General features: G+C 37.4%; 46 protein-coding genes and 1 pseudogene (1 of these 47 only partly in view). 32 read left to right on the top strand and 15 right to left on the bottom strand.

The window, feature by feature from the left end; genetic code table 11:
- Positions 1–218 precede the first annotated feature (218 nt).
- Positions 219–629, bottom strand: coding sequence for an RDD family protein (locus tag PDT38_RS16650; RefSeq protein ID WP_270803163.1), 411 nt, complete (start codon positions 627–629; stop codon positions 219–221).
- A 165-nt stretch (positions 630–794) separates the two neighbouring features.
- Between PDT38_RS16650 and PDT38_RS16645 the strand changes: the two genes are divergently transcribed.
- Both PDT38_RS16645 and PDT38_RS16640 read left to right on the top strand, forming a co-directional pair.
- Complete coding sequence (locus tag PDT38_RS16645) at positions 795–1,814, top strand: YecA family protein (RefSeq protein WP_270803161.1); 1,020 nt, start codon at positions 795–797, stop codon at positions 1,812–1,814.
- Positions 1,815–1,880: 66 nt separating this feature from the next.
- Positions 1,881–3,956, top strand: coding sequence for a class I SAM-dependent methyltransferase (locus tag PDT38_RS16640; RefSeq protein WP_270803158.1), 2,076 nt, complete (start codon positions 1,881–1,883; stop codon positions 3,954–3,956).
- A gap of 17 nt (positions 3,957–3,973) precedes the next feature.
- On the opposite strand, the gene PDT38_RS16635 is transcribed toward PDT38_RS16640, so the two are convergent.
- Both PDT38_RS16635 and PDT38_RS16630 read right to left on the bottom strand, forming a co-directional pair.
- Positions 3,974–5,086 (bottom strand): DUF5105 domain-containing protein, encoded by a 1,113-nt coding sequence (locus PDT38_RS16635; protein ID WP_270803157.1) that lies wholly within the window; start codon positions 5,084–5,086, stop codon positions 3,974–3,976.
- A 56-nt stretch (positions 5,087–5,142) separates the two neighbouring features.
- On the bottom strand, positions 5,143–6,216 hold the full coding sequence (locus tag PDT38_RS16630) for a DUF5105 domain-containing protein (protein WP_270803155.1): 1,074 nt from the start codon (positions 6,214–6,216) through the stop codon (positions 5,143–5,145).
- Between the two features lie 547 nt (positions 6,217–6,763).
- Here PDT38_RS16630 and PDT38_RS16625 point away from each other — a divergent pair.
- On the top strand, positions 6,764–8,263 hold the full coding sequence (locus PDT38_RS16625) for an amidase (RefSeq protein ID WP_270803153.1): 1,500 nt from the start codon (positions 6,764–6,766) through the stop codon (positions 8,261–8,263).
- Between the two features lie 670 nt (positions 8,264–8,933).
- On the opposite strand, the gene PDT38_RS16620 is transcribed toward PDT38_RS16625, so the two are convergent.
- The 3 genes from PDT38_RS16620 to PDT38_RS16610 form a co-directional block, all read right to left on the bottom strand.
- Complete coding sequence (locus PDT38_RS16620) at positions 8,934–10,283, bottom strand: (Fe-S)-binding protein (RefSeq protein ID WP_270803150.1); 1,350 nt, start codon at positions 10,281–10,283, stop codon at positions 8,934–8,936.
- Positions 10,280–11,692, bottom strand: a complete 1,413-nt coding sequence (gene glcD / locus PDT38_RS16615) for a glycolate oxidase subunit GlcD (protein ID WP_270803148.1) — start codon at positions 11,690–11,692, stop codon at positions 10,280–10,282. Before glcD ends, PDT38_RS16620 begins: the two co-directional genes overlap by 4 nt.
- 250 nt (positions 11,693–11,942) lie before the next feature.
- The gene (locus PDT38_RS16610; protein WP_270803146.1) at positions 11,943–13,295 is read right to left on the bottom strand and encodes a hypothetical protein; all 1,353 of its coding nucleotides are present in this window, start codon (positions 13,293–13,295) and stop codon (positions 11,943–11,945) included.
- 149 nt (positions 13,296–13,444) lie between these two features.
- Here PDT38_RS16610 and PDT38_RS16605 point away from each other — a divergent pair, with 149 nt between their 5' ends.
- Positions 13,445–14,794, top strand: a complete 1,350-nt coding sequence (locus tag PDT38_RS16605; protein WP_270803144.1) for a YcdB/YcdC domain-containing protein — start codon at positions 13,445–13,447, stop codon at positions 14,792–14,794.
- Positions 14,795–14,918: 124 nt separating this feature from the next.
- Here the strand turns inward: PDT38_RS16605 and PDT38_RS16600 are convergent, their stop codons facing one another.
- The gene (locus PDT38_RS16600; protein WP_270803142.1) at positions 14,919–15,236 is read right to left on the bottom strand and encodes a hypothetical protein; all 318 of its coding nucleotides are present in this window, start codon (positions 15,234–15,236) and stop codon (positions 14,919–14,921) included.
- Between the two features lie 392 nt (positions 15,237–15,628).
- Here PDT38_RS16600 and PDT38_RS16595 point away from each other — a divergent pair, with 392 nt between their 5' ends.
- The gene (locus tag PDT38_RS16595; protein WP_317134961.1) at positions 15,629–15,733 is read left to right on the top strand and encodes a putative holin-like toxin; all 105 of its coding nucleotides are present in this window, start codon (positions 15,629–15,631) and stop codon (positions 15,731–15,733) included.
- 228 nt (positions 15,734–15,961) lie between these two features.
- Positions 15,962–16,171 (top strand): hypothetical protein, encoded by a 210-nt coding sequence (locus PDT38_RS16590; RefSeq protein WP_270803141.1) that lies wholly within the window; start codon positions 15,962–15,964, stop codon positions 16,169–16,171.
- Positions 16,172–16,369: 198 nt separating this feature from the next.
- Here PDT38_RS16590 and PDT38_RS16585 read toward each other — a convergent pair whose 3' ends face one another.
- Positions 16,370–17,395 (bottom strand): acyltransferase family protein, encoded by a 1,026-nt coding sequence (locus PDT38_RS16585; RefSeq protein WP_270803139.1) that lies wholly within the window; start codon positions 17,393–17,395, stop codon positions 16,370–16,372.
- 743 nt (positions 17,396–18,138) lie between these two features.
- On the opposite strand from PDT38_RS16585, the gene PDT38_RS16580 reads away from it, so the two are divergent.
- The gene (locus PDT38_RS16580; protein WP_270803137.1) at positions 18,139–19,470 is read left to right on the top strand and encodes a C40 family peptidase; all 1,332 of its coding nucleotides are present in this window, start codon (positions 18,139–18,141) and stop codon (positions 19,468–19,470) included.
- Between the two features lie 50 nt (positions 19,471–19,520).
- Here PDT38_RS16580 and PDT38_RS16575 read toward each other — a convergent pair whose 3' ends face one another.
- Together PDT38_RS16575 and PDT38_RS16570 are read right to left on the bottom strand one after the other, a co-directional pair.
- Complete coding sequence (locus PDT38_RS16575; protein ID WP_270803135.1) at positions 19,521–20,333, bottom strand: ABC transporter permease subunit; 813 nt, start codon at positions 20,331–20,333, stop codon at positions 19,521–19,523.
- Positions 20,330–21,217: an ABC transporter ATP-binding protein gene (locus PDT38_RS16570; RefSeq protein WP_270803133.1), complete on the bottom strand. Its 888-nt coding sequence runs from the start codon at positions 21,215–21,217 to the stop codon at positions 20,330–20,332. The genes PDT38_RS16575 and PDT38_RS16570 overlap by 4 nt, the downstream gene beginning before the upstream one ends.
- Positions 21,218–21,371: 154 nt before the next feature.
- On the opposite strand from PDT38_RS16570, the gene PDT38_RS16565 reads away from it, so the two are divergent.
- The 17 genes and pseudogenes from PDT38_RS16565 to uhpT all read left to right on the top strand — a co-directional run bounded on the left by PDT38_RS16565 (position 21,372) and on the right by uhpT (position 38,074).
- Positions 21,372–21,959, top strand: coding sequence for a TetR/AcrR family transcriptional regulator (locus PDT38_RS16565; protein ID WP_270803132.1), 588 nt, complete (start codon positions 21,372–21,374; stop codon positions 21,957–21,959).
- A gap of 313 nt (positions 21,960–22,272) precedes the next feature.
- Complete coding sequence (locus PDT38_RS16560) at positions 22,273–22,875, top strand: TerD family protein (RefSeq protein WP_270803131.1); 603 nt, start codon at positions 22,273–22,275, stop codon at positions 22,873–22,875.
- Between the two features lie 31 nt (positions 22,876–22,906).
- On the top strand, positions 22,907–23,488 hold the full coding sequence (locus PDT38_RS16555) for a TerD family protein (protein WP_270803129.1): 582 nt from the start codon (positions 22,907–22,909) through the stop codon (positions 23,486–23,488).
- Positions 23,489–23,544: 56 nt separating this feature from the next.
- On the top strand, positions 23,545–24,123 hold the full coding sequence (locus PDT38_RS16550) for a TerD family protein (RefSeq protein ID WP_270803128.1): 579 nt from the start codon (positions 23,545–23,547) through the stop codon (positions 24,121–24,123).
- 80 nt (positions 24,124–24,203) lie between these two features.
- On the top strand, positions 24,204–24,959 hold the full coding sequence (locus tag PDT38_RS16545; RefSeq protein ID WP_394356301.1) for a TerC family protein: 756 nt from the start codon (positions 24,204–24,206) through the stop codon (positions 24,957–24,959).
- A 105-nt stretch (positions 24,960–25,064) separates the two neighbouring features.
- A complete protein-coding gene (locus PDT38_RS16540) occupies positions 25,065–26,240 on the top strand; it encodes an HpcH/HpaI aldolase/citrate lyase family protein (RefSeq protein ID WP_270803126.1) in 1,176 nt (391 codons plus the stop codon).
- Positions 26,164–27,510, top strand: a complete 1,347-nt coding sequence (locus PDT38_RS16535) for a phosphoribosyltransferase family protein (protein ID WP_317134960.1) — start codon at positions 26,164–26,166, stop codon at positions 27,508–27,510. The genes PDT38_RS16540 and PDT38_RS16535 overlap by 77 nt, the downstream gene beginning before the upstream one ends.
- Positions 27,511–27,524: 14 nt before the next feature.
- Positions 27,525–28,634, top strand: coding sequence for a cysteine protease StiP family protein (locus PDT38_RS16530; RefSeq protein WP_270803125.1), 1,110 nt, complete (start codon positions 27,525–27,527; stop codon positions 28,632–28,634).
- On the top strand, positions 28,631–29,443 hold the full coding sequence (locus PDT38_RS16525) for an HAD family hydrolase (RefSeq protein WP_270803124.1): 813 nt from the start codon (positions 28,631–28,633) through the stop codon (positions 29,441–29,443). The genes PDT38_RS16530 and PDT38_RS16525 overlap by 4 nt, the downstream gene beginning before the upstream one ends.
- A 23-nt stretch (positions 29,444–29,466) precedes the next feature.
- Positions 29,467–29,676 (top strand): annotated as a pseudogene (locus PDT38_RS16520) (helix-turn-helix domain-containing protein); the annotation flags it as partial.
- Positions 29,669–31,273, top strand: coding sequence for a YceG family protein (locus PDT38_RS16515; RefSeq protein WP_270803176.1), 1,605 nt, complete (start codon positions 29,669–29,671; stop codon positions 31,271–31,273). The pseudogene PDT38_RS16520 and the gene PDT38_RS16515, both read left to right, overlap by 8 nt.
- 18 nt (positions 31,274–31,291) lie before the next feature.
- Positions 31,292–32,380 carry a toxic anion resistance protein gene (locus PDT38_RS16510; RefSeq protein ID WP_270803121.1) on the top strand — a complete coding sequence of 363 codons (1,089 nt, stop codon included), beginning with the start codon at positions 31,292–31,294 and terminating at the stop codon, positions 32,378–32,380.
- A 314-nt stretch (positions 32,381–32,694) separates the two neighbouring features.
- Positions 32,695–33,363: a response regulator transcription factor gene (locus PDT38_RS16505; protein WP_270803119.1), complete on the top strand. Its 669-nt coding sequence runs from the start codon at positions 32,695–32,697 to the stop codon at positions 33,361–33,363.
- A 13-nt stretch (positions 33,364–33,376) separates the two neighbouring features.
- Positions 33,377–34,801, top strand: coding sequence for a HAMP domain-containing sensor histidine kinase (locus PDT38_RS16500; RefSeq protein ID WP_270803117.1), 1,425 nt, complete (start codon positions 33,377–33,379; stop codon positions 34,799–34,801).
- Between the two features lie 73 nt (positions 34,802–34,874).
- Positions 34,875–35,651 (top strand): DUF3919 family protein, encoded by a 777-nt coding sequence (locus tag PDT38_RS16495; protein WP_270803115.1) that lies wholly within the window; start codon positions 34,875–34,877, stop codon positions 35,649–35,651.
- Positions 35,648–36,652 (top strand): ABC transporter substrate-binding protein, encoded by a 1,005-nt coding sequence (locus tag PDT38_RS16490; protein ID WP_394356295.1) that lies wholly within the window; start codon positions 35,648–35,650, stop codon positions 36,650–36,652. Before PDT38_RS16495 ends, PDT38_RS16490 begins: the two co-directional genes overlap by 4 nt.
- Before the next feature lie 27 nt (positions 36,653–36,679).
- Positions 36,680–38,074: a hexose-6-phosphate:phosphate antiporter gene (gene uhpT / locus PDT38_RS16485; protein ID WP_270803113.1), complete on the top strand. Its 1,395-nt coding sequence runs from the start codon at positions 36,680–36,682 to the stop codon at positions 38,072–38,074.
- A gap of 48 nt (positions 38,075–38,122) precedes the next feature.
- Here the strand turns inward: uhpT and PDT38_RS16480 are convergent, their stop codons facing one another.
- The gene (locus tag PDT38_RS16480) at positions 38,123–39,328 is read right to left on the bottom strand and encodes a nitrate/nitrite transporter (protein WP_270803112.1); all 1,206 of its coding nucleotides are present in this window, start codon (positions 39,326–39,328) and stop codon (positions 38,123–38,125) included.
- Positions 39,329–40,238: 910 nt separating this feature from the next.
- Between PDT38_RS16480 and PDT38_RS16475 the strand changes: the two genes are divergently transcribed.
- The gene (locus PDT38_RS16475; protein WP_172292848.1) at positions 40,239–41,189 is read left to right on the top strand and encodes an L-lactate dehydrogenase; all 951 of its coding nucleotides are present in this window, start codon (positions 40,239–40,241) and stop codon (positions 41,187–41,189) included.
- Positions 41,190–41,266: 77 nt separating this feature from the next.
- On the opposite strand, the gene PDT38_RS16470 is transcribed toward PDT38_RS16475, so the two are convergent.
- A complete protein-coding gene (locus PDT38_RS16470) occupies positions 41,267–41,845 on the bottom strand; it encodes a histidine phosphatase family protein (RefSeq protein ID WP_270803109.1) in 579 nt (192 codons plus the stop codon).
- A gap of 238 nt (positions 41,846–42,083) precedes the next feature.
- On the opposite strand from PDT38_RS16470, the gene PDT38_RS16465 reads away from it, so the two are divergent.
- Complete coding sequence (locus PDT38_RS16465; protein ID WP_270803108.1) at positions 42,084–42,728, top strand: LysE family translocator; 645 nt, start codon at positions 42,084–42,086, stop codon at positions 42,726–42,728.
- Here PDT38_RS16465 and PDT38_RS16460 read toward each other — a convergent pair.
- Positions 42,725–44,053 (bottom strand): amino acid permease, encoded by a 1,329-nt coding sequence (locus tag PDT38_RS16460; protein ID WP_270803106.1) that lies wholly within the window; start codon positions 44,051–44,053, stop codon positions 42,725–42,727. The two genes, PDT38_RS16465 and PDT38_RS16460, sit on opposite strands and share 4 nt — an antisense overlap.
- 145 nt (positions 44,054–44,198) lie before the next feature.
- Between PDT38_RS16460 and nadE the strand changes: the two genes are divergently transcribed.
- The 6 genes from nadE to PDT38_RS16430 all read left to right on the top strand — a co-directional run bounded on the left by nadE (position 44,199) and on the right by PDT38_RS16430 (position 50,716).
- On the top strand, positions 44,199–45,017 hold the full coding sequence (gene nadE / locus PDT38_RS16455) for an ammonia-dependent NAD(+) synthetase (protein ID WP_270803105.1): 819 nt from the start codon (positions 44,199–44,201) through the stop codon (positions 45,015–45,017).
- Positions 45,018–45,106: 89 nt separating this feature from the next.
- Positions 45,107–45,586 (top strand): shikimate kinase, encoded by a 480-nt coding sequence (locus PDT38_RS16450; protein WP_394356300.1) that lies wholly within the window; start codon positions 45,107–45,109, stop codon positions 45,584–45,586.
- An 81-nt stretch (positions 45,587–45,667) separates the two neighbouring features.
- Entirely contained in the window at positions 45,668–46,438 is a 771-nt protein-coding gene (locus PDT38_RS16445) for a nucleotidyltransferase domain-containing protein (protein WP_270803104.1), read from the top strand.
- Positions 46,439–46,719: 281 nt separating this feature from the next.
- Entirely contained in the window at positions 46,720–47,637 is a 918-nt protein-coding gene (locus PDT38_RS16440; protein WP_270803102.1) for a proline dehydrogenase, read from the top strand.
- 24 nt (positions 47,638–47,661) lie between these two features.
- Positions 47,662–49,209, top strand: a complete 1,548-nt coding sequence (pruA, locus tag PDT38_RS16435; RefSeq protein WP_270803101.1) for an L-glutamate gamma-semialdehyde dehydrogenase — start codon at positions 47,662–47,664, stop codon at positions 49,207–49,209.
- A 262-nt stretch (positions 49,210–49,471) separates the two neighbouring features.
- On the top strand, positions 49,472–50,716 hold the full coding sequence (locus PDT38_RS16430) for a PucR family transcriptional regulator (protein WP_270803100.1): 1,245 nt from the start codon (positions 49,472–49,474) through the stop codon (positions 50,714–50,716).
- Between the two features lie 159 nt (positions 50,717–50,875).
- On the opposite strand, the gene PDT38_RS16425 is transcribed toward PDT38_RS16430, so the two are convergent.
- The gene (locus PDT38_RS16425) at positions 50,876–51,715 is read right to left on the bottom strand and encodes a TIGR03943 family putative permease subunit (protein ID WP_270803099.1); all 840 of its coding nucleotides are present in this window, start codon (positions 51,713–51,715) and stop codon (positions 50,876–50,878) included.
- 4 nt (positions 51,716–51,719) lie between these two features.
- Positions 51,720–52,306, bottom strand: the 3' portion of a protein-coding gene (locus PDT38_RS16420; RefSeq protein WP_270803098.1) for a permease. Its footprint extends 325 nt past the window's final position; the window shows 587 of its 912 coding nt (coding positions 326–912); the start codon falls outside the window, past its right edge — the gene reads right to left on this strand; it ends in the stop codon at positions 51,720–51,722.

The raw sequence follows: 52,306 nt of genomic DNA, 5'->3' as shown, positions 1-52,306 counted from the left end.
AGTTGTTCAAAGAGCAATCTCAAACAAAAGACTAAAGCAGAGGGGACTTCCCTCTGCTTTAGAACATTATCTAAAAGTACACACTGTAATATAAATTGAACCGCCGTATACGGAACCGTACTTACGGTGGTGTGAGAGGGGCGAAAATAATTAAATTATTTTCCCTCTACTCGATTTGGTTAAGCTGCTCTCCAAAACCCAACATCATCAAAATAAAATTAAAGCTCAATGACTTCTTTTTTGCCGTGGTTTACTTTGATAACGTATGTTTTGGCTGCAAGGTCATGCAATCCTTGTTTTTCTTTGTGAAAAGCAACTACGAGAAAAAGAAGTCTAATTACCAGCTGAAGCAGTAAAAGGATGCCTCTAACTACAGCTTGCCAAATTTTAATTCGCTGTCCATTTTTTGAAGAAACGATGCGGAGCCCAAAAACCACTTTCCCTATCGTACCTTGTAGCTTTGTTAAGGGAAGAAGGAAGATGTATAAAATGATAGAAAACCAGAAAATGTAAGCTTCAACAGTAGCACTGAAGAGACTATACTCAAAAATAATAATACCAAAAATAACTATTAATACAACATCGACAAGAAAAGCGCCGACGCGAATCCAAAAACCTGCAAACTTCATTGTGTATTTCTTCCTTCCATTTTTCAAATAACATTATCCATTTTATAGCTAAATAACCATTTTTAAAATAGGATATTTAACCTATTTTATGATTTACCGATTTCCCTCCGTTTCAAAGTTTTGATAAAATAAATAAGTTATAGTTTAGTATACGGAGGTTTCATTGTGAAAAAAGTAAAGAGAAATATGCCATGCCCTTGTGGTAGTGGACTAAAATATAAAAAGTGCTGTGGTCATACAAATGCTAATCTACAAATTGTTGTGGAACGGGAGCTGAAGCAACTACAAAAAGATGTCATGGAATTTGCTTTTACAGTACATAAAGAGACACTTGATCAATTCCTTCATCAATATTCTTTTTTAGCAGATCTAGATGAATCAGCACAAAAAATATCGATTTTTAACTTAGGAGTATGGGGGGTCTTTTCACAGCCGTTAGTAAAGGGAGGATTGACGATTTTCCAAGATTATTTAAAAGAAAACGATTCCTCTATTCTTAGGTCACAAACGAAAGAAGCTATTCAATCATGGAAAGATCTCGTTCCAGCTTTATTAAGGGTGATAGATATAGCAGATCATGAGATTCATTTTGAAGATGCTATATCTAAAGAGCCAGTCATCATGAAAATGAGTATGAAGCGAGAAGGACCATTTATCGGTGATTATGTTCTTGGTTTTCCGATCAAGGTCAGTGATCATAAAGAATTCTTCCTGCAGTTTACCATCTACCCTAAGAAGCTGATCAAAAAGATAGAAGGGGCTTTAAAACCGTTTAGTGGAGAAACAAACCAGTTCATGAAAGAAAAATTCCCGCAATTTTTAATGAAGCTCTGTCAAACTAATGAAGAATCTCCCCAAGAAATTGAATGGGCTAATGAGATGGAAAAAGAAACGGCACATGTTATCGAAAAGGGATTACTTACTGAAGGCCACTCAGAGGCATTGATTTCGTGGGCGATCGGTCTTTGGCAATCGTATTGCACTAAAAAGAAGCCAATCATTAAAAAAACCGAAGCTTTTGCTGCTGCTATAGAATATTTTATCAATTCGGTTTCCAACTCAGAAAAATCAGTATCACAAGCTAAGCTTGCGAAAAAATACGGAGTTAGTGCTTCAACTGTATCAAATCGTTTTAAAGATATTGAAGCTGTCTTAAAAGAAGAACTTGATCAACTACCTTGCTAAAAAAATATATCATCGCCTGCCGACTTTAAGAGTCGCGCAGGCGGACTTAAAAAGAGGGAAAACGTTATGAGGCGTTTACAATCATTAAATATCATTGAGAAATTGGAAAATGGTGATCGTTCTGTCTTACGGCAAACTGAATGGTTAAAATACCTTTACTTAACGAAAAAGCAAAACGTTAATTTGGAACGGGTTCCTTCATTGAAGAAGATGCCGAGTCACCCCGTTCTCCTTTATGTTGAAAAAACACTTCATATTTTAGAGAAAGCTGATATTCCTGATCATGAACAAAAAATCATTGAAGAAGTCCTTGTCTGGAGTGAAGTAGCCAAATGTGGTCAGCCACATCAGCGAACAGAGTGGCATAAGAAAGGGTTTCAACTTGCTATTCATAATATCGGTTCCGCGCAAATTTATAATGCTAAAATTAAATCTGACCGAACAAGTGTTGAGGAACTTGTCTATATCTTAATTTTGACACACGGCCTTGTAGGACAATATATCAGAGGGGAAACGCAATATCAGCAATTTTCTCCACTGATTGATTGGCTTGAGCGTTCAAAACGAAGCAATCTCAATATGGAACGAGTCCTCTATTGGCTAAACAAATGTATCATTGCCGCTGTTTCTTTAGAGCTTTGGCAATCGATTGAGGAAGATGTTAACCGGGTGATTGCCCAAATTGTGAAGAAAGAACGCAATCAGGAATGGATATTTGCAGAAAGGTTAAAAAGATTGCGTAAACAAGCACTTTATATGGGAGAAGACATCAATTTTTATCAACAATATCTGAAAGAGCATGCAGCAGAAGAGGTACTGCACGATTTTTTTAAGCAGGTAGATTTATGGTATGTTGAATCCGCACTGTCGTCTTTTAGTTTTGAGGAATTTGTTAAAATCTTCTTGCTCATTCGTCATTTTGTCAATCATTCATCAGTTAGGCAAATTAGTTTTGAACCGTTGATGAGAGACATTTACCGTGATTATCAGGGTGTTCGGCATACGAATATTTATAAAAAACGAATTATTGAAGCGTGTTTAAAGGAGATGTCCATTTCTGACTTACTTCAAGGAAATGTGCCTGTTAATGAACATGTTTCATTGTCTATTCAACCATTTGATCATGCTTTAGAAATTATCGGTGTTACTTTTACTTTTTCAAAGGCTGGGTTAAAGTTGATAGAGTTCTGTCAGGAAGCGGAAAAATCTCCATTATATGAACGGGCGATTGTTCTCCTGTATGATTTTTTTGATTTTCGCAAAGATTCATTTGATCGCCTTCAAAATGAACAGGCTTATTTATCTGATATGAACAGTGCTGAAGATTATAAAAAAAAGATTGCAGATTATGCAGTCGGAGAAAAAATGCTAGATATCGGTGCTGGAGGAGGCGTCATGCTAGATTTATTGACAGAACGTCATCCGAAGGCAAAAGTCATTGGGATTGATTTGTCAGTCAATGTGATTGAGGGGTTGCAAAAAAGAAAGGTTCGTGAACGAAAGCGCTGGGAAGTTAAACAAGCTGATGCTTTGGACTTACCTGAGTATATTGAAAAAGAAAGTGTCGACACGATTGTGTTTTCATCCATTCTACATGAAATGTTTTCTTATATTCCTTATGAGGGCAGAAAATTTAACGATCGTGTCATTGCGAAAGCATTAAAAAGTGCTTTTGATGTACTGAAACCAAATGGCAGAATCATTATCAGAGATGGAATCATGACAGAAAATAAGCAAGAGACACGGCGAATTCACTTTAAAGACTCAAGTGGAATGAATTTCTTCAAAAGGTATCTCCACGATTTTAAAGGACGGAAAATCCAAGTATTGGGTATAGAAAAGGATGCGGTAACACTTTACATCAATGATGCAATGGAGTTTCTTTATACTTATACATGGGGAGAAGAAGCGTACCCGCATGAAGTACAGGAGCAATTTGGTTTTTTTACCCCGTCAGAATTTCGGGCTTCTATTGAAAAAGTACTAGGTGAACGTGCCAACATTCTTGTATTTGAACATTATTTACAAGAAGGTTATGAAGAATATCTTTCTCCAAAGGTTGAGATTACTGATCACAATGGAAAAAATGTTTCATTGCCTGATAGTACTTGTTTTATAGTGATTGAAAAAAGCACCTTGTGAGGTGCTTTTTTGTAAGTTTATTTATGGAAACTACTAAAATATTCAAGGTCCAATAGTCCATCGTCTTCAAAATCAAGTTGCCATTTATTGTTATCGTCGTTATACATGGTTACCTGAACTGTTTTTTCGGTTGAAGCTTGTTGTGCTTTTTTAATTTCTTCAGTCATGAATTTTATGGCTGGATTTACAAGAAGATCATCGTCGTAAAAATCATCCCCCTTACTTTTTTTATAATCTTCATGTCTATTCTTTACTTGTTTTTTCACTTTTTCATAATCGATTGGTGTAATGTTAGCTTCAACAATAGCTTCACCACGCCTAATGGCTTTCGTGACCGCTTTTACCTTTGTTTTTTCTTGATAAACATGTTGCACAGTGTCAATTAAATGATTCAGTTTCTTATCATCATCGACTTCTGTGGTTATGTCCAAATCATTAAATAGGGTTTTAGCAAAGCTTTCACGATATTCGGAGATCACTTCACGTTTATGTTCTCCTGTTAATTTTTCGAAATTGTCATTATCTTTTCCGAATATTGTAATGTCGGTGTAGGCAAGTAACGCTTTTGCGGGATCATCAAGTTTTTTTGCCGAATCTAACAGTTTTTTACCGTCTATTTCAGTTTCTATCGGAGCATATTCTTGATCTCCATCAGGAGTGAATGCAAATTTATATTTTTGTCCTTTATCAACGAGGAAATAAATCGTACCTTCAATTGACTTTCCAGGATTTAAAGATGTATATCCCAACTCTTTGCTGACTTCGTTACTATCAGCAGCTGTGATATCAATATTATTAGTAGTTTTTACATCACCTTCGTAAAGGTTGAATGCACTTTTATCTAATCTTAACTGTTCTTCACCATTATTCTCCACAAATAAACTTAGTTTTAGAATGAGTTCATCTTTACTTAATTTTGTATCTGGACTATAAGGAAAAATATATTCTGAGTGGAGTATTTTAAATTTGGCCTTATACGATGGCTTTTTTGGTTCTGCTTTTTCTTTCACTTGATTCGTGGCCGCGCTGTTTTTACTGTTTTCACTACTTTGTTTGTTTTCACTACAAGCGGTGGAAAACATAGCTGTCATGCATAATAGTATGATTAAAAAAAACTTCTTATGATTCATATCGTTCTCCTTTTTAATGATGAAAAAAACACCCATAAGGGTGCTCTTTTCATTACTTAATTTTTGACGAAACTACTGAAGTATTCTGTAGATCCATCAAAGTCAAGTTGCCACTTACCATCATCATCTTTCTTAAATCTAACTTCGACTGTTATGTCACTTGAAGCTGTTTTAGATTTTTTTATTTCATCATTCATGATATCAATCGATGCATTCTTAAGTTCAACGTCATAAAATTTAAGACCTTTGCTTTTTTGGTATTCTTCCACTCTTTTTGACACTTGCTTTAGTGCTTGGTCATTATCAATTGGTGTTATAGTAGCTTCAACTGTTGCTTCATCATCTGTCATTGTCTTTGTAACTGCTGTTACTTTTGTTTTTTCTTGATAAACGTGTAGTATTGTGTTAGTTAATGTGTTTAGTTTCTTTTTATCCACTTTGTCTACATCTACATAAAGCATATCCAAAGAACGGAGGAGGTTTTTTTGAAAACCTTTAAGAAAATCACTTACAACCTCACGTTTATTTTCGCCTGTCAGTTTTTCGAAATCTTCATTATTTTTACCGTAAAGTGTGACATCTGTATAAGCAAGTAAGGCTTTCGCTGGATCTTGTAAGTTTTTGGCAGTATCGGTAATTTGATTACCGTCTATTTCAAACGTAATCGGATCAACTTTTTTTGAGCCATGTGAGTCTGGCGTATATTCGAGTTGGTATTTCTTTTCTTTGTCAACCTGATAATAAAGGAAACCTTCAACTAATTTGCCTTTATTTAAATCAGCACTTTGCAATTCCTCATCTTTCGTATCATACATAGACACGTCTGTCACTTTCGAATTATCTTGATAAAGAGCAAATTGACTGTCGTCAACGTAAAGTGGTTCATTACCTGTATTCTTTACAGATACTTTGACTTTTAATACGAGTTCATTTTCACCTAACTTTGTTGATGTATCACTAGGAAGAGTATATTCTGAGTTAAGAACCTTTACTTCAGCATTTCCTGCACTTTTTTCTGGCTCCTTGTTTGCACTTTTACTGCTCCCGCTATCTTTACTTCCACCGCATGCAGTTGCAAAAATAGCTGTGAACATCAAAAGCATGATCAAAAGTAATTTTTTGCTTCTCATGTCATTCTCCTTTTGAATATATTTTTTCATTGTTATGTAAATGAAAATAAGTACTGAGACAAAAAACATCTTAAAAAAGGTCCAATGGTCCTTTTTTAATTGCTGTATCTTAAGCAAAAAGAAACAACAACACTATTTTAAAGATTAACTGATTATTATGAAATAGGATATAATCACTAATTTAGGACAATAAGTTGCAAGTTTAGACAAGGTAATATAGTTAATATAGTATAAAAAGACCGAAACTTTAGGATTAATATATATCCATTTTCTTAGAAGAAATATCCTTGTTTTATTATTCAAAAATGCTGAATTGAACTCAAAAAAAGCATCTAAATAAGGGTGAAAGACTTCTTAATCTAGATGAATTGAATGAATATTATATGATTCTAAAGACTCACTTCATTCTAAACCTTAATGTCAGTTTAAAATTTCTGGGGTCTAAATCACTAGATTTGGTGAGTAACCAAAAATGATCTGTGATTGAAATTCAGAAGGTGACCATGCACAATGAAAGGGATAGGCAACTGATTAGGGAGGGTGATGAATGAACACAGTTGAATATATGACGAATGATGCGTTGGCGTTATCCGAGCTTATAAAGCATCGTGAAGTATCAGCGTATCAGTTATTGGATACCGCTTTTGCCCGTTTAGAAGAAGTCAATCCACAATTAAATGCGGTTATTCGGACAAGAAGAGAGAAAGCGGTACACGAAATCGGACAGCTTGATTTGACAGAGCAGCCATTTGCAGGTGTTCCTATTCTTTTAAAAGATATTTCTCAAGCGATAAAAGGGGAGCCACTGACAGCTGGGGCAACACTTCTTCAATCACATATTGCACAGCAAGATTCAAATTTTGTTGCCAAACTACGTCATGCCGGATTTTTGTTAATGGGTCAAACCAATACGCCTGAATACGGCTTAAAAAATATTACAGAGCCGGAGTTGTATGGTGCTACACGAAATCCTTGGAATACTGCCTATTCGCCAGGTGGATCAAGTGGTGGGGCCGCAGCCGCTGTCGCATCTGGTATCGTTCCAGTTGCAGGTGCGAGTGATGGAGGGGGTTCCATTAGAATTCCCGCTTCTTTTACAGGGCTTTTCGGCTTGAAGCCAACTCGTGGGAGAACACCGGTAGGCCCCGGAATCGGTCGACAGTGGCAAGGAGCAGCGATTGATTTCGTTCTTTCACGAACTGTCAGAGACAGTGCTGCATTACTCGATATTCTGCAAACGATTCAATCAGAAGCGGCTTTTCAAACACCATTATTCCCAGAAAAATATGTAGAAGATATGAAAAAAGGGCCACAGCGCCATTTAAACATTGCTTTTTCAACAATGTCCCCTGTTGGTACACCTGTCAGTGATGAGGCGAAAGCTGCTGTTCATAAAACTGTGAAGTGGCTTAGTGAACAAGGACACCATATTGAGGAACGAACCAATGGTGTTGACGGTCTTCGTTTAATTGAAAACTATTATTTGATGAATAGTGGTGAAATTTGTGCAATGATCTCAGGAATGGAGAAAGCACTGGGGAGACCGATCACAGTTCAGGACGTTGAGATCGTCACATGGGTGTTGAATGAAGCCGGTAAAAAAGTAACGGCTGCCGAATTTACTACAAGTCTTGCTTCTTGGGATACAGCAGCTGCACAAATGGCAGACTTTCATGAAACATTTGATTTGTATGTGACACCTGCGACAGCTTACCCGGCTCCTCAGGTTGGTGAGCTAACCCAGACGCAAAAAGAAGTCGAAACGCTGATGAACGTCAGTGGGATAGAAAAAGATAAACAGCAGTCACTCATTTATGAGATGTTTTTGAAAAGTCTCACCTATACACCATTCACACAGCTTGCCAACTTAACCGGTCAGCCGGCAATGAGTGTTCCACTCCATATCACGGAAAGCGGGTTACCAGTTGGTGTCCAGTTTACAGCACCAAAAGGCAAGGAGCATTGGCTGTTACGAATTGCATATGTATTGGAACAGTCGGAGTTGTGGGTAGGTATGAAAGGGAATCCGATGTTTGCTGAGATGTGAATCTGGCAAAAGGTCAAAGTTAATATTCTGCAATAACTTACGTCCTTTGATTCGTTTTGATATTCCTTTTACTTCAACGACTTTGTTGTTCAACGTTAGGTTCTCCTTGTTTAAATCAATGATATTGATATCATACAGGGTGAACATAACAGAAATCTAAACAATGTCTTAAAAAACAATGAAATATGATAAAGGTTATAAGAGGAAAAAAAGGGGAGATGCTCTTCTACTAAGACATAAACTGAGTTATTTCCCGAGAAATATACGAAAAATTCCTAAGACTGTCGATGAATTAGTCAAAAACCGGGTGGAAAAACATGATACATATTTCCCCACCCGGTTGTTTTAATCCCATCTATCAATTTTAACCAGTCTAGTAGAAAGTTTATCTGTTACTCTTAATGTTAAATTCAAGGTTGATCCATTGAGTAGTCAATACCACATGCACTTGCTTTATCAGCATCAGCAACATCATACACCTCAAGAGTTCTTAAATCTTAAGAGTCTCGCTAAAACTTTTCCTTCCGATAGATCTTTTGCTCCTTCTAACTAAGAAAGTATGTTGACCCAAAGGGGGCCTGAATCTTTCCAAAAAGGTTGGTGACATTCGTTTCAACACTCCGTGAATCATCAGAACGATAAATTTTGAATAACTGGTTGTGGCTCTTTTTTACATATAGTTAGAACTGCTGACAGTACTGGGATGACAAGCTTCCAACAACAAATCTGCCAAATGAACAGCTCTCATTTGTTTTGAAAGGCCTGCACGTTTGATCCCAAGTTGCATTTGCAAAAGGCAACCAGGATTAGCGGTGACGATTGTTGTCGACTGAGTTGATTTGACGGTTTCCATTTTAGAGTCAAGGATTTTCATTGACATTCGTGATTCGACAATGTTATAAATCCCGGCCGAGCCGCAGCAACTGTGTGCGTTTTTCATTTCTCGATACTCAATTCCTTCAATACTGTGGAGCAGGCGGCGGGGTTCAGCAAATGTTTTCATCACATTTCGTAAATGGCATGAATCTTGATATGTTACGACCTGGTTTGAGAGTTGAAGTTTTTGTTGCTGAAAATTCAATTCAAGAAGGATGGAGGAAAAATCTCTTAGTTTATGAACAAACGACTTTGCACGCTGTTGCCATTCAGCGTCTGTTTTCAAGAGCTGGTCATACTCACTTAAAAACGCTCCACATCCTCCTGCATTTGTGATGATATAGTCAACATGTAAATCTTCAAATGCTTGAATATTCCGCTTTGCCAGAAGAATGGCTTGTGCTTTCTCTCCGCTATGGCTGTGCAAGGCTCCACAGCATGCTTGCTGTTTGGGGATGATGATCTCACATCCTGCCATTTGTAACAATTTAATGGTTGCCTGATTGGTATTTAAAAATAATGTGTCCATTAAGCAACCTGTGAAAAATGCAACACGTATTTTGCGCTTACCGATCGCTGGAAGAAGTTCGGGTCGTTTTTTTGCCTGTTTCATTTTCGGGACGCTGGGCAGAACACTTTCCAGTTCGGCAAGATGTTCAGGCAGAATGCGAAGAATGCCTGTTTTTCGTACGACGGTTTGTAGGCCTGAGCGCTGATAAATACCGATCATCCCTGTCAGCGCCCGAATTCGTTGTTGATGTGGGAAAAGCCCTTTAAACACAAGATGTCGAAGTAATTTTGTGGGAAATGAGTGCTTCTTGTTTTGGTTCAAAATATCACGGGTTTCCTCTAATAAATGCCCATAGTTAACACCTGATGGACATACAGGTTCACAAGCACGACAGCCAAGGCATAGCTCAAGGGAACGTTCCACATCTTCATCAGGTTCGATCATACCATCAACGACGGCTTTCATCAGTGCGATCCGTCCGCGTGGTGAGTGGCTTTCTTGAAAGTCTGATTCTATGTATGTAGGACATGATGGTAGACAGAAGCCGCAACGCATACAATTAAGTAGTTCTTCTTCATCAATCCGATCTTGAAATTGCTGTTGAATGGCTTTTTTTTCTGTACTTGTTGTCATCTTGTCATCACCAGCCGTTTTCGAGCTTCTTTTGCAAAAATTTTACCAGGGTTCATCATATTGTTTGGGTCAAAAGCATGCTTAATTGCTTTCATAGCAGCAATCCCAGATTCGCCGAGTTTCAGTTCCAAGTAGGGGGCTTTCATGGCACCGACCCCATGTTCACCAGTAATTGTTCCACCAAGTTCAACGGCTTTTTCGAATATTTCTGCAAAAGCTAATTCGACACGCTTCATTTCTTCATCGTTCCGCAAGTCTGTCGTACATGTTGGGTGGAGGTTTCCATCTCCTGCATGACCAAATGTACAAATGGTAATTTGATATTTTTCAGCAATACTGTTAATTGCTGTTACCATTTTGGCAATTTTTGAACGGGGGACTGTGGCATCTTCTAAGATCGTTGTCGGTTTTAAACGGGCCAAGGCTGACAGTGCTGTTCGGCGGGCATTGCGGAGTTTTTCTGCTTCAGCCTCTGTTTGTGCTGTTTCGACAGATAGTGCATGTCCTTGTTTGCATATTTTTTCAATCTTCTTAATATCGCGGTCAACTGTTTCAGTATCTCCATCTTGCTCAACAAGAAGAACGGCTTTAGCATGAACCGGAAGACCGATATTTGTGTAATCTTCAATGACCTGAATGGTTGGTTGGTCGAGAAACTCTAGTGTTGCTGGAATGATTTTGGAAGAAATGATATTTGAGACTGACTGGGCTGCGGAATCAATATCTTGGTAGAGAGCAAGAACCGTTTTCTTTGTTTGAGGAGCAGGAATTAATTTTAATGTTGCTTCAGTAATGACACCTAATGTTCCTTCAGAGCCAACGAACAGGCGGGTCAAATCATAGCCGGCTACATCTTTCGCCAGTTTTCCACCGGTGCGGATGATCTGACCGTTGGCTAGAACAATTTCTAAAGCAATAACATAATCTCGGGTGACCCCATATTTGAGACCGCGTAACCCACCCGAGTTTTCATTAATATTTCCACCGATTGTCGAAATTGCGAATGAACTGGGATCAGGCGGATAAAATAATCCTATTTCTTCTGCTGCTTTTATGACGTCAAGGGTGATGACTCCTGGTTGAACAGTGATGGTTAAGTTTTCTTCATCGATTTCTAAAATTTGATTCATATGTTTAAATAATAGGACAATCCCGCCCTCTGTCGGACATGTCCCAGCACATAAATTCGTGCCTGAACCGCGGGGAATAATCGGTATATGAAACTGATTGCAGATTTTCACGATTTGTGAAATCTCTGTTTTGTTCTGTGGTGCGATAACCGCATCAGGCATTGATTGAAACTGAGGTGTTGCATCATAAGAATAGACAAGGCGGCCTACATTTGAATCATCATAGTTTTCCTTACCGACAATATCGATAAGTCGAGCCTTTGTTTGAGCAGAAATCATTTGTTTGATCACATCCTTTATCATTTATTATACAAAAAATCCATTCTTTTGAACGAATGGGCAAACAATCTTTTAGACTGTTTTTCTCTATCTTTTATAAAAAAGATCAAACATGGGGCGAATTATAGGTTTTTCCGAATGTGGTGTGTGAACGAACTGGTCCATCCATCCTGACAAATAGACACAAAAATCTGGTGAATCGCTCAAGGCAGTTCACCAGATCTTATCTTTTAAGGGATCTTGTCTATTGTTAAGAGAGTTCGGTTTTCCAAGATATTTTAGATGTTGAGAACCATAGTTCCCAAAATTGCTTTTTAGATTTTACCTCATACTGATGGATGATCATGTAGTCTCTGATCGCTGGTGTCGATAAGTAAAATTCATGATTTGGTGCCTTAAGGTGTTCTCCTGTAAATGTTGCTCTATTTTCTGTTAATTTAACACGATAACTGTAGTCCGTCTTCGGATAGTAGCTGCCGAATGGATTTTCAACCGAATGGTTTAATGACCATTCTAGAGCATGACGTTTTTTTTGATGAATGATTCGCTCGATGCCAACACCACTGATTGGTTTTTGCTCTTTTACACGACGGCAGCTAGGATCATAGCATCTAATGGTTTTCCCCATTTCTTTAAATAGGGCAATACTTGTTGGTGAGTGGAATTGTGTGTTTACCTGGACATTAGTTATGAACTTGTTTGCATTGAAACTAAAACCTCTGTTATCGCCTTTAAAGTAATATTGACGTTTATGGGCTGGGTTAGGGTCTTTGACTGATTGGTATGGAATGAATGTTGTATAGTCCCAGCCATACATATTATCTCTAGGCAGCTTTCCTTGGGTAAATAGGTTTTCGTTTTTTGTTAACCCATCTAGTATTGATTTTTTTGATGTTAAATAGGATTCATCATTAACTGGTATATCAACAATCGTTGACAATAAGCCTTCGACACTCATCAATTCCGCTTTTTCTTTAGCAGAGAGTTGTGAATTGAACTTTTTGAATGTTTTCTCCACGTCTTTTTGCTTTTCTTTTGCTGGATCGATACGAACATGAATCGAATAGTGATATCGCTCACCGGGTTTCACGTTCTGATCTGTGAAAGTTAAATTGGTTGTTTCCGCTATTTTTTTGTTATTCTTGTATATTTCATAGAATCCATCTTTGTCAGGAAGTTGATCCCAGGACAGTTGGACACTGTCAGCGGCTGCTACCACATTTATATGGCTGTTCTCAATTTTGCTGTTCATAAATATTTCTGGGGAAGATGCTTTATTTAGGTGTGTTGGAGGTTGTTCTAAATCATTTGTCACACGAACAGTAACAACTCTTTTTAACTTTTTTTCTTGGTAAATACCAATTTTATATTTGCCGCCAATTGTAGAGATATGTTTAGTCAGTTCATTGGAGGACCCTTCATATAATAAAGTTCCATTTTTGAAAAACTTGTATTTATCACCTTTGTCATATACCTTTAATGTAACTTTACCACTTTTTACTTTAGTTTCAATATCGGGAATCTCTTTTGCATAGCTATTGTTAGTTCCAAAAAAACAAAATAACAGCACAACAAACAAGGGGAGAATCAAAGTTTTTTTCATCAAAAACGCCTCCGCAATGAAATTTTTATAAATTATTTTAGGTAGTAATAAACTCTTTTGTATATTTATTGATATATTGTGATTGTATCACGCTTAGGAATAATACGAAACAATATTTTCCATATTTTGAAATTAGAGAGGTGTCAGTAATGGCCAATAAACTACAAATGGCACAGCAAATTGGCAGCATTTCTGCTCGCGATAAGCTTGTAATTGAACACCAAGGGAAAGATAATGGCAACGTTTTATTTGTATGGGAGGATACTGAGATTAAAGAAAGATTTATCACGGTGGAAATTGCGAATGATGGAAAATTGATGAGACTTGAAAAAGAAAATGTAATCTCAGAAAATCGAAGTCTTTCAGAGGTTTATTTAAAAGAAAAGGTTCTTCAGTTTGTTGGAGATCATTATCCGAATGCTGCAGAAAAATTTGTTTCTTTGGAGAAAAAGGTGACAGATCATACCATTCAATATACATATTCACAGACTGTTCTCGGGCTTCCATTACCACAAACTGGATTTCTAGTCACGATAATGAGAAGCGGAGTTATAAAATACTTCCGTTATTATGGTATGACAGATTCTTACTCAATCCCAAAACAAATAGCTGACAAACAACAGATGATATCCGATTATCTTCAAGAAGTGAAGTTTAAGCTTTGTATCGCAGAGTGTAATGATCTGCTACATCTCGCATATGAACCGCTTAGTCCGTTCCTCTGCTACCAGCCTGCTGATTTGTCAAAGAAAAAGGAGACAATAGATATGAAGGAAGATGATGGGGATACTGAAATAACAAAACTTCCTTTATTAGTTGATCATGAAAATGTTGTCAATATAAATGACATGATTGGTTTTGATCATGCTTCTTTTCGCAAAATTCGTGAATCAGATTTAGGAACAATGATTGGAACTGTGTGGCGTAAAGGAAACGAACCTCAATCAATAGAACGAAGTTTGGATGGCTATTTTAAAAATCGTAATCAAAACACGCTCAAGATCATGACAGACAAAAAAACGGGGAAACTAAGGGGCGTAATGTCTCTAATTGAATGTGATGGACCGTCTGTTTGGACAATTGAGGCTTGTCGCAAACGAGCACTTCAATTTCTCTATCAACTATATCCTTTTGCTGAACAATTTTTTCACATACATCCTTCTGACAATCAAGAAGCCGAAAAAAAAACCTTTTTTCAGTTTGACACCATGTATAAAGGCGTGCCGGTAAGGTCGGGTGTTGTCAATATTGGGATCAGTCGGGTGACAGGTCATGTTGTTGTATTTCAGTGTCCGGAAACCGATTTGGATATACTAGAATGTTTGAATTTATCACCTTCAATTTCTATTGAAGAAGCGAAGGCCATTTTTAATGCTGCTTTTGATGTAAAACTAGAGTGGCTGAAAGATGAAGGAGAAAAGTATAAACTAGTCTATCGCCTTGTCTTCCCTGATTTGATCGATGCCCATAGTGGACAGTTATGTCATGTCGTTTTTTGAAGCAATCGGGGAGTCAGTATAGCTAATCTAGTCGCTCCAACTTTGGGCATATCATTTGCGATGTTGGAGACCAGCTTCTCTTATACGAAGAACATTCGGACAAGTTGAAACACCTGATCATGATCTATAGAGGTATAGTGTTGTTGCAGCAGCTCTTTTTTGCTTTTATATCTACCATTTTTTTGTGAAATTTTTTTGCCCAAAATATTTTGTTGGTATCGGGAATGTGACCTGCCAGATGATCAAGAGGTTCACTGTCTCCTGTATATCTGGAATGTGCGCGGTCATCAATAAAGACCAAGGTTTTTTGACCAAGCCGCTTTTTGACCTGTTGGGTGTTCACAAGCTTCTCTTTCGTTAAACTGTGTTGATCCAGCCGATCAATCCACCATCTAATAATGATGCCCGAAATAATGGAGCTGCCACCAAAAGCGTGTCGCAAACTTCCCGCCGTTATCATAAATAACAACTGATTTGTGTTGATCATTTCCGAATGCAAAAATGCAAATTTTTCTGCTTGTTTTATGATTTTTGGATTTCTGTCATTGTTCACTCGTTAAGAAATGGACATAAACATAGAAGGTGTTCCTTGGTTTTGAACAGGAGCCAAGATCAAGATTACAACGATTAAATTATTATGAAGTTAAGTTAAATAAAAAAAGGAAATGTGAACATAAAAAATTTACGAAATTACAATTTTGTGTAGAACTTCACTTATGAAAAGCTACCTTGAGGAGAATACAAAATAGATTATCTAAGTTGATCATAAATAGTGGTGTGGTAAAATATTCATGTACAAAGTTTTGCTCACTCAAGGGAGGTTGGCTCATCCCCATGAAAGGGGGGGTGATGCTTATGACAGCTTTTCAAGCGATCTACTTAATGATCGCTTTTGGCACGTTCATTCTTGCCCTATTGTCTTATATAGACAAAAAATAAACCCTCCCTTGAGCCTGTAAACTTAAAGGGAAAGGTCTATTTAAAACGCCTTTTGAGCCAGCCCTTGATTGGGCCGCTTTCTTTGTACATTGGACTCGACTGTTGCCAGCAGTCGAGTCGTATTTTTTATTTTATGCAATTGCTTTAGAAGTTAAACTTCATTTAAGTCTATATTTATGATAACACAAAGAACGATTTTTGCAATGTGGTGGGGTTATAAATCGTATATTGCAAACTGTATTTTTTACGACTTTTGTTGCATTTGGGGCAGCAATCAGATCAATCAATGTCGCAGCCGCAAGTGTTTGCCATCATCCACATGATTGGAAATTGTGCTTTTCCTTTAGGTCGATTGTTTGTGGGCACGCCGCCGTCACAATTGGAGCCGGCAAGGTGATCCCAGTTGACGGTTTAATCGAACCTTTCGCTGGTGGCTGAATTGTTGTTGTTCAGATAGCTTGCCAAAGCCCAAGAATCAGCTCTTATCAAATAAAAATATGTCTTTACACACTTAGGCAACTGATCCTACCAATTGTAGCAATTTGCTTTCAAGCATAGCTTTGTTATATGAATCATGTCAAAGGAGTAAAAATTAAAAATCCGATGAAGAAATAAGCGTTTCCATCCGATAGCAAGTTATCCAACCGTCTCTTGATAGGTTGTTCGTTTTTTTCTGCCTAAAAGGACAGGGTATTTATTAAAAAATAAAATACAAGGTATGATGAAAACAATGGTAAATGCGCTGTAAAATACAGTCCAACTTAAATTGTACGTCTCATCAATATCAATTCCTAGAACAAAATAAACAAAAGCTTTGCTTAAGTGAATTCCCGTAAAATGTAAAACGAGGATTGTTAAAGAATTCTTACCTAAAAACCGTAGTATATTTGAATGTTTTAGCTTAAAGCTTAAGTAAATTGTTCCTGCTATTCCGAGAATTGAAGTGAGATAAAAAATATCAATATCTCCATATTGATTGGCTCTCATATCAATCCTTTCAGAATTAGTCGCCTGTAAAAAGACGACAGATAAGAAAAACAAAGAGCATAAAATTATCGTTGGATCTGATTTAAGTTCATGTAAGTATGGCTTACATAAGTATCCTAAAGCGTAAAATACTAAAGCGGTACAAGCAACTCCAGCGTTCCACGGGAGACTTTCTTCAAGTTTTAAAGTGCTAATGTAACCGAGCATGGCACTTCCTATTGTAAACAACAGAACAAATCGGCCTTTTGCTAATTTCATAAACAGAAAGAAGACGGCTTCAACTAGAAATAAAACAGTTAAAAACCAAATAGCAGGATTAAAAGTTAGCTGAAAGTGATCTTCGTTAGAAATGAAAATCCCTGTAAATGGCACAAAAGGATCGACATGTTTACTATGACTAAACGGAAAGTACCGTTCAACGAAAAGCCAGAACAAATAAGTAATGATTGAAAAACAAATGTAAGGAAACAGCAAACGTTCTACTTTGTTTTGAAAGAATGTTCTAATGGGTAGATGCAATTGTTTGAACACTAGGCCGGATAAAAAGAAGAATAAAGGCATATGAAATGAAAAAATGAATGACTTGACTTCAGGGGTTGTCGGCACATGACCGATGATGACCAAAATCATACCTACTCCTTTTGCTACATCAATCCAGTTTAGTCTTTGCTCCATAACCGATCATCACTCCTCGTTTCAGATCATTGTTTTGGAAATGCTGTTTTCACTATATAATAGAAATCCTGTAAACGAGTTTACAGTTCGCTAACGAATCAATGACATATGATAACAGCGTAAATGTCGTTAACAAATATCGACACGGTTAGGAATCAGTGAAAAAACACTAAAATATGATACTTTAGTACTATTTGATTGAATGACGTCAACTTAATGAAGGACAAGAAAGGTCTTAACGCTCAAGTGATGCTACTGATCACACTTCGAGTGATTGAAGCAAATATTTTCAAATACATTGCACATTGACCTCTATTCCCTAATAGGTTAAAACGTTAATTTATATTACTTTTACCAAGGAAACGATGCTTATTGTTTTCTCCCCTTCTACTAGTAGTCACTATATGAACTCGCCAACTTCTCCCTTTAAGGTTTAAATGATTCAGACCATAAGAGAATTGAGAATTTCGATTGTCAAAGTTCTCAAATTTTTATATTAGACAAACCATGATTTGATAGGAAAAAGACAGAACATGACAGCGTTGAAACAAAAACGAAATATAAATGTAATATAAATTGAAACTTATTGTCGAAAATAGATGTTATAATAACCCATGTGAAAAAGTTCGTAAGATTTAATCATAGGTCGTAAGTTTAGGAGATCAGTTTTTTAACAACATTCATATTTTAGAAAAATTACATAATGAAATAATAAAAAATACATAAGGAAAGAGGAGTAAAAAGTGAAAAGAAAAGTATGTACTTTTGGTTTAGCGTCGGTTATCGGAACAGCTGGTATATTTACCCCTTTTATCAACAACACAGCGTCAGCACAAACACAACAGGAAATTCAAAAGAAACGTTCGGATGTTAACTCTAGTATTGAAAGCAAAAGAAAAGAAGTGGCAAAGCTTCAAAAGCAACAAGAACAGCTTGAAGAAAAAGCAAAAAAACTAGATGAAAAAGCACTTGACACAAGCAACAAAATTGAAGATAAAAAAGCAGAACATAAAAAGGCAAAAGAAGAAGTAGCAAAACTGAAAAAGGAAATTAAAGAAACTGAAAAAAGAATTAAAGATCGTTCAGAAAAAATTAAACAACGCGTGCGTAGCTTGCAAGAAAACGGCGGATCGCAAAGCTATGTCGATGTTCTCCTAGGTGCGCAAAGCTTCGGAGATTTCATCACACGGGCTACAGCTGTTTCAACTATTATGGATGCAGATAAAGACTTGCTCGAAGAACAGGAAAAAGATAAAAATAAACTTGAAGAAGCAATGACTGATTTGAATAATAAACTTGATGAAATTCAGACAACATTAGCTGATTTGAAAAAGCTAAAAAAAGATCTTGATCAACAGCTGAAAAATCAAGGTAAACTTTCTAAACAGTTGAAAGAGAAGCAAAATAAAGCAGAGTCAGAACTTAATAGCTTGAAAGACCAAGCAGGTTCTTTGACAAAAGAGGAAGTAGCTCTTCAACAAAAAATTAAAGCTGAAAAAGCAAATGAAGCAGTAGCTAAGAAAGCGCAACAAGAGTCCAAAGCAGTTGAGAAACATTCAGGATCTTCTTCTGACGGAAAATCAAGTGGATCTTCTCATAATGGTTCAAGTAGCAAATCAAGCAAAGGTTCATCAAGGAATTATTCTTCAGGTTCTGCTGTAAGCAGTAACAGCGGTGCAATTGAAGGTGCAATTAGTGCAGGATCAAGCCTTGTTGGTAAAACGCGCTACGTGTTTGGAGGCGGACGGACACAGTCTGACATTGATAACGGTCGCTTTGATTGCTCATCATTTGTTCGCTGGGCTTATGCATCTGCAGGTGTTCAATTAGGATCTGGTCTTTCTGCTTCAACAAGCACACTTATCTCAAAAGGTCGTGCTGTAAGTCAAGGTGATATGAAACGCGGCGATCTGGTCTTCTTTGACACATACAAAACAAACGGTCATGTCGGTATTTATTTAGGAAATGGTCGATTCCTTAATTGTAATACCTCTCACGGTGTATCAATCGACAACATGAGTGGCGGATATTGGAAAAATCATTTTAGTGGTGTTGTTAGACGGGTAGTTGAATAATTGAGTTAACCGCCGTTCCGTTTGGAACGGCGGTTTTTTTATTAGTATTGTTACAGCGGTAAGTCACGTTTTTTAAAGATCACAATACCAATTGCAAAAGTGATGAAACCGATGGCTAACAAACTGAATAGCACTCCTGTTATCTCGGCATTGCCTGTGACAATCTCACTCGGCCTGAATAAAGAGAAAAGCGACAGATTTCGCAACCATTCAGTTTTATCACTCAGTTTTCCAATTAAATCTAAACTGAAAAACAAAAATGTAATTGTTCCCGAAAGACCAAGTGCTTTTTTCTCATCATTTGAAGTGGCTGAGATGAGAAAAGAAATGCCGCTCACTGCAAAGAAAAGTAAAAACCCCGCAAGATTTAACAACAAAAATGCGGAGACATCAAAATCAAATTGGTCACCAATCAACCATTGATATCCGGCAAGTCCAGCGAGTGTTGTAAAAGCCATGATTAAAAATAAACCGGTTGTCAGCACACTGGCTTGAGTAAAAGCAACTTTTCCTCTTGTTGTCGGTGTAGACAAGACATACGCCATAGCTCCTTGATCGACCATCTTTGCCAACAGCTGAGTTGACAACATGACAGAAAAAATCGATAGGATCACAATAAAGATTAACCCGTAATATTCTCCTGACATAAATTCTTCTAGACTACCCAAACCGTTTTCAAAGCCAAAAGCCTTCAAAAAACTTTTCGGCATCGCATTCATCATGTTTTCAATATCTTCTGTATTTTTGGCGATACTCGGATATATTCCTAAAATTAAAATGATATAGAAAGCAGAGCCGATAGCATAACTCATCATACCTTTAACATTCGTTTTGATCATTTGTTTGTATAGGGGAAGGTTCATTTTACTGACTCCTTTCTGTCATAGAAGTTCATAAACACTTCTTCAAGACTTTGCGTTGAAATGTCGATATGACGAATCTGGTATTTAGCTACTTCTTTAATAAACGGATCATGGTTTCCTAAAACAGCAACTTTCACACGGTTGTCTTGACATGAATCAATTTCAAACCCTGATTGAATAAATACGGGAATGTCAGCAGGGTTTTCAAAAGTGATTTCAAACACTTTTCTTTGCATCGTCTGTAGTTCATGAATATCTTTGACAGCAATAATGATACCGTCTTTGATTATCGCGGCTCTGTCACAAGTCTTTTCAATTTCGGGAAAACTGTGAGAAGACATTAAAAATGTTGTTCCTTTTGCTTTTTCCTCTAGGACGAGTTCAATAAACATTTGTTGCATTAGTGGATCAAGTCCAGATGTTGGTTCATCAAGAATGATGACTTCTGGAGAATGCATAAAGGCAGCAACAAGTCCGACTTTTTGTTTCATCCCTTTTGACATTTTTCTAATTGGTGTATCAATATCAAATTGGAGCCGCTCAATCAATTGATCACGTCTGTCAGTGTTTTTAATACCTTGCATATCTGCCATGAAATCAAGAAACGTTTTTCCAGTCATTCCTTCAATAAAAGCAATTTCCCCAGGGAGATAGCCAACAAAACGCTGAACTTCACCTTGTTTTTTCCATACATCCATACCGCCTACACTAATTTTGCCTTGATCAGGTTTCATAAATCCCATAATGTGTCGAATCGTTGTCGACTTTCCTGCTCCATTAGGTCCTAAAAAACCAAAAACTTCTCCTTTTTGAATAGTGAGTGATACATCAAATATTCCTTTTCCATTTGAAAATGTTTTTGTCAAATTTTCAACTGTGAGCATGATAAAACCTCCAGAAATGAAAAATATGAAATTTAATCATTTAAATATTACATAATTTATTTTACGTTCATAAGAACTTTTTTGTCAATGAATTTAATGAAATATTTTTATGTTATAATTTCATTAAGAAAAGTTTTTTAGAACAGGTGGTAAGATGAACGGATTTGAAAAAAGAGCTTTGTTAATTAAAGAAAAAATTAAAAAGACTACGTTGAACATGCTAAGTCATTGCGAACCGAAGCAAATTCGAATCATGGACATCGCGAAACATGCAAATGTATCACAAGTGACGATTTATAATTATTTTGGCAGTAAAGAAGCATTATTAAATGAAGTTTTTAAAGACTATATTGATCAAGCCATTCAAGAATTTGAAGAATATATGACAAAAGATATTTCTGTAAAGGAAAAGATCGAATTGATCATCTTGCAAAAGAAAGAAGCCAATAGTCAGAAGTTCGCTCTGACAGTGGTGAAAGAGTTGATGATTGAGCAACATGAAATGATGGATTATATTAAAAAGCAATATGATGAAAGGGTGATTCCTCTTATGCTTCAACTCATCGAAGATGGGCATCGCTCAGGAGAAATCTCTCCAAAAATTACCGCCCAAGGGTTTCTCGTTTTTATCAACATGATTATTGATCATTCTAAAACATTGGGCGAAACTTTCGAGAAAAACAAGCAATTTGCAGAAGAAATGATGCAGATTTTCTTTTATGGTCTTTGTGGAAGACCATAATCTTCACTCCGTACTTCTAAAGAATGGACAGAGTATAATAAACAAGATCCGTTATATAAGGAACTTTTTGAAGACTGGAGCTTTCCAATCAATTCGAACAATACAATGGTTGACAGGTTCAAAAGATTTATAAAAAATATGAAACTTTCATTTGAGTGTGTTCGTATATATGGTTAAGTCAATTAAATATTGATACATTAGTCACATATTTAATGAAAACAGCTTAGAAATGTTGTATGATGAAGTGAATCACGCTGGCGTGATATGGCATGCTTTATTGAGAAGGTTATCATTCTAAGAAGGAGTGAATGGTTTGGCTATATCTTTAGAAAAGGGTCAACGAATTGATTTAACAAAAGGAAATGCAGGGCTTTCGAAAATTTTGGTTGGTCTCGGATGGGATCCTATATCTTCTGGGAGCGGTGGTTTTTTTGGAAAGCTATTCGGAGGAAGTGCTCCGAATATCGATTGTGATGCATCAGTACTGATGCTGGAAAATGGTAGAGTTACAGACAAGAAGAGTGTGATTTATTTTGGACACTTGAAGAGCAGTTGTGGGAGCATCCGACATACAGGCGATAATTTAACAGGAGAAGGCAACGGTGATGATGAGCAAATTATCGTCGATCTTGATAAAGTCCCAGCACATATTAATAAATTAGTGTTTGTCGTGAATATTTACGGTTGTGTGAAGCGTAACCAGCACTTTGGAATGATTGAAAATGCCTTTATCCGAATTGAGAATATGTCGAACCATCAGGAGATGGTGAAGTATAATCTGAAAGATGATTATTCTGGACGGACAAGCCTCATAGCTGGAGAGATTTATCGAGATGGTCAAGAATGGAAGTTCACAGCTGTTGGCGAAGGAACGAATGACACAAGTCTTACGGAAATAGTTAAACGATTCGGTTAAATTTTGGAAATTTGAAAAGGAGGAATGTAAAGTGGCAATTTCATTAGCGAAAGGGCAAAAAATTGATTTGACGAAAACAAACCCAGGACTTTCTAAAGTGATTGTCGGGCTTGGCTGGGATGTGAATAAATATGACGGTGGGGCAGATTTCGACCTTGATGCCAGCGTATTTTTACTTGATGCAACAGGTAAGTGTACTTCAGAAAAGGATTTTATTTTTTATAACCAAACACAGGGTGGCAACGGTTCTGTCTTACATACAGGTGATAATCGGACAGGCATGGGCGAAGGTGATGATGAGCAGGTGAAAGTCGATTTGAATAGTGTACCTGCGACTATTGAAAAGATCTCGTTTGTTATCACGATTCATGATGCAGAATCCCGTAGTCAAAACTTTGGTCAAGTATCAAATGCTTATGTTCGTGTTCTCAACGAAGACTCCAACGAAGAACTGGTTCGCTATGATTTAGCAGAGGACTTCTCAATTGAAACCGCACTGATCACAGGTGAACTCTACCGCCACGGAGCAGAGTGGAAGTTTTCAGCGATCGGTTCAGGTTATCAAGGTGGACTAGCTCGAATTGCTACTGATTTTGGCTTGCAAATCGGTTAATAAATCACCGGACGGCTGCTATATGTGGCCCTGAAATGATTGGGGAGGTTTGATTGATGACGATTCAATTATCTAAAGGGCAAAGAATTGACTTAACGAAAACGAATCCAGGTTTAATAAAAGGGCTAATCGGATTAGGCTGGGATACAAATAAATACACTGGTGGAGCAGATTTTGACTTGGATGCTTCCGCTTTTCTTGTCGAGGGAAACGATAAATGTGTAAATGATGAAGATTTTGTTTTTTACAATAATCTAGAGCACCCGAGTGGTTCTGTTATTCATACGGGTGACAATCGTACAGGTGAAGGGGAAGGCGATGATGAGCAGATCATTGTCGACTTTTCGAAAATTCCAGCTCATGTTGAGAAAATTGGGATTACTGTCACCATTCATGATGCAGAAAGTCGCAGTCAAAACTTTGGACAAGTATCAAACGCTTTTGTCCGCTTGGTCAATGAATCGACAAATGAAGAATTGCTACGTTTTGATTTAGGTGAAGATTTTTCAATCGAAACGGCAGTTGTTGTGTGTGAATTATATCGTCAAGGATCAGATTGGAAATTCAACGCCATCGGGAGCGGATTTTCTGGAGGATTGGCCTCACTTTGCCGTAATTACGGTCTGCAAGTCTAGTGTTTTGACTGAATCACAAGCGTGATTCAGTCTTGCTTTTCATTAATAGGAGGTAACAAAAAGTGGAATTATTTCATCACATGATGTCAATTTACGCCTCATTCTTTGATTTGAAGATGTGGGCAGAGGTTTTAACAGATCCCGTTTCTTGGGGTCTGATCGGTTCACTCGTTGTGCTTGAAGGCCTTTTATCAGCGGACAATGCTCTGGTACTGGCTGTAATGGTTAAACATCTTCCGGAAAAACAGCGTAAAAAGGCGTTGACTTACGGTTTGATTGGGGCCTATTTCTTTAGATTTCTCTTTATCGGGCTCGGTATGATCTTAATTAAATTTTGGTGGATCAAGCTGCTCGGTGCAGCATATTTGGCATGGCTTGTCATCAAACACTTCTTCATCGGTGAAGGTGACGATGGAGCAAATGAAATGAAAAAAGACAGCTGGATGGTTCGCATTTTCGGTGTGTTTTGGGCAACTGTCATTTCTGTAGAATTAATGGACCTTGCTTTTTCAGTTGATAGTATCCTTGCTGCGTTTGCGGTGTCAGAGAAAGTCTGGGTGCTTTTGATTGGCGGAATGCTTGGTATCCTGATGATGAGGACCGTTGCCAAATTATTCTTGACACTGATTGATAAAGTTCCTGAACTGGAAGCGACAGCATTTGTGTTAATTGGAATTATCGCGGTTAAGATGGCTGCAAGTGTCTGGGGTTTTGAGTTGCCACACAGCGTATTTTTTGCCATTTTGCTCATCGCTTTCGCAGCTACATTTGTGATTCACTATTTCAACAAGCAAAAAGCGATCAAAGAACAAACGGCTGCTTCAAAAGAAGATTAAACTTAAAAATGAAGGGGTGGTGCTGATCTGCTCCATCCCTTTTAAAATCATCACGAAAAAACCGAGAACAGCAAAAGTTTCCCCATTTAGAAGAAGGTGACCAAATTGCAATACTTTAATTTTTTATCCGACTCTCAAAAAGAAGATATCTTTTTCAAACAACCAGGTGCAATAACAAAGGATTCTCCGAAACACATACTTGAGTATGCATTGGGGGCCACGCTTTACATTCCGGGAAACCGTAAGGATATTGCCGATATGATGATAAAGCAGAAGTATCCTGAGCTGTGTGCTGTTGTATTCTGTCTAGAGGATTCGATTGGTGACTGTGAAGTTCTTCAAGCTGAAAACAATCTTGTTCAGCAAGCTGAAATCATCTACCAAGCTCATCAATTGCGGAACATTAGTGAAGATGATCTACCACTGATGTTTATCAGGGTTCGGGAGCCTGAGCAAATGTTTGAATTAGGTAATAAATTAGGGCGGGCGCTTCACTTGTTTACCGGATTTGTGTTTCCGAAGTTTTCAACATTTAATGCCGAGCGTTATTTGGACACGTTATCAGTGTTGTCGAAAGAAGCAGGTATTACTTTATATGGAATGCCGATTTTTGAGACACCTGATTTACTGGCGATGGAAACCCGAACAAAGGCATTGCAAGAATTAAAATCAACGCTTGTATTTTACCAGGATGTCATTCTAAACATTAGAATTGGTGCTACGGACTTATGCGGTCTCTATGGATTAAGAAGAAAACCACAAACTTCAATTTATGACATTATGGTAATCGCTGATTTTATGAAAGACATCATCAATTATTTTGGGTTGCAATTTGTGATCTCCGGACCTGTATGGGAATACTTTGATAACTCTGTGATCTCATTACCAAGCCAAGCTCCATATTGGGAGACGGGAACCGAACCATTCAACCAGTATACAAATGGGTTGGTTAAGGAAACACTTCTCGACCTTGCAAATGGTATTCATGGTAAGACTGTCATTCATCCGAGTCATTTAAAAACGGTTCAAAGTTTGCATGTCATTTCAATTGAAGACTATTTGGATGCTTTAAGTATTGTTGAAAGTGCTGATGGCACCCGAGGTGTTATGAAAAGTACTTTTTCTAATAAAATGAATGAAGTCAAACCGCACTTCAGTTGGGCAAATAAAATATTGTTTAAGTCAGAAATATTTGGGGTGTATCATGAAAACCGGAGCTACATTGACATACTCACAGCAAAAGAAAAACCATTTTCAAATCTTGGATCATATGGAAGTTGACTTGTCAATTGATGACAATCCACTTTCTATACCGCCGGAGAAGCTTTTTGCGATGGCAGCAAGAGTAAATAAAAAGAGGGGATTTTTGTTCGTCAGCAAGGTCCTTGGCAAACACATTCCGGTAAATCCGTTAAAACCGTTACTGGCATCAGGACTTTTAGCCATCGAACATGCCGAAAGAATGAACGGTATAGTAGCTGATGAAAAATCTACAGTGATAGCCGGTTTTTTAGCTGAAGATGTTGAAAGCATGGAAAAGGCCTATGCTATTCTCAGCAAACAACGGCTAAATCTTCCTAAGTCTCCCATTGTGATCGGTTTTGCAGAAACAGCAACTGCTCTTGGTCATGGGGTGTTTGATTTGTTAGAAGGTGCAACATATATTCATACAACAAGAGAATCACCGGAATATTTAAATCCAGTATTAACCTTTGAAGAAGAACATTCTCATGCCGTTGATCAGCGCTGTTACACAGATGAAGAGGTACTGACCGAAGAGAGACCTATTATTCTTGTAGATGATGAAATCACAACTGGTAAAACGGTGTTGAACATGATTAGAGACATCCAACAAAAATATCCACGTAAAGAATATGCAGTTCTCTCTTTATTAGACTGGCGGTCTCTTGATCATAAAAAAGATTTTCAGAAAGTGGAAGATGAGCTTGACGTCACTATTTCGACAACCGCGTTGTTATCGGGATCTGTGAATTTTACAGGTCAAACGCTTGACCAAACATCTTATCATTATGAGCCGGTGGAAACAGAGATGAATAGTTCCATCCGTCAAATCGACCTTAGTGAATACTTTACAAAACTTTCTAATCAGAAGGAGTTTGTAAAAGAAACAGGTCGTTTTGGTATTGATGATCATGATAAAAGAACGATTGAACTTGCTTGTCAGAAGGCAGGGCATCATTTGAATTCCTTGCGAAAAGGAAAGCGGATTTTATGTTTAGGGACAGGCGAATTTATGTACCTCCCTATGAAAATTGCGGCTTTTATGGGCGACCATGTTTTCTATCAATCAACGACAAGGAGCCCAATACACCCGGTTGACAGAGTGCAATACGCTGTCAAGAATGGTTATTCCTTCCCTAATCCGGAAAATCAGAATGTTAAACATTTTATTTATAACCTACCGGAACAAGGCTATGACGAAGTGTTTTTATTTGTGGAAAAACCCGTTACAGACAAATCTTTGCAGCCATTTTTAAAAATCTGCAGTGATAGAAAAATAGAACAAGTTACAATTGTGACATTTTCTTAGAGGAAGTGATGTTCATGGCTGGAATCGTTGTAAAAATGGGGAGTTATCCTGAATCTGATGTGACTTTTCTATTGAAAGACTTGTCAGGTATTTCAATAGAAAAGAGTACACAGGAAAGAGAGAACTTGATTCAAAGTGGGACGCATTATTCCGAAATGCTACCTGTAGAATATAAACCAACTGATGAATATATGAAGCTGTTTTATGCTTCATTAGAAGAGAGTAAACAAAAGGTAGCCGAGGCTGTCGGGATTGTTGCAGAACAAATTGTTCAAAAGCGGGGATTTAATACTGTGCTTTGTAGTTTAGCACGGGCAGGGACACCGATTGGTGTTCTGATTAAACGGTATATTGAGTTTAAATATAAAAAAACACTTCCTCATTACAGTATCTCGATTATTCGTGACAGAGGAATTGACGAAAACGCCATCCGCTATATCATTCAACAGCATCCAGATCATTCCGTTACATTTGTAGACGGGTGGACGGGGAAAGGCGCGATTACGAAGGAATTAACGGGTGCTGTAAACTGTTTTAACGATACATACGGGACGAAGTTGTCTGCTGAGCTGGCAGTACTTGCTGATCCTGGTTACTGTTCTCATTTATTTGGAACGAGAGAAGATTTTCTGATTCCGAGCGCATGTTTAAATTCTACCGTATCAGGCTTGGTCAGCCGAACGGTTTTAAATGAACAATGGATAGGTACAGACGATTTTCATGGTGCGAAGTTTTATAGAGACTTGTTGGACGAAGATGTCTCAAATCTTTATGTCGATACGATTAGTGCTGAATTTTCTGCCATTGAAAAAAAAGCGGTAGAGACAGCGGCCGAGTTTCTGAAAAGAAAGGTAGAGCCAGATTGGCGCGGTTTGAGTTCAATTTCGAATATCCAAAAAGACTTTAACATTGACAACACGCATTTCATTAAGCCTGGAGTTGGCGAAACAACAAGGGTTCTATTGCGTAGGGTTCCTTGGAAGATCTTAATCCAGCCTGGCTCAGAAGAAAAGCTGAAACATATTTTACTTCTTGCTGAAGACAGAGGTGTTCCGGTTGAGAAGTATACAAATATGTCTTATAGTTGCTGTGGATTGATAAGGCCGGTCGGGAGGGACAAATGAAAGCATTTGCTAGTGATTTGGACAGAACGTTGATTTATTCCAAGAAAATGATTGAAGCTTACGGCGCTGATGATGACTATCAGCTGGTTGAAACCCTTGATGGCAGAGAGATTTCCTTCATTTCAGAGAAAACGAAGCAAAATCTCCGCAAGATTCATCAAGAGATGTATTTTATTCCCGTTACGACCCGAACAACCGAGCAATACAATAGAATTACTTTTTTTCAGGAAGAGGTCATTCCTGAATATGCGATTACAACAAATGGCGCTTGTATTTTGAAGAATGGTCAGCCGCTTGCTGACTGGTCAAGTTTTATTGAAAAACAGCTTCAATCGTGTATGTCGATCAGAGATATGTTGGCGGAAATTGCAGAGCTTCCTGAATCGCGTTTAGCAGAACGAACACGAACAGCGCATGATTACTTTGTTTATTTAATTTTAAGTGATGAAGGTGTTCACAAGGTAAGTCATTCTGATCTGCAAGCATGGGCTACTGACAGAGGGTGGCAAGCATCTTTACAAGGAAGGAAGCTCTATTTTATTCCGAAACCACTTCATAAATGGCAAGCGGTTGACTATTTGAAACAGGAGCTTAAACTTGATGAAATTTACACTGCAGGAGATTCGTTGTTAGATTATTCATTAATTACTCATGCAGATAAAGGGTTCTCGCCGTTGCATGGTGAAGTGCTGCAATATGATCCAAATCTCAATGTGACAACTCACTCAGGCATGAAAGCGGCGGACGAAATAACAGATTATGTTGTTAACCTCTGTGTTCCTAAAGTTAAAGAAAAATCAAATTTTTAGGATGATCAGTCATGGTGAAAGTAATTAATCTTAGCAGCCGGGAAATTCTTAGTTCCCAGCAAGCTTGTGAAGAATGGGGCATTGATTCATCAACGCTTCGCAAACGAGTTCACGATTTTCCTAAGGGAACCATTAGAAAGTTTGGTACTACTTATGCAGTAACTAGAGCGGGCATGTGTGCCGTATTCGGTCGCCAGAATCAGAAAGGGGGGACAAATGAGCGCTATGAATGATCAATTAAACATTCAAACCATACAGATTCAAGATGATGAATGGAAACAGATGATCTATCAATTGCTTCCAGAAAGAACCCCTCATGAAGGTGCTGAACGTTTGACGATAAGTCGAGTCGTGGGGCGAATCCTCGGAACACCGCATGATGAAACAGATTACTATATTTATTTGCATGAACTGTATGAGTCAAAGGGTTTTCACATATTAAGTGAAACACTTAACAAGAATATCGATCCGAAGAAATTTCAGGCTATACAGCAAATCCATATGATTAATCAAAAAGAAAAAGGCTTGTCCGTTAATCGGTTTGTTGCTTTTCTTGATGGTGAACAACTCATCGCTAAGCATGCCAATCCAGCGATGCATCGTCATTTGAGAAAAGCTTTTATGGAAGTGCTTCAAACATTTCAGTCTTTTCATCAGAACGGTTTTCAAGACCCTGACTTTCGCCGGGTTCTCTTAGATCTTGTGAAATGGATGGGAAATCACCTTGAACCATGGCTTTCAGTAGCTGATATTGAACAACAGATGCCGCGTGTGATCTGGTATGGCGAAGCGACAAAAAGTCAACTCTATTTTTTATATTATTTAATACTTGTCGGTTGTGATGTCCTGATTTTTCATCCGGAAGGAAAGGATCAATTTCAAGAAATCGATCCAAATCAAAGCTTTTCTTTTGTATATAATTATCCGGTAACATCGGCAATGGAGCCTTTTCCTACAGAGAAACCGCAACGCAAATCAACAGTTGCTTATCGCTCAACAAAGGAATTAGACACTGTGCTTCATCATGAAGACTCTCTCATGTTTAAACCATGGCAATTTAGAGAGCACACACCGATTTCAGTCACACTGAAAACGACTTATGATGAACTGTTTTTAATTGCAAAAGAACGTGCCTTTATTCGACCAAATTTTCAGGCAACCAAAACAACAGTGGAAATCCCTAATTTATTTGCAATGGTCATGGGGATCTCCTCCAATGAAAAAGAGTACTGGGATCGTTTGCAAACCTTGACAGAGTATAAAGAGACATATACAATACGTCAATTCCCGTTTACAAAGGAAGTCAAATCTAATTACCAATTTCATTACAGTCATGCTCTGGATCAGACGGGGGAGGTTAATCCTAGCCGTTTAATGGAAAGTAATATTTGGTGCTATAAACATTTGCCAGAAGGGGTTCAGTGTAGCATTGCCCAAGCGGTGTCACGAATGTGTAAACATCCAAAGCTATTGGCGTTAAAAAGCGAAACAGAGGCAGATGTACAGCTGTATTTATTTACACATGCTGTCAACATGCCATCAGAACTTTTAAATATGATTCAAACCTTTGACTATTCCCAAACTGTTCCAAAACTCGTTCTTTATCACACTGAACAAACTGGTGCATTATCGCGCTCTGATGCGGTCGCTTTATTATTATTAAATGAGATTGGAATTGATATTATCATCTATAACCCTCCAGGACATAAGTGTATTGATCATTATATTGATAATCAGCAGTTTGATATACACTGGCTTGATGAGATGTCTTTCAATCAGGAATTTAAAGAGCCTTCACTTGTGCGAAAGCTCATGAACAAAATTTTTTAATAAAAGGGGGCCATCTAAATGGCAAATGAAACGGGTATCATCAATATCAACAAAGAGGAAGAAATCACGGTTGAAAAAGCGGAGGACATTCGTGCCCAACTGCGGCAGGAACCTGAAGTACAAAACCTCGCTCGCCAGATTGATGTGAAAAACCAAGTGGCACTTTTAGAATTTGGAAAGGAGCCTGCTCTTGAAATTTCCAAGTTCTCTGACCGTATTCTTTCCATGATGAGAACGAACAGTGTAACGGATTCTGGAGCTATGTTGACACAGCTTGGGAAAATCATGGATCGTTTTGATAAAAACGATTTTGAAGAACAAAAAGGTCTGTTGTCCAAAATTTTCAAACGTGGAAATAATCTCGTTGAGAAAATTTTCAAAAAATATCAAACACTTGGCGGTGAAATTGAAAAAATTAATGTTGAAATCTCAAAGTATAAAGATGAAATGACAAGATCAACAGTCACCCTTGAGGAAATGTACGAAAACAATCTCAACTACTATGTTCAGCTCGAAAAATATATTGTTGCTGGACAAGCCAAAATAGATGAATTACAGCGGCTTATACCAGAATATGAAGCGAAGGCAGCGAGCGGCAACCAAATGGCGCAAATGGAGCTTGATACGCTTAGAAACGGCATTCAGGCGTTGGAAGAACGTGTCTATGATTTGGATATGGCCAGAATGGTCGCGATTCAAACCGCACCACAAATTCGCTTACTTCAACGAGGTAATACAAAACTAATCGGAAAAATCAACTCTGCTTTTATCATTACAATTCCGATTTTCAAAAATGGTATTATTCAAGCTGTGACAGCTAAACGTCAAAAACTTGTTGCTGATTCAATGAGTGAGCTTGACCGCCGTACAAACGAAATGTTAAAACGTAATGCTGAAAACATTTCTAATCAATCTGTTGAGATAGCCAGAATGGCAGGTAGACCAAGCATTGATATTGAAACCATTGAGCAGTCTTGGAACACGATTGTTAAAGGTATGCAGGAAACAAAACAGATTGAAGAAGAAAACAAACGCCTTCGTGAAGAGGGATCAAAACGAATTTTGGAATTACAAGATAACATGAAACAAATTGCATTGAATGGTTAAACTGTTTTAATAGAAAAATAGTGAGAAAATCTAAAGGAGATCAATGAACAACATGAGTAGAAATCTGAAGATGACTTTGTGGTCTATCCTGGGTATTATTCTTGGTGTTATCTTAGCTTGTGTGCTAATGATATCACTCTATAAAATAGACTAATTTATGACCAAAGCCGAATCATTGGTCTCACGAGATCGGATCCAATATGGGTTCGATCTTTTTTTGTGTTTTTGCTTAACTAGCAGGTTGTTCAGTTTTTAATACTTATTAGTATAATAGAAATAATCTATAGATTTAGGTCGAAAGGATGTGTAACAAAATGAAAGTGATGATCGTTGATGATGAAGAAAGTATCTTGAATTTAATCCGCCTGCAATTAGAGTTAGAAGGATTTGAAGTGATCATGGCTCAAAATGGAAAACAAGCATTGGATGGTTTGTATGATCTTCCGGATATGATGATTCTTGATTTAATGCTACCGGATATTAATGGATTTGAACTACTTCGTAAAGTGCGCGAAAAATGCCCTCATCTACCAATCATCATGTTGACAGCAAAAAATCAAATGAATGATAAAATTATCGGACTTCAGCTAGGGGCAGATGATTATATCACAAAGCCATTTAACAGTATCGAACTATCATTAAGAATTAAGAATTTATTAAAACGTATTCATCAAGTTCAAGAAAAAACGATGTCCCCTCTTACAGCAGGATCATTGACTATTCTTGAGACTGAGAGGAAAGTTTTAGTTCATGATAAAGAAATTAAACTAACATATCGTGAATTTAATCTGCTCAGTTTACTTGTGAAAAATAAGAGAAGAGTCTTTACTAGAGAAGAGTTATTAGAATCGATATGGGGTTTTGAATTTATCGGTCATACGAGAGCGGTTGATATCATGGTACAGCGCTTAAGAAAAAAATTAGGAAATGAAGGTACAAAAATTAAAACGATCTATGGTATTGGATATAAACTAGAGATATAGGTAAGGAGAAGTCATGCTGAAAAATAACATTATGTATAAATTTATGCTTCTCTTCATTCCGGCTATATTAATCATATACATAGGAATGTTTTTGTATTTGCAAAAGAGCATGTATGAAAATGCAGTTGATTCAGTGGAAAAGTTAAGTGTTGAAGCTCAAACGTATACGATGAATTTGGTACAAAAAGAGGGAAGTGCAGATTTTTTATCCGAAAATGCTTCTCTTGTGGCTTCATACTTATCTAAAAGGTTTGATATGAGAGTACAAATTTTTAAAAATAAAAATAAACTTCTAACTGATACACAAAAAGGTGAGCTTTCATTAATTGAGAGAGATGTTGATGAAGCTGTCGCTGGTAAGAAAGCATATTTGCTAAAGAGCAATAATGAAACACCGCAAATTTACTTTTCTAGCCCTGTTTACTTAAATGGAAAGGTCATCGGTATCATTAGGTTCATTCATGATTTAAACAAAGAATATCAAATGTTAAAAGATATAACGATTGCTTTTATATTTATATTTTTAATTGTGATTTTGATTGCGATAATATTTATTAAAAAAATTGCCCAATCAATCTGTAATCCTATTGAAAATCTTAGAAAAATGTCTTATAAGATGACCCATGGAGATTATAAGGTAGATGTAGGAGTATATGAACATCAAGAAATTCAAAAGTTAGCCTATGATTTTAGTGTAATGGCTAATGCTATCGAATTTCACGTTTCTCAATTAGAACAAGAAAAGCTAAAACAAAAAGAATTTGTTGATCAACTGACACACGAACTTAAAACGCCAATAACTTCCATTTTGGGATACATCGAGTTGATTCCTAAAATCTCAAGTCAACATCAACAGAAGGAGTGTTTTTATTATATTAACAAGGAAGGTAAGCGATTACTGAATTTGGTAGAGGAGACTTTAGAATCATCAAAATACGGAACAACTGAGTTCCAACTGTCACCTGCAATTATTAACATTTCAGATCTCATCAAGGATACCTTGTTTATTATGAAATTAAAAATAACTCGTTATCATATCACTGTTATTAACAAAATGAGCTATCTGAATGTTGTTGCAGACTATGATAAAACGAAACAAATCTTTTTAAACTTATTTGATAATATCGTGAAGTACAGTGATGCCTCGCAAATTAATATAGAAGTGGACCATATAGATGAAGAATATGTGACAATCATAGTCAAAGATAACGGGATTGGTATGGATCAATTGACTTTAGAGGCTTGGAATAACAGGAAAGAAAATCTTTTTCAGCGTTTACCATCTCAGTTGGGAAATGGATTAGGATTATTATTATGTTCAGAGATTATGCAAAAACAAGGTGGTGACATGAAAATCATCAGTGATGAAGAAGAAGGGACCACCATTTACTTATCGTTTTATGTGCCTGCGCAGCTTAAAAAAATGAAAACGTTTTAAATGATACATTTATGAAACAATTGTTTTGTATTTATGAAATAGTTTTTCTGTATTTTTGGAGGTGAGCCATAACATGTCAAAGTTCTTTAAAAAGCTTGTTTTCCTTGTGATCATCGTTCTTATTTCTCTTGTTATCGTTGTTACACAAAGTAGTCTCTACAATCAGGTGCGTGTTATCGATGATAAGGAACTTGTCATGACGAAAGCAACTCAGTCTATCCCAGTAAAGATTACGCTAGAAAATTCAATATGGGGAGGGGTCGAGGTTGAAGATGAGTTTCATCTGCAAAATATAGTATCTTTATTTGATCAAATTATTGAAAACGGAAAAGCAATGAAGTCATTACATGCAAAAAAAGTTCAATTCAAAGGTAACATAGTTTATTCAAATGGCGCAAGAAGACAGTTTATTATTTCGGATACATTAACTGTAGATGATCGGGTTTATAACAGTGAACAAATAAAACCTATTATTTCTGCTCTTAAATCAAATTTATTAGAACTGTATTATACACCAACAAAGATCGGATCATTAGTAGAAAAATCCATTTGCGTGACAATCATACTTGATCAGAAAAAAGTCAAGATAAATAAGAAAGCGCTAAGTCATGATATTAAGTCTTCTTCAGTGATTAGTGACTATCAAGAGATTGTTAACTTTTTATCTAATGAAAAACGAGCTTTAGCTTTTATCAATATCTATTTAAAAGATCATAAACGAGAAGGTATGATTAGTATTTCAGTATACTCTAAATTCTTCATTGTCCAATATTTAGGAGATGATAAAGGGAATGTAGTGTATATGAAAGGCTCTTTAAAAGAAGTCTTGTGGGGAGGAATAAAAAGTTGAAACCATTTTTTATTTTCTTCCTTTGTATTTGTTTAGGTGGAGCAAGTATGAAGTTATATCCTCATGTAGCCTATAAAAATGGTTATCCAGTTTTAAAAGATCAACATTTAGTAGCATATGTTGTGGCTCGCGAAGAAGTGGGAGAGGCCTTAATGTCGTCTTTCTGTAAAAAAACAGGATGTACATATGAATTCATAAGGCTCTCTACAGAAGAAATGTTAAGGCGTGTTGAAGAAGAGAAAAAGAACCCTAAAACGGACGTTGTCATCGGAGGTCCTGTAGATGCTCACCAAGTTTTAAAAAACAAACATTTATCAATTCCTGTTGAGTTGGATGATAAGGTAAAACAGTATATATACAAAGATAAAGATGACTATTGGTACGGGTATGAAATGGAACAGCTGGCGATTGGTATTAATACTGAAAGATGGAAACAAGAAATGGATCCATTAGGAGTAGAACTACCAAAAGATTGGGATGATTTATTAAACCCGTATTTTCGCGGAAAAATCGTAATGCCAGATCCAAATACTTCAGGGACAGCACATACGTTTCTGCAATCTATTGTGGCTAACATGGGAAAAAAAGGAGCTATTCAGTTTTTGAAAAAATTTCATTCCCAGATAGGTCAATATACTCCCAATGGATATACACCAGCAGAATATGTAGCCAGTGGAGAATATTTGATCGGCATAAACTTTCGTGGTGATCAAAAAATGCTGAATATTAAAAAATTCCCTATTTTAAGTATTGTTCCAAGGCAAACAACTTTTTCAATTAACTCAATTTCTAAACTTCAAGATGCTCCTCATGGACAAGTAGGTGACTTATTTTTAAGATATTGCTTGTCTGAAGAAGGAAAAAAAATAATAGAGAAGGTTTCATATGGCACTCCAACAATCAAGGAGAACAAAGGAACTCGCATCTCTATTAAAACAGGTCATAAAGCAGACGACTATACAGTAGTTTTAGATTATTGGAACACATTAAGGTTTGATTGAAATAGATAGAAATGGAGGTTGCGAAAAATGGGATTTTTCAATATCTGTAAAATAAAAAAAGCCAATATTTCATTGGAGTTTCAAAGAAAAAACTGGTTAAAACAATTTTTGAAAGCATTTTTCGTTGTATTTCTTTCATATATGGCCATGTATCTCATTCGCAATAACTTTAAAGCGGCCCAACCGTTATTAAAAAGTCAATTAGGCTTTTCAACTAGTGAATTAGGTTATATCGGATTTTGTTTTTCGGTTACTTATGGTATAGGAAAAACATTGTTAGGTTATTTTATTGACGGTAAAAACACGAAAAAGATCATTTCTTTCCTATTAATTTTATCAGCAATAGCAGTGGTGAGCATCGGTTTGGCCATTAGTGCCGGCGGCTCTCCGATGGGTCTGATCATGGTTCTTTGGGGATTAAGCGGCCTGTTTCAATCTCCAGGCGGACCTGCATCTTATTCAACAATTACAAGATGGACACCTCGAAGTAAAAGAGGAAGGTATCTCGGTTTTTGGAACACTTCCCACAATATAGGAGGGGCAATTGCTGGAATATTAGCTTTATGGGGTGCGAATGTATTTTTTAATGGAAATGTTGCAGGTATGTTTATATTTCCGGCGGTTATCGCTTTAATCATCGGATGCATTGGTTTATTCTTTGGCAAAGACGACCCAGAAGAATTGGGGTGGAATCGCAGTGAAGAAATTTTTGGTGAACCGATTGAACAAGAAAATATTGAATCTGAATTAATGTCTAAGTGGCAAATATTTAAGCAATATGTGTTAAAAAACCCTTGGATCTGGACTTTATGTATCGCAAATGTATTTGTTTATGTTGTACGTATAGGAATAGATAATTGGGCTCCATTGTATGTTACAGAACATCTAAATTTCAGCCCTGAAAGCGCCGCTAATACAATCTTTTATTTTGAAATGGGGGCACTGGTTGCAAGTTTAACATGGGGGTATGTCTCTGACTTATTAAAAGGAAGAAGGGCGATTGTAGCAGCTTTTTGTTTAGTTTTAACTGCAGTAGCTGTTCTAGGGTATCGTTACGGAACGAGCGAAATGATGATTAATAGTTCCTTATTTGCCTTAGGCGCTCTTATATTTGGCCCACAATTACTCATTGGTGTATCCACTGTTGGTTTTGTACCAAAAAAAGCGATAACAGTTACAAACGGTTTGAGTGGTACATTTGGCTATCTGTTTGGTGATTCCATGGCAAAGGTAGGTCTTGCGCAAATTGCTGACCCAACGACTAAAGGTCTGACGGTAGCAGGAGTCACTTTACATGGTTGGAGTGATACTTTTATCGTGTTCTATGCTGCTCTAGTATTAGGGGTCATTGCTCTACTCATTGTTTCTTTAGCAGAAGAAAAGAAAATCAGACAGCTTCAAAGAAAAAATTTGCAGATGTGAGTGAATAGGAAGACACACAACATAAATATGCACTGTGTGTCTTTCACTTTAAATCCCAATCGATTTCCCCTTTCCTTGCCATTGTTTTTTCCAACCGGCTTGAGCAAGTAACAGCAGTCCAAACGCTAAAAAAGTGATCAAGGAAAAACTAAGAAAACCGCTCGTATAATGGCCTGTGACTTGTTTTAAGGTTCCAAGAATATTTGGCAAAAAGAACCCACCGATTCCTCCGGCGGCGCCGATGATCCCTGTAACCATTCCAATTTCTTTTTGAAACCGCTGAGGTACAAGTTGGAATATCGCACCATTCCCCATGCCAAGACAGCCCATTCCGACAAATAAAGCCGCTATGACAACACTAAGAGATGGTAGTGTGCTGACAAGGAGCATACAAAGAGCGACACCGATAAACAGAAATTGCAGCAGACGGACACCGCCTATTCTATCAGCAATAAATCCACCGACAGGACGAAGGCAACTTCCTGATGCAACGACAAGTGTTACAAATTCACCTGCTCTTATAGGGGGAACAGAATACTGTGAAGCAAAAAAATAATTTAAAAAGTTTGACAGACCGACAAAACCGCCAAAAGTCACACTATAAAGAAGGCAAAAATACCAAGTGTCCTTTTCTTTAAAGACGCTAAAGTACGCTTTAATCGCTTTAGGCTTAGGCTGATTCGGTGGTTCTTTCGCCATGAAGAAATAGCTGAACAACACAAGTATTAATGGAATAAGTGCCAATCCCATGACACCATTCCAACCTACATGCTCCGCAATCCGTGGACCAAATAATGTAGCAAGCAATGTACCGCTATTCCCTGCTCCGGCGATACCCATAACAAGACCTTGTAAATGAGGAGGATACCAACGGCTCGCCATTGGTAGAGATGCTGAAAAGCTCGCCCCTGCTACCCCTAGTAAAATGCCAATATAATAAAGTTCAGAAGCGTAAGATCCAAACTGCCAACCCCAGATAAGGGGAATCATTGTTACTATCATTCCACCAATAGCCGTCTTCTTTGGTCCGAAACGATCTGTTAAAATTCCTAAAACAATGCGAAAAACTGAACCTGCCAAAGGAGGGATCGCTACAATCAGGCCAATCTGAGAAGCTGACAAATGAAAATCTGCTGTTAGATATACACTAAGTGCCCCTAATAATACCCAAATCATAAAACTGACATCGAAATATAAAAAAGATGCCAATAAAGAAGGTGCGTGTCCATTCTTCCTTAGTTCTGCTAACTTCAATTGCAACACTCCCATCGTTTTATTCTTAAAACGATCATGACAAAGTTCAAGCAGATTGACAGTCAGTTTGTCAGGTTTACTAACGGAAAAAACAGAAATTGGAACACAAAATTCTATTTAAAACGCTTCAGAAGAAGCTGATCCTTCTCATCTGAAATTGGTTTGAGAGATCGAAAAAATCCGAAAACCGATTTCTGAAAGAACTTGAAGAAGATAGACAATTAAAAAAACATGAAATCCCTTGGATGTGATTGAATGAAAATAAAGCGAACATGAAGAAGGGTTTGAAATCTAATGAGATTACTTTTAAGTTTCATATTTGGAAATTTAGGCGCAATAATAATATTTTTTTGTTAAAGAAAATACTTCTCCTTTTGTGACAACAATCGTTTTGATTGTTGTTGCAATTGTTGTTGCAATTGTTGTTTTCACACTTGAAGCTATGTGGAAAAGGTATCAAAAAAAGCAAGATCCGAAGTAGACGTAATTCCTACTCCGTCTTTTGGTGCGCGTTTGCTTTTAAGAAGTGTAGTACGTTAAAGAAATCAAAAAAACAGCCTTTAAACTACTAAGAAAATGATCTTTATTTTTTATAACTAGTTCACAGAAATGACAAAATAATGGACTTTTTTTGAATGTATGTTATGATACCAAAAAGAGGTAAACAGACTTAAAGCAAAAAAAGAAAGCGTTTTCTTTATTTATCAAGGTTTGGAGCCATTTTTGGTGAACGGTGAATAAAAAGGAATAAACAAGGAGAACTTAAGGAAGAACGGAATCTTGACATAAAATCGACAAAACTAAACAGTATATGACCTTGAAAAAAAACGTAAAATACCAGACAATATATTGTGATTGAGTTCACAAACATCTAAGTTCAAACTAACAATTGGTAAAGGATGGATGAAATATGAGAAACCAGAAGGTTAATCGCACAGTATTAATTGGTGCGGGTTTTGTTGGAAGCAGTTACGCGTTTACGCTAATCAATCAAGGGATTACAGACGAACTTGTAATTATTGATTTAAATAAAGATAAAGCAATAGGCGACGTAATGGATTTAAACCATGGGAAAGCATTTGCTCCACATCCAGTAAAAACATTCTTTGGTACATATGAAGATTGTAAAGATGCTGATGTTGTTTGTGTTTGTGCAGGGGCTAACCAAAAACCGGGTGAAACTCGTCTTGATTTAGTAGAAAAAAACCTTAAGATTTTTAAAGGAATCATCGGCGAAGTTATGGCAAGCGGTTTTGATGGTATTTTCTTAGTTGCTACAAACCCAGTAGACATCTTAACTTACGCGACTTGGAAATTTAGTGGTCTTCCAAAAGAACGTGTTATCGGAAGTGGTACAACTCTTGATACTGCACGTTTCCGCTACTTGCTTAGTGAGTACTTTGATTCTGCTGCTCATAATGTTCATGGTTACATTATTGGTGAACATGGAGACACAGAATTGCCAGTTTGGAGTCATGCAAACATCGGACAAGTTCCGATCAGCAAGCTTTTGAAAACTAATCCAAATTACAAAGTTGAAGATCTAGACAAGTTATTTGACGATGTAAAAAATGCTGCTTACCATATCATTGAGAAAAAAGGTGCAACATACTATGGTGTAGCGATGAGTTTGGCTCGGATTACAAAAGCGATTTATCGCAATGAAAAAGCCATTTTAACTGTAAGTGCATATCTTGATGGCGAATTCGGTGAAGAAGATATTTACATCGGTGTTCCGGCATTTGTTGGCCGTAACGGTGTTAGCAAGGTTGTTGAGCTTGAACTAAATGATAAAGAAAAAGAACAGTTCAAACATAGTGCATCAGTATTAAAAGACATTTTAAGACCGCACTTTGGATAAGGTTATAAAAGAAATCCTTTTCTAAAAAAAGGACATGACGTATTAGGAATATTCTAATACGTCATGTCCTTCCTTATTTAACTCCCCCATAGTCTTTGAACATTTACTAATTCCTTCTCTATGAATTCCATTTTATAAATGTCTGGTTTAGATGTACGATGTAAAAAGTTCAAGTCGTAATTTTTATCAAAATACCCCATCATCAAAGTCATAACAGCTCCGTGAGTACCTAATACTAATCTCTTTCCCTTGAAAGTAGTCATAAGCTTATTTAAAACTTTTATCGCTCTATTTTGACAATCTGCATTTGATTCTCCTCCCTCTAAAGCGAAATTTGGTTCTGAGAATGATTTTTCTAACAGTGGATTCAATTCAGTATCAGATAATCGATGGCGATTAGCGGAAAATACTCTCTCTTTTAAATCTTCAAATACTAAAACTTCTTGTCCGATGTGTTCAGCTATTTTTTCAATAGTTAAAATTGAACGTATGTATGGACTTGAAACAACACCATCAATTTCTTCTTTTTTTAATATAGAAGTTATACGTTCAGTATCTAAAACACCTTTTTCAGTTAATCCTCTTGTTCTTTCGTCTCCTTTCTTTGGGGACTCTCCGTGTCTTACCATATAAATAAATGTGCTTGTCAAAATCATTCCTCCTCATATCATTTCTTTATTTTTAATTTTCAAATTATACCGCTTGGTGGTTTGATTGTCACGAAAAGTTCCGCGAATGGCTCATATCTTAATTTATCAATCCTCGTTTTCTCAGAAAATCCATCCGTACTACCTTTTAACATCACTCCATATTTCCTCCGGTCTATAGATTTGTACTATCCTGTTCTGTTGTTGAATACATTGTACAAGTTACGCGCAAAGGGGGATGCGGATTTTGTTTCATATTTTTTTCAGTTATGTATTTTTAGGTTTGTCATTAGCCGCTCCCGTCGGTCCGGTAAATGCGGCTCAGATTGACAGAGGAATGAAAGGCGGTTTTTTTCATGCTTGGTTGTTTGGTTTAGGAGCTGTTGCGGCTGATGTCATTTATATGATACTCATTTATTTTGGAGTAGCTCAGTTTTTAATGGCCCCATTTCTCAAAACATTTTTGTGGTTGTTTGGCTTCTTTGTTTTAACATACACAGGAATTGAAAGTGTATGGAAGGCCAAAAAAATGTCGTTAATGAGAATGATGAAAGAGAAAGAAACCTACAGCAAATCTTTCTTTTCTGGACTGTTTATTTCTCTTTCAAACCCTCTTAGTATCATGTTCTGGCTCGGTATTTACGGAAGTATTTTAGCAAAAACGATTGAGTCATATGCTTCATATCAGTTGTTGCTATGCAGTTCAGGAATCTTAATGGGGCTTTTTTTATGGGATTTAGCCATGTCTGTGATTGCAGGGACATTTAGAACGTTTTTAAGTCCTCGAATCATTCAGGTGATCACATGGATTGCTGGTTTTTCATTAATTGTTTTTGGCTGTTACTTCGGCTACCAGGGGATTCAGGAATTGATTCGATTACTCAATGATTAAGACGGTTCTTTTCCTTTGTGCGCCCATTTTTTTCTCATCATCCATGTCACAAGAGCGATGATTGCCAAAAAGAGGAGGCTAATAAAAAAACCCGGCCTGCTGTTTTTTTCAAATAATGTACCGGAAACGGCAAGTAAAATCAGTGCAAGTGCTGTGAATATCTGTACATTTCCTTTCCAATTTGGCTTAGTGAGTTTTTTACTTGATAACAAAATAAACACCCAATTGTATAGCAGCATGATGCTAGCTGCCGTTGTCATATGCTCATAAAGTTGTTTTGGAAGCAGGATTGACAAAATGATTGAGATTGAAAGAACGAGTACTGTTAACCCTAGTGCTGGCCAGGATACTTTTTTATGTTGTTTTTTTGCTAAACATGTTGGAGCATCACCGTTTTTGGCCATTGTACCCATCAGTGTTGTGACAGCAAATAAAGATGCGGTCAGCGTTGAAAATCCAGCAATGATAAATATCCCGTTAAAAATGTCCATCACAAGGCGTAGATTAAATGGTTTCAACGATGTGATAAATGGGCTGTTTTGTTCTGTAAAGGAATCGATTGGTACAAGCAGCAATGCAAGTCCGATTGAAATCATGTACAATACCGCTAAAGTGATGAGCATGAGACTACCTGATTTTGGCGATTCTTTTGGATCTTTTAAATGAATGGCCATTAATCCCATGACTTCAATACCGCCATAGGCAAAAAATGTATAAATTAACCCCGTCCACAATCCCATGAATCCAAACGGAAACAGTTCATGCAGTTCGTCTGGAAACTGAACATCGGGTGTTTTTCCAGGAAGAACACCTGATAAAGCTAAAATAGCAATGATGATAAACATGAAAATAGCCGACGTTTTGAGGACGGCTAGGATGTTTTCTGTTTTTTCAAAGCTAGTGCGTCCAGTAAAAATAATGATCAAGCCAAGGACTGCATAAATAGAGGCAAATACCCACAGCGGGATCTCTCTAAACCAATGGCGTGTAAAAAGCGAAATGGCTGTTAGTTGACTGCCGATAATTAGCATTTCTGATGCCCAGTAAACCCAACCATTGCTAAAGCCCGCCCAGTTGCCAAATGCTTCTCTAGCATAGGAACAAAAAGAACCTTCAGCAGGGTGGTCAGCGGTCAGTTTTGCCAATTGCTGAAAAACAAGGTATGTCCCCAAAGCTGCCAATAGAAAAGCCGCTAATACAGAAAAACCACTCTTCTTAATTGCAATGCTTGACCCAAGGAAAAAACCTGTACCAATTGTGCAGCCGATACCAATTAATGATAGCTGCCACCATTTTAAGTCTCCTTTTTTCGCTTGTTGTTTCATCGATTCATCTCCTCTAATTTCATTGTTATTTTGTCTGGTAGATGTTTTTTTATGCCCGGTGACATCCACTAAGATAGGATGACATGAAATATGGATATCACTTGTGCTATAGTTAAAAAAACAGGAAAACCGGGAGGAGTCATCAATGGCTTTACAAGAAAAAATAGCAAATGAACTGAATGTAAAATCTGCTATCGATCCAAAACAGGAAATTGAAAAACGCATTGACTTTTTAAAAAGCTATTTACAAAAAACAGGAGCAAAGGGTTTTGTGTTGGGAATTAGTGGGGGGCAAGATTCTTCGCTTGCCGGACGACTTGCCCAAATGGCTGTGGAACAGTTAAGGACTGAAGGTGTGCAAGCTGAATTTACCGCTGTTCGTCTGCCTCATGGTATTCAGAAAGATGAAGATGATGCACAACTCGCACTGAAATTTATTAAACCAGACCATTCTCTTTCATTTGACATTGCTTCAACAGTAAGTTCTTTTGTTTCTCAATTTCAAACTGTAACTGGAGAAGCGCTTGCCGATTTTCATAAAGGCAATGTAAAAGCCAGAGTACGAATGATTACACAGTATGCAATCGGCGGTCAAAAACAGCTATTGGTAATCGGTACCGATCATGCTGCTGAGGCCGTGACAGGCTTTTTTACTAAATATGGTGATGGCGGAGCGGATCTGTTGCCGCTTACGGGACTGACAAAGCGACAAGGACGTCGTTTGCTTGAAGAGTTGGGTGCGCCTGCCAGACTTTATACGAAATCCCCAACAGCGGATTTGCTTGACGAAAAACCTCAACAGGCTGATGAAACAGAACTTGGACTAACATATGATGAAATCGATGATTATCTTGAAGGAAAAACAGTTTCTCCTGAAACAGCACAGGTGATTGAAAAACGTTATCTGGCGACAGAGCATAAACGTCAATTACCAGCTTCAAGCTTTGATGACTGGTGGAAATAGAGGCTGATCATCAGCCTCTATTTTTCATACAAACCATTAGTGAGGTGAAATGGTCTGTGAGAGAAAAGAATATTGTACTCATCGGATTTATGGGGGTTGGGAAAACGACAATCGGTCAACTAGTTGCCAATAAGGCAAATAGGGCTTTTATTGATATTGACCAAGAAATTGAAAAAGATTTGCAAATGACAATTCCTGAAATCTTTAAACAAAAAGGGGAAGCATTTTTTCGAAAAACAGAAAAAGATTATATTTTTAAAATGTGTGAACAGTCAACAGGTAAAATTATTTCTCTTGGTGGAGGTGCTTTCCAGCAGGAAGAGATCAGAAAAAAATGTCTGGAAAATTGTATCGTCCTCTTCCTAGACTTGTCATGGGAACATTGGAAAAAGCGAATCGACCTTCTCATTGAAACTCGACCGATTCTACAACATCGCTCATTAGCAGACATAAAACAGCTTTATAACGACAGAAAAACGATATATGCTTCCCATCACTTTAAGGTTGATACAGATTACCAAAGCCCTGAAGCTGTTGTAGATCAAATTGTGGAAAAGCTTAACCTTTAAACAAACGTTTATTTAAAAAGGTCACAGGTTTCCGCTGAAAAAGTATACTAATAGAAATAGAGAACTGGCGGTGCAATGATCATGCAAAAACGTATATTAAAAGAACTAGAACTTATTGAAACAACATATAACGTTAAAATCCTCTATGCAGTTGAGTCAGGGAGCAGGGCTTGGGGCTTCCCATCACAAGACAGTGATTATGATGTTCGTTTTATTTATGTTCATCAAAAAGACTGGTACCTTTCGATCGATTCAAAACGAGATGTCATTGAGCTACCCATTAATGATCTGCTAGATATTAGCGGTTGGGAATTGACAAAAGCTTTAAGGCTCTTCCGTAAATCTAATCCACCACTGCTTGAATGGCTTTCATCGGGAATGGTCTATTATCAGGCATATTCATTAGCGGAAAAAATGAAAAACCTTCAGTTGCAGGCTTTTTCACCAGCTTCTTGTATGTACCATTATTTGAACATGGCAAAAGGGAATTTTAACAGCTACCTTCAAAAAGAACAGGTCAAGATTAAAAAATACTTTTATGTTCTCCGGCCGATTTTAGCATGTCAGTGGATTGAGTCTCGACATACGGTGCCGCCGATTGAATTTCAAGTACTGCTTCATGAACTTCTCGATGAAGGTAAGCTCAAAACAGACATTCTTAACCTGCTTGAACGGAAAATAAATGGAGATGAATTTCATCTGGAACCGCAAAATCCTGTGCTTCATGAATTTATTGAGAATGAACTCGATCGACTTTTAACAGTAGCAAAGACATTTAAAACAAATCGAGAAAATTTAACACCTGAACTTGATCGATTATTTAGAGAAACGCTAGATGAAGTATGGACATAAGATGGAATTCCCCTTGGAGATTTTTTCTTAAAGGGGTTTTGTCCGTTTAAAAACGGGGAAATGGTATAGTAAAAGAAAGCGATTCCAATTAAACGGGGGTTTTTATCAAAGTTTTTTCCTAATTCTATTGTCGTAGTTGTTTCTTTATTTGGGTATAAATCATTGTGGGAAAGACACAAAAAAAGCTTGTTTTTTTGTTTTTTCTAAATATTGTGAATTGGTCCCTAACTCTTATAGAATGAGAATATAAGACATATTTCATGAGATGGCGGGGTGTGATAATGGAAGCGATCACAAGAGACTTTTTTTTATTCTTATCTAAGAGCAACATCCTGAATCGTCTGGCCCAAAATTGGGGGAGTCATATTGCTACTGGGAAAATCATTGGCGGGAAAAACTTCGAAGCTTCAATCCCCATGATTAGAAAGCTCAATGAACAAGGGCTGACGGTTACCGTTGATCATTTGGGTGAGTTTGTCGACAGCCGGGAAGTTGCGAGGGAACGGACTCAGGAATGCATAAGGGCTATTCAATGGATTGCTCAGGAAAAGCTTCATTCACATGTTTCCTTAAAAATGACTTCATTAGGTCTTGATATCGATCTTGACCTCGTTAGGGATAACATGAGCAGTATTTTGGAGTGTGCGGAACAGCATGAAGTAATGGTAACAATTGATATGGAAGATGAAGCGCGCTGTCAAAAAACACTAGACCTGTTTAAAGAGTTCAAACAGCGTTACCACTATGTCAGCACTGTTTTACAGGCCTATTTATACCGAACCGAGCACGATTTGGAGGAATTGAACCAGTATGCTCCATTTCTCCGTCTTGTGAAGGGAGCTTACAAAGAATCGTCGAAAGTGGCGTTTCCTGAGAAGGAAGATGTGGATGAGAATTATAAAAAGCTCATTAAGAAACAATTATTGAGCGGCCATTACACAGCCATCGCCACTCATGATGATAAAATGATTGATTTCACGAAAAAATTGGCGGAGGAGCACCAGATTGGAAAGGACCGCTTCGAGTTTCAAATGCTTTATGGGATGCGCAATAAGACTCAGCTTGAATTGGTTAAACAAGGTTACAACATGCGTGTTTATCTTCCTTACGGAAATGATTGGTATGGATACTTTATGAGAAGGCTTGCTGAACGGCCTGCCAACATTGCGTTTGCATTTAAGGGTATGTTGAAGAAATAATACGATGAAAAGGGGAAATGAATCGTGACAACACCTTACAAACATGAACCATTTACAAATTTTGAAGTAGAAGAGAATCGAGTGGCGTTTCAAAAAGCAATGGACACAGTCAACGAATGGATGGGGCAATCCTATCCTCTTATAATCAATGGAGAAAAAATTGAAACTGACAACAAGATCGTATCGGTCAACCCTGCAAACAAAGAAGAAATTGTCGGCACAGTATCCAAAGCAGATCAGGACCATGCAGAAAAAGCAATTCAGGCAGCAGCAACGGCATTTGAAACATGGAGATATTCCGATCCCGAAGAAAGAGCGTCAGTTCTATTCCGTGCCGCTCAAAAGGTGCGCCGTATGAAGCATGAGTTTTCAGCACTTTTAGTGAAAGAAGCAGGTAAACCGTGGAATGAAGCTGATGCCGATACAGCTGAAGCGATTGATTTTATGGAATATTATGCACGGCAAATGCTTGACCTTGCAAAAGGAAAGCCTGTCAACAGCCGTGAGGGAGAACGAAACCAATATATTTATACACCGACTGGTGTAACTGTTGTGATCCCACCTTGGAACTTCCTTTTTGCGATCATGGCGGGTACAACGGTGGCACCGATTGTGACAGGTAATACCGTTGTTCTGAAACCAGCTAGTGCAACCCCTGTTATTGCTGCTAGATTTGTAGAAATACTTGAACAATCAGGGCTTCCGAAAGGGGTTGTCAATTTTGTTCCGGGAAGCGGTGCTGAAGTTGGGGATTATCTTGTTGACCATCCAAAAACAAGCATCATTACTTTTACTGGCTCAAGAGAAGTGGGAACGCGTATTTTTGAGCGAGCTGCCAAAGTTCAGTCTGGTCAGACACATCTTAAACAAGTGATTGCAGAAATGGGTGGAAAAGATACGGTTGTCGTTGATGAAGATGGAGATGTTGAATTAGCAGCACAATCGATCGTCCAATCAGCTTTTGGTTTTGCAGGCCAAAAATGTTCAGCCGGCTCGCGGGCTGTTGTTCATGAGAAGATTTATGATCAAGTGTTGAAACGTGTGATTGAATTGACAGAGGCTAAAAAGGTGGGGGTGCCTGACAGTGCGGATGTTTATATGGGCCCTGTTATTGATCAGGCTTCATTTGATAAGATCATGGACTATATTGAAATTGGAAAAGAGGAAGGTCGCTTAGTGAGCGGGGGAAATGGTGTTGATACAAAAGGCTATTTTATTGAACCGACAATCTTTGCCGATTTAGATCCAAATGCTAGACTCATGCAAGAAGAAATATTCGGACCAGTCGTTGGATTTACAAAAGTGGGCAGCTTTAATGAAGCATTAAAAGTTGCCAATAACACAGAATATGGTTTGACAGGTGCAGTGATTACAAACAATCGCGACCATATAAAGAGGGCGAAACAGGAGTTCCATGTAGGAAATCTTTACTTTAACCGTAACTGTACCGGTGCAATTGTAGGTTACCATCCATTTGGTGGTTTCAAAATGTCTGGAACAGACTCTAAAGCGGGCGGTCCGGACTACCTAGCTCTTCACATGCAGGCGAAAACAATCAGTGAAATGTTTTAAGAGGATAAAAGGCAGTCAGAAAAGGCTGCCTTAATTCTGTAATAAATGAATCTGATTGCAGTGACGGTGTTTAGTAGGATGATCAAGAAACTGGCAACCAGTATTTAAAAACCGTTCAATCATTACTCCACATAGCCAATTTTAAGTTTAGCCTCTGTCTTTTAGACAGAGGCCAACTGAATTTTCGGAAATTTCTCTATTGGTCTATACAATAATGAAAAGGAGAAGTATGATTAAGTTAAAAATGGGTAGGAGAAAAGATATGGAAGAGCTATTTGAACAAGTTGTTTCTCTTTCAGATATTCACAAGATCATTGATTTTATTAGCGATGAGTTGAAAAAACCGGTGATACTGGAAAGTGCAGATTTTTTCTTACTGGCATATAACTCTTATTATATCAACCAATTTGATGCAGCAAATCAACAAACTATTTTCTCAAAAAAATGCCCGCTGCCAATTTTCGAAAAATTTGTTGAGGAAGGTATCATTGATCAATTAAAAACGATTCCGACGCCATTTCGGGTCAAACAAATTGAAGAGATTGGCTTAAACCAACGTGTCGTTGTCAGTGCTAAACATAAAGATGAAATCATGGGCTACCTTTGGGTACAGGAGATTGAAAACAGTCTTTCAGAAGAAGAATTGAATTTTCTCTACAAAGCTTCCTTTCACGTTGGAAAGGTCATTTTCAAAAAGAAACAGCTGAAACAAGAGAAAGAAGAAGAGGCTGAAGAACTGTACAAAAGAGCGATCAATGATCAATTTCAATCAGAGCAAGAGCTGAAGATAGCAGCGGAAAAAGCCAATGTTATTTTACCTGTTGTGTATACCGTAATGGTTCTCCAAGTGGTTAATGGCGCGGATGAAGTACTTGATGATTTGAAGGAAACGATCAGATCCTATTTAAATTTAAAGGATAATATCAGTCATGTCTTAGAGGATCATTCAAACATAGCCATTATTGTGGGGAGTATATCGCGCAAACGCTCTGCACAGAGAGCCGCGTCAGATCTGATCAACCGGCTTTTGACACATTTACGTTCTCAAATATTGCCCTTGATCCTAATTGGGGTAGGTAATGAATATAGCAGTTTGCTCTCACTTGGCAAGAGTTATAGAGAGGCTTTAGAAGTCACAAAAGCGGCAGAAATGACCGGAAGCCAAGAACACATTCCATTTGAATATCAAAAGCTAGGCTTATTTAAATACCTTGACCAAATCGCAGCTAAAAATGATCAGCTTCATTACACAAACCCTGATCTTTTGCTACTCAAAGAAAAAGACAAAGAAAGTCACACAGAGTTTTTAAGAACGCTTGAAATTTATCTTGCAAATAACTGCAAAGTAAAACCATCTGCAGAAAAATTATTCATTCATCAAAATACTTTAAATTATCGTATTAAGCAAATATTAGACATGACCTCAATCGATTTGAATCATTTTAACACGAGATGCCAATTATTCATCGATCTGATGCTGATGAAAAAAACTGGGTATAAAACATAAGTTGGCCGGTACTCATGGATTGTGAATGATGATGAAAACGCTAACAACTTTGTCGATGCTATAAAGCAACAATCATTTGATCTTATTTACAAGGGAAAGCAAACGGCTAAGAGCCGTATAAATACAGGGCCCTTAGCCGTTTAAAACAGGTAGCAATGTTTAATATCGCCGATATACATATGGATCTTTCGGTTCTTTCATGTTCGACCATTCTTGGACTTTTAACACCGGAATGACAGATTGAAATGGTTGATAATATTCCGATGACAAAGTTCCTTTGACATGAAGCCACTGATCATCTTTTATGTTGATATCCTCAGGAAATTCAACAAGCATACCATATACGCCTGAATCGGCAATACAATGAATAATGCCGAAGCGGAGCACAAAAAGTTCCCGCCCATGAATCGCTTCACCTTTGAAAGCAAATCCGTTAAATTCGATTGTTTTGCCAAGGAACTCCCCTGGATAATTATAAATGGTTTCCATACCTTTTAGATAATCATGTTCATCTAACGATATTTGTTTTTTTTCTTTATATTTTGCCAACGCTTTTTCCATCAGCTCATCATAGCCTTCTTGTCCGTAGTAAATGCTTGTATCAGGGCGCAAATACTGGGTTTGGGCATAGTGTTCAGGCTGTTCTATCCCTTTAAAAGAAAAACCTTTTGATTTCACGATATTGGAATCAAGTGTGGCAACAGGGAGGAAAATCCCAGTGCATAACGGGAAAAGGAAAACGAAATAGATTAAAATTTTTTTAAAAAACGGTTTATTTTCTTCATGATCATGTCCACATCCGCATTCATGCCCACAATCAGTATCACTCGTTCCTTTAATGTAGCGATAAAATTGTACAGCTGTCAGCAGTGCAAGTAGAAAAATTGCAATATATGAAAGATAAGCATATTTCATATTAATATATTTTGTTAAATTGCCAGATGCATGAAGGTGAAAAAAGAAAAATGTGAAAGACATTAAAATAAATGTGCGAAACATGGTCTCACCCCTTTACCAAAAGTGATCCGACTAGAACAATAACAGCGATATAGGTAATCAAGAGCAAAACAAAGCGTTTTTTAAAGGTACCGATCATCATCAGCAAATTTTTAATATCAACCATTGCCCCGAAAACAAGGAATGCAATTAGTGATCCGAGTGAAAATGTACTGCTGAACGAGGATGCGATAAAAGCGTCAACTTCTGAACAAAGAGACAATACAAATGATAAGCCCATCATCACAAGTGATGAAGATACATCATTTTGACCGATTGAGAGTAGAGTGGATGTTTTAATATAAGTTTGCATCGCTGCTGCTACAAAAGCGCCAATAATAAGGTATTTCCCCACTGAGAAAAATTCATCAATCGCATGGTGAAGTGTTTCGGCTAGTTTTTTAAGAAAAGACTGTTTCGTATGATTGTGGGAGTGATGATGATGTGAATGAGCTTCGATCAGCTGGTTTCCTTTAAATTGGAAAGAGATGATCAGACCTACAATAATCGAAACAGCCATGGCCAATCCACCACGGTAAAAAACAACATCCCATTTATTTCCGAAAGCAATAAATGTAGAAAATAGCACAATTG

Source organism: Bacillus changyiensis, from assembly GCF_027706145.1.
In the GTDB taxonomy this organism is placed as follows: Bacteria; Bacillota; Bacilli; order Bacillales; family Bacillaceae; genus Bacillus; species Bacillus changyiensis.
This window is presented reverse-complemented; position numbering and strand designations above follow the sequence as displayed.

Excerpts from the sequence above, each read along its gene's own strand:
- PDT38_RS16530 (WP_270803125.1), top strand. The coding sequence starts at position 27,525 with ATGGCTGGAATCGTTGTAAAAATGGGGAGTTATCCTGAATCTGATGTG.
- PDT38_RS16595 (WP_317134961.1), top strand. The coding sequence starts at position 15,629 with ATGAAAGGGGGGGTGATGCTTATGACAGCTTTTCAAGCGATCTACTTA.
- PDT38_RS16510 (WP_270803121.1), top strand. The coding sequence starts at position 31,292 with ATGGCAAATGAAACGGGTATCATCAATATCAACAAAGAGGAAGAAATC.
- PDT38_RS16625 (WP_270803153.1), top strand. The coding sequence starts at position 6,764 with ATGAACACAGTTGAATATATGACGAATGATGCGTTGGCGTTATCCGAG.
- PDT38_RS16550 (WP_270803128.1), top strand. The coding sequence starts at position 23,545 with ATGACGATTCAATTATCTAAAGGGCAAAGAATTGACTTAACGAAAACG.
- PDT38_RS16635 (WP_270803157.1), bottom strand. The coding sequence starts at position 5,086 with ATGAATCATAAGAAGTTTTTTTTAATCATACTATTATGCATGACAGCT.
- PDT38_RS16620 (WP_270803150.1), bottom strand. The coding sequence starts at position 10,283 with ATGACAACAAGTACAGAAAAAAAAGCCATTCAACAGCAATTTCAAGAT.
- PDT38_RS16430 (WP_270803100.1), top strand. The coding sequence starts at position 49,472 with ATGGAAGAGCTATTTGAACAAGTTGTTTCTCTTTCAGATATTCACAAG.
- PDT38_RS16470 (WP_270803109.1), bottom strand. The coding sequence starts at position 41,845 with ATGATTTTGACAAGCACATTTATTTATATGGTAAGACACGGAGAGTCC.
- PDT38_RS16630 (WP_270803155.1), bottom strand. The coding sequence starts at position 6,216 with ATGAGAAGCAAAAAATTACTTTTGATCATGCTTTTGATGTTCACAGCT.
- nadE (WP_270803105.1), top strand. The coding sequence starts at position 44,199 with ATGGCTTTACAAGAAAAAATAGCAAATGAACTGAATGTAAAATCTGCT.
- PDT38_RS16650 (WP_270803163.1), bottom strand. The coding sequence starts at position 629 with ATGAAGTTTGCAGGTTTTTGGATTCGCGTCGGCGCTTTTCTTGTCGAT.
- PDT38_RS16500 (WP_270803117.1), top strand. The coding sequence starts at position 33,377 with ATGCTGAAAAATAACATTATGTATAAATTTATGCTTCTCTTCATTCCG.
- PDT38_RS16425 (WP_270803099.1), bottom strand. The coding sequence starts at position 51,715 with ATGTTTCGCACATTTATTTTAATGTCTTTCACATTTTTCTTTTTTCAC.
- PDT38_RS16565 (WP_270803132.1), top strand. The coding sequence starts at position 21,372 with ATGAACGGATTTGAAAAAAGAGCTTTGTTAATTAAAGAAAAAATTAAA.
- PDT38_RS16575 (WP_270803135.1), bottom strand. The coding sequence starts at position 20,333 with ATGAACCTTCCCCTATACAAACAAATGATCAAAACGAATGTTAAAGGT.
- PDT38_RS16495 (WP_270803115.1), top strand. The coding sequence starts at position 34,875 with ATGTCAAAGTTCTTTAAAAAGCTTGTTTTCCTTGTGATCATCGTTCTT.
- PDT38_RS16605 (WP_270803144.1), top strand. The coding sequence starts at position 13,445 with ATGGCCAATAAACTACAAATGGCACAGCAAATTGGCAGCATTTCTGCT.
- uhpT (WP_270803113.1), top strand. The coding sequence starts at position 36,680 with ATGGGATTTTTCAATATCTGTAAAATAAAAAAAGCCAATATTTCATTG.
- PDT38_RS16515 (WP_270803176.1), top strand. The coding sequence starts at position 29,669 with ATGAATGATCAATTAAACATTCAAACCATACAGATTCAAGATGATGAA.
- PDT38_RS16535 (WP_317134960.1), top strand. The coding sequence starts at position 26,164 with ATGAAAACCGGAGCTACATTGACATACTCACAGCAAAAGAAAAACCAT.
- PDT38_RS16640 (WP_270803158.1), top strand. The coding sequence starts at position 1,881 with ATGAGGCGTTTACAATCATTAAATATCATTGAGAAATTGGAAAATGGT.
- PDT38_RS16450 (WP_394356300.1), top strand. The coding sequence starts at position 45,107 with ATGGGGGTTGGGAAAACGACAATCGGTCAACTAGTTGCCAATAAGGCA.
- PDT38_RS16585 (WP_270803139.1), bottom strand. The coding sequence starts at position 17,395 with ATGGAGCAAAGACTAAACTGGATTGATGTAGCAAAAGGAGTAGGTATG.
- PDT38_RS16440 (WP_270803102.1), top strand. The coding sequence starts at position 46,720 with ATGGAAGCGATCACAAGAGACTTTTTTTTATTCTTATCTAAGAGCAAC.
- PDT38_RS16445 (WP_270803104.1), top strand. The coding sequence starts at position 45,668 with ATGCAAAAACGTATATTAAAAGAACTAGAACTTATTGAAACAACATAT.
- glcD (WP_270803148.1), bottom strand. The coding sequence starts at position 11,692 with ATGATTTCTGCTCAAACAAAGGCTCGACTTATCGATATTGTCGGTAAG.
- PDT38_RS16525 (WP_270803124.1), top strand. The coding sequence starts at position 28,631 with ATGAAAGCATTTGCTAGTGATTTGGACAGAACGTTGATTTATTCCAAG.
- PDT38_RS16505 (WP_270803119.1), top strand. The coding sequence starts at position 32,695 with ATGAAAGTGATGATCGTTGATGATGAAGAAAGTATCTTGAATTTAATC.
- PDT38_RS16460 (WP_270803106.1), bottom strand. The coding sequence starts at position 44,053 with ATGAAACAACAAGCGAAAAAAGGAGACTTAAAATGGTGGCAGCTATCA.
- PDT38_RS16570 (WP_270803133.1), bottom strand. The coding sequence starts at position 21,217 with ATGCTCACAGTTGAAAATTTGACAAAAACATTTTCAAATGGAAAAGGA.
- PDT38_RS16610 (WP_270803146.1), bottom strand. The coding sequence starts at position 13,295 with ATGAAAAAAACTTTGATTCTCCCCTTGTTTGTTGTGCTGTTATTTTGT.
- PDT38_RS16545 (WP_394356301.1), top strand. The coding sequence starts at position 24,204 with ATGATGTCAATTTACGCCTCATTCTTTGATTTGAAGATGTGGGCAGAG.
- PDT38_RS16475 (WP_172292848.1), top strand. The coding sequence starts at position 40,239 with ATGAGAAACCAGAAGGTTAATCGCACAGTATTAATTGGTGCGGGTTTT.